The sequence below is a fragment of the Actinoplanes sp. TBRC 11911 genome (assembly GCF_012933445.1).
Taxonomy (GTDB): Bacteria; Actinomycetota; Actinomycetes; order Mycobacteriales; family Micromonosporaceae; genus Actinoplanes.
On sequence record NZ_JABBNC010000006.1, the window covers coordinates 229,230 to 286,900 of the forward strand.

Here is a 57,671-nt window from a genome sequence, read left to right on the forward strand (position 1 = left end):
CCGATCGAGCGACAAACCAGCCCACGAACGGCACGGCCGCGCGGGCACGGCACGGCCGCGCGGGCACGGCACGCACGGCACGCGCGGGCACGGCACGCACGGCACGCGCGGGCACGGCACGCACGCCCAGCCGGGAACAGCGCGGTGGCCGGGAATGCCATGTGCGCCAGCCGCACCCGCGTCGCGCCCAAATCGCGCGCCTTCCCCGTCATCCACATCTACGACATTTCCGATATTTGCGGTGTGGGGTAAATATTGCAGCGAGTCTCCGGGCCGACAAGGCCGTCTGGCCCGGCGGGGATGCGTTGACGAGTGTCGAATCTCCGGCTTGATGTCCATTATGTGGGACAGACATCCGCTTGTTGAGACCGGCGACTACATCCTGGTCTCAGTGTCCACAACTTGGGACTCTCGTCCATCGTGGACGGACCTTTCGTCAACATTGTTCCTTTTATACCGCCCACTTTTACGGCCGAATGTGAACCTTGGAGACTTGTGGCTGATATGTGGGCGCAAGTCTCCAAGATTCGCAGAAATCCACGGATCTGGCTGCGCATTCCATAGAGCGGGAAAGCCTGCCGCGGCCGCGCGATTCATCACGATCCCCAAACACGCGGCGCGGGCGCACAGCTCGCCGTACGCCGCCACCTGCCGCCGATGCCGGCGCTTTCGACGCCCCCACCCGAAAAGGGCGACATATCTGAATCGCTCGACGGCCGGTTCCGTAGACCCGAGCCTCAGACCGGCCGGGCGGCAGCCTCGGACCGGCCGGATCGCAGCCTCGGACCGGCCCGGTCGCAGCCTCGGACCGGCCGGATCAGCCCTTATCCGGCTCAGCGGCCGTTGGGCGATCAGCGGATCGCAGCCTCAGACCGGCCGGATCGCAGCCTCAGACCGGCCGGATCGCAGCCTCAGACCGGCCCGGTCGCACCCTCAGACCGGCTGGGCCGCCGCGATCACCCGGGTCAGCGCCGCATGCACCAGACGCAAATCCTCGACCGGCATCCCCAGCCGCTCCACCACGGCCGGCGGGATCTGCTCGGCCTTCGCGCGCAACTCCCGCCCCGCCTCGGTCAGCGTGATCGCGAGGCTGCGCTCATCCGAAGGGTTGCGCTCACGCCGCAGATAACCGATTGCCTCCAAGCGCTTGAGCAGCGGTGACAGCGTCCCGGGGTCGAGCTGCAACAGCTCCGACAGCCGCCGCACGGACAACGGCGCGTACTGCCACAGGGCCAGCATGACGAGGTACTGCGGGTGGGTCAGGCCCATCGGCTCGAGCAGCGGCCGGTAGACCGCCACCACGCTGCGAGCGGCCACCGACAAGGCGAAACACACCTGCTGCTCGAGCGCGAGCGGGTCATTGTGGTCCTGGTCACTCATTTCGTCTCTCCTCAGGCTCCCCCACTAGACTACCGATAGTTTGTACACCAATGGTTTGTACACCAACATCCGAGGAGGGGCCATGCGCGCACGCATCCGCAAGTGGTGGCACGACACCTTCAACGACTGGGCGTTCCGCTCGATGATCGGGCCGTCGCAGACCCGCAACGCGGTGCACGGCGCCGACAAGTACGCCCGCGACTACTGGAAGCGCGACATCGAGCAGCGCAAGCAGTTCACGCGCGAGCAGCGGGAGCGCCGCCGCCAGCAGCGAGCCGCACGCTGACGCCAGCAAAGCCGAGCCGAACCGAGCCGAAGGCTGATTAGATAGATTTAACTACATCATTGCTTAACGGGGACGCGCACGAGAGGGTCATAGCACCGCCAACGACGGAGGTGCTTAGTGAAGCTGCCCGGAATCGCCGCCGCGCTGCTGGCCGCCGGCCTCATAACGGCCCCGAGCCACGCCACAGCAGCCCAGAAAGACCCGGCACCGGGAACCACGACCCGCGAATTCGGTAACGGACCCGAGCGCAACGAGGAAGCCGCCACCACCCCCGAGGCAGCCACCCTCAACGCCCTGCGCACGGCCCCGACGACGAAGCCGAAACCGCACGGCTATCCCCGCCAGAACGACCTGCGCGAATACCCGGAAAACCCGGCGGACAAGTCGATCAAGCTGGGCCTCATCCCGTACCACGCGATCGCACCCCGGCTCAACGCCCTGCAGGACGCCTCCGACCGCGTCTCCGCCGAGGTTATCGGCCAGTCCGCCCTGGGCCGGGATCTCTACCTGGTCACCGTGACCGCACCGGAGTCCGCCGCCGAGTCCGCGAAGCAGGACCGCTGGCGCACCCTCATCGAGGACGACCCGGCGAAGGCCAAACGCGACAAGACCCTGGCCCGCGACTACAAGACACCGGTCTGGATCAACGCCAACATCCACGGCGACGAATGGGAAGGCACCGACGGCGCGTTCCGGGTCATCGAACGCCTGGCCACCGCCACCGACGCCACCACAAAGGCATTCCTGCGCCGTACGCGTGTGTATGTCACCGTGACGAACAACCCCGACGGCCGGATCGCCGGGACGCGGCAGAACGGCAACGGGTTCGACATCAACCGGGACTACGCGACCAACTCCCAGCCCGAGTCGCGTGCCATCCGCGACGTGTCCATCGCGACGCAGCCGTTCGTGATGCTCGACGAGCACGGCTACACGGGCACCACGCTGATCGAGCCGGCCACGCCGCCGCACGGCCAGAACTACGAGTACGACCTCTACATCAAGAACGCGCTGCCGAACGCCCTCGGCATGGAGGCCGCCATCCAGCGCCTCGGCTACCCGGAGACGGCCCGCGCGGACATCCCGTTCCGCGACTTCGCACCCGGCGACTGGGACGACTGGCCACCCATCTTCACCCCGATGTACGCCATCTATCAGGGCGCGATCGGCCACACCGTGGAGATCCCGCTGGCCGTCAACCGCGGCGCGTACGACTCGTTGCCGCTGGCGGAGCTGCACCGGCGTTCCGCCATCAACACCGATGTCGCCGCCGCCACGATCGAGGCCGCGATCGGTTACGCCGACACGCATCGCGCCGACCTGCTCGCCGGCCAGATCGAGCAGTTCCGGCGGGGCTGGGCGGGCGCGCCGTCCCCGGACATCCCGGACGGCTTCGTCGACGGCTTCGGCCCCGAGGACCGCTATCCGGCGAGCTTCCCCCGGGCGTACGTGATCCCCGGCGGAAGTGGGCAGCGATCGGCACCCGCCGCGGCGAGGCTGGTGGACCACCTGATCGCGAACGACGTGCGGGTCACCAAGGCGCGCCACGATTTCACGCTGAACGGCCGGCGCTATCCGGCCGGTTCGTACCTTGTGGACATGCATCAGCCCAAGCGGGGCCTGGCCAACGCGCTGCTGGAGGCGGGCCGCGACATCTCCGCGCTGGTGCCGCAGATGTACGACATCTCGGGCTGGAGCCATCGGCTGCTCTGGGGCGCGTCGGTCGACATCAGCCGCAACGCCGCACCGCGAGTCGCCACGACGCCCGTGGTGATCGCCGGGCCGACCGGTTCGGTGCCGCCCGGCCGTGATCTGCTTTTGACGATGCGTGACCCGGCCGACGTACGCGCTGTCAACGCCCTGCTGTCGATGGGCGTCGCGGTGCGGCAGACCGACGCGGCCACCGTCGTGGTCCCGGCCGCGGCGCGCGCGTCGGCCGCCGCGGTGGCAAAGCAGTTCGGCGTACGCTTCGGCACCGCACCCCACGGCGTACGGGGCACCCCGTTCGGGAAGCCGGTGCTCGCCGCCGCGGTCTCCGCCGACGAGCTGTTCGCCTTGCGCGAGATGGGCTTCGAGGTGCGCACCGTCTCAACCGCCCTGCTGAACGCGGGAGCATCCCTGGCCGGCGCGGACGTGCTGGTGGTCTCGTCCGGCCTGAACTACGGCGCCCTCAACGCCACCGCGAAGGCCGGCGTCGACGAGCTGCTGGCCCGCGGCGGTGTGGTGACCCGCGGCGCGACCGGCGCGGCCTTCAACGCCGCGGCGGGCTTGCTGCCGGCGGTCGCGGTGGCCGGCCGCTCGGACGCGAACGGCGTGGTCTCGGTCCGCAACACCGGCCCGGTGGTGGGTGCGGGCGCGCTGCCGTATTCCTTTGTGTACTCACCGCTCTGGTTCACCGGCACGGGTTTCACGGTCGAGCAGCGGTACGCGGATGTGCCGCTGGTCGCCGGTCACTGGCTGGAGACCGCCCCCGGTCAGGGCGGCGCGGCCCAGGCGGCCGGCCAGCCGGCGGTGATCTCCGGCGGCACGGCGCGTGGCGGCAAGGCCGTCATGTTCGGCACCGAGCCGCTGTTCCGGGACCACCCCAAGGGTTTGTTCGCGTCGTTCGCGCGGGCCCTCTACTGGTCGGCGACCCCGGAAGGCTGATCCGGCAAGCCCCCGGCGGCACTGCCGCCGGGGGCTTCAATTCAGCCTGTCCGGCTCCCACCGTGCGCGGCGACCAGAGCACGAGAAACTCGTCCGGTGCTAAAGCCATGCCGCGCACACTATTTCAGGCGAGCCACCAACGCGCGTACGACGTCCGCGGTGTCCGCCGTCCCGCCCAGGTCTCGCGTCCGGGTTGCCGGATCGGTCAGCGACGCCTCGATCGCGACCAGCACGTCCGCCGCCGCGTCCGGGTGGCCCAGGTGGTCGAGCATCATCGCGGCCGACCACACCGCCCCGATCGGGTTCGCGATGCCCTTGCCGGCGATGTCCGGCGCCGACCCGTGCACCGGCTCGAACATCGACGGATAGGTCCGCGTCGGATCCAGGTTGCCGGAGGGCGCGATGCCGATGCTGCCGGCCACCGCGGCGGCCAGGTCGCTCAGGATGTCGCCGAACAGGTTGGAGCCGACGATCACGTCGAAGCGGGCCGGCTGCAGCACCAGTTTCGCCGCCAGCGCGTCGATGTGCTCGCTGTCCCAGCGCACGTCCGGGAACTCGGCCGCGCGCGACGCCACCACCTCGTCCCAGAACGGCAGCGTGTGCACGATCCCGTTGGATTTCGTCGCCGACGTGACGTATCCGCGACGCGTACGGGCAAGGGAAAAGGCGAAGTCCGCGATCCGGGTGACCCCGGCCCGGGTGAACACCGACTCCTGCACCGCGAACTCGTCCGGGAAGCCGCGGTTGAGCCGGCCGCCGATCTCGCTGTACTCCCCCTCGACGTTCTCGCGGACCACCACGAAGTCGACGCCGGCGGCATCGCGCAGCGGCGACTCGACGCCGTCGAAGACCCGGATCGGCCGCAGGTTCACGTACTGCCGGAACGCTCGCCGGATCGGGATGAGCAGACCCCACAGCGACACGTGGTCCGGCACGCCGGGCCAGCCGACCGCGCCGAGCAGCACCGCGTCGTACGGCCGGAGCTGGTCGATGCCGTCGGCCGGCATCATGGCGCCTTCCGCCAGGTAGCGCCGGCACGACCAGTCGAACTCGTCGTAGTCCACGGGGATGTCGTGCCGCCCGCAGACCGCGTCGAGCACGACCCGCGCCGCGGCGATCACCTCGATACCGATTCCGTCGCCCGCAATGACCGCGATCCTCATCCGCCCAACCCTACGGCGGCGACCATCAACGGCAGAAGCAGCAGGATGATCAGCGCGCCGAGCACGTCGAACGAGATCCCGGACCGGATCATCGTGGTGATCGGGACGACTCCCGACCCGTACACGATGGCGTTCTGGGGTGTGGAGACCGGCAGCATGAAACCGAACGACGCGGCGAACGTGGCCGCCAGGGCCGGGACGAGCGGGTTGACACCGGCGGCCACCGCGACCGGGATGATGATCGGCACGACCACCGCGGCCGAGGCGGTGTTGCTCGTCGTCTCGGACACGATGATGGCCAGCACCACGGCGAACGCGGTGATCAGGAAGACGCCGGACAGTCCGAGAGCGCCGGCGCTGGAGGTGCCGATCGTCTTGGCCAGGCCGGTCGAGGACAGCAACGCGCCGAAGATGATGCCGGTGCCGAACAGCACGATCGTGCCCCAGTCGATGCGGGCGGCGTCGCTCCAGTTGAGCGTGAACTCGCGCTGACGCCACGAGGTGGGCAGCAGGAACAGCAGCGACGCGCCGAGCACCGCGACCACGCCCTCGTCGAGCCGGTTGCTGACCGTGTCGTAGATCCCGGAGTCGGTGCCGGCCACCACCGCGACGACGCCCGGGAAGATCCACAACGAGACCGTGGTGACGAACGCGATCAGGGTGTTGCGTTCCGCCCGGGAGAACCTGCCCAGCTTGGCGCGCTCGGCCGAGACGTACGCCTCAACGCCCTCGATCTTTTTGATCTCCGGCCGGTTGAGGAGCAGCAGCACGACCGCGAGCACGACGAACATGATGGCGCAGACCGGGGCCGCCATCGCCATCCACGCGGCGAACGAGATGCGCTCGCCGGTCGCCTCCTCGATGAGCCCGCGCCCGATCAGGTTGGGCGGGCTGCCGACGGGAGTGAGCAGGCCGCCGACGCTCGCCCCGTACGCGAGCATCAGCATCAGAGCCGCACCCACCCGCAACCGGGTCGGGTCGAAGCCCGGCTGCACCAAGCCCTTGTCCTGCATCAGTTTGGCGATGACGGCCAGGATGCCGAGGGCGGTGGGCAGCAGCATGGCGACGGTCGCGGTGTTCGACACGAAGGCCGACAGCAGGCAGGTGATCACCCCGAACGCGATGATGACCCGGGTGGTGGACCGGCCGACGCCGGGCAGCGACAGCACCCGGAACGCGAACCGGCGGGCGAGCCCGTGCTTGAGCATCGCCTGCGCCAGGATGAACGCGCCGATGAACGTGAACACGGTCGACGAGCCGAACGGCGCGAGCACGTCGTCGGCCTCGGCCACGCCCAGCACCACGACGAGGCCGACACCGATCAGCCCGCCGACCGGGATCGGCACCGCCTCGGTCACCCACAGCACGATCACGCCGAGCAGCAGACCGCCGAGCACCTGCTGGCTGGGCGGGATGCTCATCGGCAGCGCGAAGAAGATCAACGCCACCGCCGGTGCGGCGAACAGGCCGACCGTACGGCGTCCGCGCTCGAAGCGTTCCTCGGCCGGCGAAAGCTGTTGTTCGCCCAGGCTGCGGTAGGTGCCGCCGCCCATCAGCTGACGTTCGATGTCCGGTGCGTCCCTGGTCGTCATGCCGCCTCCCAGTGATTCACGTCACTGCTCGACGGTAACCTCCGCTCCCGCATACCGCCCGCTGAGACGCCGGTAGGGGCGGCTGCGCAGCGCGGCCGCGGTGGCGAGCAGCCCGATCAGCCCGGTCAGGATGAACACCAGCGCGATGCCGCGGTCGGTGCCGGTGCCGAACCAGTCCCCGATCGCTCGGGCGCCGTAACCGTCGGTCATGAACGGGATGAAGAAGAATTGTGCGACCGGCGCGATCAGGAACGCGGTCAGCGGCGACGCGGACTGCTCGACACTCTGCGCGAAGCCGAAGACGCGTCCCTGCCGCTCGTACGGGACGACCTTCTGCAGGATCGTCTGCTCGGCCGCCTCGGCGTACGGGCCGAGCACCATGTAGACGTACAGACCGACGGCCATCAACACGATCGACGACCGCAGCGGGAACAGCAACGTGACCGCCCACAGCACCACGTTGACGATCAGCAGCAGCCACACCGGGTTGCGCCCCAGCCCGGTGCGCGCCACGAGCAGCCCCCCGACGATGAATCCGGTGCTCAGAAAACCCCACAGCAGACCCCAGGCCTGCACGGACATCAGCGACAGCCCGTACGCGTCGAGCAGCGCCATGAACACGCCACCGAGCAGATTGTTGAACGCCGAAAACGCGATAAGAGCCGAAAGCCCAGGCACTTCCCGTACGACCGTGACGGTCCCCCGCAAGTCGACGGCCCGCGTGGTCTGCTCCGCCGCGCGCGGCGGCTCCGCGACGCGAACCGTGGCGAGGTGCAGAAGCGCCGCCGCGAGCACGACCAGCGCCAGCACGAGCACCCAGAGCATCCCGCCGAGCGCCACCAGCACGCCGCTGATGACGGAGGTGACCAGGAACGACACGCCGGACGTGGTCCCGACGAACCCGTTGGCCCGGTCCCGGTCCCTTTCGGCGATCAGCAGCGTCACCAGGGTCTGCAGCGCGATCGTCCGAATATTGCCGGCGATCACCCCGAACATCAGCAACACGACGAGGGCCCACAGCCGCACGCTCGCGGGCCGGGTGAATTCCTCGCGCGGCGTGGCTTGGTAGAGCACGAAGGCCGCGGCGTAGAGCCCCAGGGACACGACCGCCGACACCTGCATCACGGTCTTCTTGGCGTAGTGGTCGACAAGGCTGCCGAACCAGATCCCGGTGAGCGCCGTCATCACCAGAAAAATCCCGGAGATGACCCCGGTGGCGAACACGGACCGCGTCTCGATGTAGACGTAGAAGGTGATCGCGAACCAGACGGTGTAGTTGATGACGGAGACGAGGAGCGTGTTGACGAGAAGGTGATAGAAGGTGGTGCGTTCTCCCTGGATAGACCGCATGCCGCCCACCGTAGGACGTCAACCCACGTTCATGTCCACCCGTCGGCCGCCCCCGCCCGCGACCGGCCCGCGCCTGGACGCACGGCGCCGCCTGTTACGCACCGTCCAGCTCGTCGGCTTGGCCCAATGCCAGGAACGCGGCCACCCGGCCAAGCCCGCCGGAGTTCCCGCACCCGCATCCAGCCGTCCCGCCATGTGTAACTGTTCAGCTGGTTCCGTCGGCCGGGAGTCCCCGTGCCAGGCGACGCCGCCAGGCCCGGGCAGGTCACAGCTCCCCACAATGGGCGCCCCCACGCGGGTGTGGGCAGTAGCGACGCCGGGGAGGCTGTGGCTGCCCACACCGCGGCCAGCCCCACCCGCGTGTGGGGAGTCGCGACGGCGGGGAGGCTGTGGCTCCCCACGCCGCGGCCACTCTCACCCACGTGTGGGGAGTCCCGACGGCGGGGAGGCTGTGGCTCCCCACACCGCGGCCAGCCCCACCCACGTGTGGGGAGTCCCGACGGCGGGGAGGCTGTGGCTCCCCACACCGCGGCCAGCCCCACCCACGTGTGGGGAGTCCCGACGGCGGGGAGGCTGTGGCTCCCCACACCGCGGCGACCCACAGCAGGTGTGGGCACCTGTAACGGCCGGAACGTCCCAGCTCCCCACAACGACGGCCCTCACAGGTCCGCCACGGAAGGCCAACGCATCGGAGGGTGAGCGGCGCGAGAACCAGCTGAACCGTCCCGCCATGTGGACAGCACAGACCGCATCGTGGCGGGTTTGCAACCTTGGAGAGTTACGCCCACATATCAGCCCGAAGTCTCCAAGATTCGTATTTGAACGCGACAGGCGGTGCGACAAAAGCCATATGACGGAAGGAAACTTCCCTCCTATTTAGATGGCCGTCCCATTATGCGGACCCAAGTCCACGATGCGGACGCCCATCCCAGATAGCAGTCCTGCGTCCCGAATAATGGACGCACCACGACGAGCGCGCCAGCCACGCACCGGGCCAGGCCGCCAACGGTCGCCGGAAATGCCGGACATGCACGGATAGCGCAACCGGCCGCACCACCGTTCCGGGCGCCAACGCCGCGATGGCAACCCAGCGCGACCGCAGACCACCGCAACCGGCCGCACCCAACCGTCCCGGCGCCAACGCCGCCATGGCAACCCAGCACGACCACAGACCACCGCAACCGGCCGCACCCAACCGTCCCGGCGCCAACGCCGCCATGGCAACCCAGCGCGACCACAGACCACCGCAACCAGCCGCACCAAGCGCAACCGACCCATCACCGCAGCATCGGGCTCCTCCATGCCTCGGCACGCCGGGACGGGAACCCTCAAGTTGGTGGCGGGGGTGCCGATGGGAGACGTGGGCGCGCGCGAGAGAAGGGACCCTGCCGGGTGGGCAGCAACGATGGTTCGAGCCGAGGCACTGACCCGCTCACCGGGGTGGCCGACCGGGCCTGGTTCCTCGGGCGGCTGGACGACGCGGCCGCCTCGGGGCGCAAAGCCGGCGTGGTCCTGGTCGACCTCGACGGGTTCGCCGTGGTCAACGACGTGCTCGGCTATGTCGCAGGGGACCGCATTCTCACCGCGGTCGGGCAGCTTCTGCGGGACACCGCCGGCGAGGGTGACACGGTCGGGCGCCTCGGTGGGGACCAGTTCGGGGTGCTGGCCGAGGGCGCGGCGCTGGACGAGCTGGCCGAGCGGATCACCGCCGCGCTCGCCAGCCCGGTCCAGGCCGACGGGCGGCCCGTCGCCGCTCGGGCCAGCATCGGGGTTGCGCACGCGGCGCGCGGTGACGGTGGGACCGATCTGCTGAGCAAGGCCGACGTCGCGCTCCGGACGGCGAAAGCCAGCGGGCGCGGCCGGCCCGTGCACTACGAATCCGCTATGAAAACGCGCTTCCTCGACCAGGCGGCCCTGCTCGACGGGCTGCACGAGGCCGTCGGCGGCGGGCAGATGGAGCTCGTCTACCAGCCGATCGTGCGGCTCGGGGACGGCACGCTCACCGGGCTCGAGGCGCTCGCCCGCTGGCGGCATCCGGTGCGCGGGCCGATCATGCCGGGTGACTTCATTCCGGTTGCCGAGCGCAGCGGTCTCATCGTGCCGCTGGGGCGGTGGATGCTCGCCGAGGTGTGTCGCGAGCAGGCGGACGACTGGCCCGACACCTACGTGAACACGTCGGCCCACCAGCTGCGCGAGCCGGGCTTCGCGGAGACGGTCACGAACCGGCTGGTCATCGAGGTCACCGAGGACGCGCTCCAGGACGAGTCCGCTACGGCCGCCCTGCGGGTGGTGCGTGACCGAGGCGTACGGGTGGCGCTCGATGATTTTGGGGCCGGCCGGGCGTCGCTGCCCGCGCTGGCGTCGGCGCCGATCGATGTCGTCAAGGTGCACGGCTCGATGACCGGGCAGGTGCTGACGTCGCCCCGGCACGCCGCGGTCGCCGGCGCGGTCGCCGAACTGGCCGCCGAGCTCGGCATCGTGGCGATCGCGAAGGCCGTGGAGAGTGCCGCCCAGGCCGAACGCCTGCATGAGCTGGGCTATCAGCAGGGCATGGGCTTCCACTACGCGGTCCCGCAGCCGGCCGCGGCGATCCCGCTGTTCCTGGCGAACGAGGTCGTGCACGTCATTTAAGCGACGGAAAGCGACCGCCTGAATACCACGCGTCATATTAACGATGTTTCAAGTACTAGCCTCCGAGTACTACGCACGTGCGCACTTGAAGCGCCCGGGAAACAGACAACAATCACCTCATGACGTACGGCAAGAAGGACCTGCCCTACCCCTACGATCAGGACTTTTCCGGCATCGTGACGAGGGTCAAGGGTGTTCGGGAGTCGACCAGGGCCGCCCTGGTCAACTCGCTGAAGGTGGCGTCCTACCTGAAGGCGGGCGAAATGCTCGTTTCGCGGCACCTGGGTGCTCCGAAATCCGCCCCCGCATCCGACGGCCGCAAGGCGTACTGGTCCGGTTTGCACTTCTTGTCCGAGCGTGCCCTTTCTCGCGAGGTTGCGGAGCTGGACCCGCCGTTCCTCCGGCAGAAGGGTGCGGGGCCGTACCGCTCGACCTGGGCCAGCCACGACGACTACCTGAACGACCTGCTGGCCTTCCTGTTCCACGCGATGAACTACGACCCGCAGTACGGTGCCGGCCTGGAGACGCGGGGCGACTGGCTGCTGGCCGACGAAAGCTTCACCGACGCCATCGACCGCACCACCTATCACGAACTGCTGGCGATCGTCCGGATGCCGCTGTTCCGGCTCCAGCTGATCGTCAGCGCCACCGCCGACCGCAACGACGGCATCCACGAGGCGATCGCGAATCAGTACGCGGGCGCCCTCGAGCCCTGGACCAAGGTGTACGAGGCGGTGATCGCCGCCCGCGGCTTCCGGCTGCGCCAGGGCGTCACGATCCACCAGTTCGCGAACATGCTGGCCGCCGTCACGGAGGGCTTCGCGATCCGATATCTCGGCGACCCGGGCTCCGGCGTCGTCGGCGACGGGCCGCGCGGCAACCTGTTCGGCATGGCGGTCCTCGGCATCATGCACGCCTACCTCGAACCCAACGACGACAACCCCGGACCGAATCTGCGCGCGCTGTACGACGTCCCCGGAGATGACGAAGAACGGAACCTGACATGACGAGCACGACCGAGCGACCCGGCGCCCCCAGCGGGCACGCCGCGGTTGTCCGGCCTCCGTCGTGGTGGGACCGTCAGGGCGATGTGATCATGCGGCGGCCGTTCAACGAGTGGACGTTCACTCACATGAACTGGTTGATGCCGACCGAGCGGGTCGCCCGCGGCGACCGGCACCGGCCGCTGCCGCACGACCCCTACCCGATGGATCTCACCTATCGATTCGAGGGCCACGACCGGACGCTTCACGAGCTGCACCGCCGCACCTTCACGACCGCCTTCGTGGTGCTGCACCGCGGTGCCATCGTCCACGAGTACTACCCGGGCGCGTTCGCCACCTCGCGCTCGCGGATGCAATTGTTCTCGGTGTCCAAATCGGTCACGTCGCTGATGGTCGGCGTCGCGATCGCCGAGGGCACGATCGGCAGCGTGAAAGACCACATCACCGACTACCGACCCGATTTCCTCGGTACGGCGTACGAGGAGACCACGCTGGAAGAGTTGCTCACCATGACCAGCGGGGTGGGCGACCTCGAGGCGTGGGACGTCCCGGACAGCGGCATCAAACGCTTCGAGCAGGCCGTCATGGGCGGCGGTGACGTGGCCGCGGTGATCCGGTCGGCCCCGCGCACCGCACCGGCCGGCGAGAGCTTCAACTACTCGACCTTCGACGCGCAGGTCCTCGGCTGGGTGCTCGAGGCCGCGACGGGCAAATCGCTTGCCGCGTACGCCTCCGATCACCTCTGGTGCCACCTGGGCGCCGACCGCGACGCGTACTACTGGCTGACCCGTGCCAAACCCCGCAGCGCGCTGGGCTCGGGCTCGTTCAACGCCACCGCCCGTGACCTCGCCCGGCTCGGCCAGCTCATGGTCGACGACGGCATGGCCGGCGGCGTTCAGGTCGTGCCGCGCGACTGGGTGCGGCGCAGCCGGGGCAGCGACCTGCCTCAGCTCGCGGTGGGCGCGCTCGGCCCGAGCGGGTACGCACACTACGGATACGCCAACCAATGGTGGACCCTCGGTCCGTCCTGCTTCGACGCTTACACCGCGCTGGGCGTCCACGGGCAGTACCTCTACGTCGACCCCGCCGCCGACGTGGTCATCGTCAAATGCAGCGCCTGGCCCACTCAGGACGACGAACGCCGCGACCGGGAAACCATCACCGCGCTCCGCCGGATCGCCGACCATTTCGCTTGCACCCGGTAGTCACCAAATAGCATTTCGTTAATCGTTTTTCTCCCCCACAGACTTTCCTCCCGGGCTCACCCCTGCCCGAAAACCACCCGGCGTAATGCCATACACAGAAAGGAGCAATACATGAATCATGCCCGTTGGCGGAGGTGCGTCGCCGTACTGATCGCGGTAAGTGTCACCCCCTTCATCTTCCCGGCCCGGTCCGCCTCGGCGGCTCCAGCCCCCGGCAGCGTTCTGCTCGCCACCCCGGCAGTGCTGCCGTCGGAGCTGTCGTCGCTGGCCACCGGGAAGCGCATCAGCTACGCGACCACCTCCGTCAGCGGGGCCTCCCTCAACGCGACCGGCCTCGTGCTCACCCCGAAGACCGGCAAGACCGGCAAGACCGTCGCCTGGGGCCACGGCACCACAGGCCTGGCCGACCAGTGCTCCCCGTCGCTCAACCAGAACGTGTTCTGGCCGGAGGCGCGCGCCGCGATCGCCGCGCTGCTCGCCAAGGGCTGGACGGTGGCCGCCCCCGACTATCCGGGGCTGGGCACGCCGTCCGCGCACCCGTACCTGATCGGCCAGAGCGAGGCCCGCTCACTGATCGACGCCGTCAAGGCCGCCCGCTCGCTCGACTCGTCACTGTCCACTCAGTACGCCATCGACGGTCACTCGCAGGGCGGGCAGGGTGCTTTGTTCGCCGGGGAGATCGCACCGGCGTACGACGGGAACCTGGTCTTGAAGGGTGTCGCGTCGATCGCGCCGGTCTCGAACGCCGGGGACTTCGCGCCGCTGGTGCCCGGCACGCCCGGCCAGGGTTATCTGGTGATGGGGCTGTACGGGCTGCAGGCGCAGGACCCGAGCGTCAACGCCATGGCACTGCTCGCGAACCCGGCGAAGCTGCGCACCCCGGTGCTGACCTCCGGCTGCCTCAACGAGATCCTCAGCACCTACCAGAACCTGACGGCGACCCAGCTGCTCGTCAACGGTGTCCTGCCGGCGTCGGTGCTGGCGAAGCTCGTGCACTACGTCAACCCCGGCCAGGTCGCGCCGAGCGCGCCGATCCTGCTGATCCAGGGCATGAACGACGACGCGGTGCCGTGGCCCTTCACGGCTGAACTGAACGGGCAGCTCACCGCGTACGGCACCCAGCCCGTGCAGTTCGAGCTCCTCCAGAACGCCGACCACGACCAGGCCGTCTTCCAGACCACGACCCTGGTGGCGGACTGGATCGCCGCCCGCTTCACCTGATCTTTCCGGCCCGTCCCCACAAGATGGCGGTGTCCCCGGGACCGACCCCAAGCCCGGGGATGCCGCCGTTCCCCCGCCCGCCTCAGGCCCCGCCCGCGCGGAGCCTGAGGCGCCGGCACTCGGATCGTGCCGATGCGAAGCCGCCGGCCGGCCGCTCACGCCCTGCCGATAGAGAGCGCCGGCCGGCCCTCAGGACTCACCGATGTAGAGGCGCCGACCCGCCTTCAGGACTTGCCGATGTAGAGGCGCTGGCCCGCCGCGCGGTAGCCGACCCGCTCGTAGACGCGCCACGAGTCCGGGCCGGAGGCCTCGAGCCAGGCGATGTCGGTGCCGGTGGCGAAGAGCTTGCGGGTGATCGCGGACGTCACCGCGCGGGCGATGCCCCGGCGGCGGAACCGTGGCCGGACGGCGATGCCGACCACCGCGCTGACCCCGAAGGCCTGCGGGCCGGCCTCGCCGCCGCCCACGCAGAAGCCGTCGGGGGTGACCGCCATCAACGCGATGCCGCCGTCCGACTGCAGGCGGCGCATCCGGGCGACGTCCGCCGCGCCGGCCGCCGCCGGGCCGCCGAAACCCTCGTTCTGGGCGGCGATCAGGGCCGCCCGTTCCTCGTCCGTACGCGGTTCGCTCAGGCTGGCCAGCGGCTCGATGCCCGGCGGCTCGCCGGTCAGCGACCCGGGCGTACAGGTCATGTAGTCGCGGCGCGCCTCGGGAATCCAGCCGGCGTCCGTCAGCAAGGGTTCCAGCGCCGGTGCGCAGGTGACCACGTACTCGAGGCGGGGTTTGCGGCGTTTCTCGCGGAACACGTCGGCGAGCAGGCGGACGTCGCCGGCCGTGATGGTCTCGCCGGGCCGCGGCGTGGCGTAGTTGATCCACGGACTCGGCGTGCCGGGATCGATGCCGATCAGGAACGGGCCGGCCTCGATCGAGGCCGGCCGCCGCGCGAGGCCGGCGAGGACCGACTGCTGGATCCGGACGTCCACGTTCACGGTGTCAGCGGCCTCAGTCGGGAAGTGCTTCGGTGCCGTATTTGGCGAAGAGCCCCAGAATGCGGTCGTCGAACCGCTCGGGCCCCCACGGCTGGACCTGGACCCCGCGCTGCGGCTCGTCGCCACCCTCGACGAAGAGCTCCTCGGTGCCGCCGGGCGTGTAGATGAACAGCATCCGGGCGGTGTGCAGACCGACGTTCCGGAAGCGGTGCCGGATCTTGCGCGGGACGTGGACGATGTCGCCCTGGCCGGCGGTGAAGATCCGGTCGCCGTCGAGGAACTCCAGCTCGCCGGATAACAGGTAGAACGTCTCGTCCTGGTCGGCGTGCGTGTGCGGGACGGGTCCGCTGCCCGGGGGGACGCTCGCCTCGACGATGCCGAGCGAGCCGTTGGTCGCCGCGGACGACAGGCGAACCGTGTAGACGTCGCCGGAGAACCACTTGGTCGGGCCGGCACCGGCCGGGACGTGCACGCCGCCGCGTGTCGTGTACCGCGGGTCGTTGTTCGTGCCGTCGATCGCCATGCTCATGCGGAAGCCTTCGCTCGTGTGGAGACGAAATCGCGGCCGCGCGCGGCAGCCGGCCACCGGCCGTCGCGACGGTCATAACGAAAGCTGCCACGGAAGTTCAGAAAACGTCATGTGGTGGTCCGCACAGGCTCGCGTTCCTCGTTCGCGCACGGTGATCGCGCGGCCGTTTTGCCCCGGATGCGACCCCGAATTCTCACCGAGGCGAGCCGGACTTTTACTTCACGTGAGCAACAAGTTCACCTTCGAACAATCTGCGACCCGAATCACGTTTGCCCGCTTCGGAATGAACCTAGGATCAATTCTGTGGATTCGCTGGAAACGTTGCTCGCTGCGCACCGCGCGTACCTGCTCGGCTGGAACATCGGTGCGGCCGGCGACGCGAACCTCGTGACCTACCGCAGCGACGTGCAGCACGCGCCCCTCAACGGTGTGCTACGACTCGCCGGGCGCTCCCCCCGGGAGGCGTTCGAGGACGCCCGCGAACGACTGGACGGCGTGCCCCGGATCTGGTGGGCCGGCCCGGACAGCGACCCGGAGACTCCGATCCACCTGCTGGCGCTGGGCGCGGTCCCGATCGCCCGCATGCCGATCATGACGACGGCGGTCGGCGACGTGGCCCCGGAGAAGCCGCCGGCCGGGTTCCGGGTCACCGAGGCGACGGACATCGAGGAGTTCGTCTCGGCGTACGGGAAAGTCTCGGGAATTCCGTCCGATGCCATGGCCGCGGCGATCGACCGGGAGAAGGCGTTCTCCGCCGACGGCACCGTGGTGCGGCTGGCCGGGCGCTTCGAGGACGGCCGGATCGCCGGGACGGCCGTGGCGTGGTTCAGCCACGGGCTGCTCACCTTGTACTTCGTCGGCACCCAGCCGGACCACCGCCGGCGCGGCGTGGGCACGGCGATGACCCTCGCCGCGATCGACCTGGCGCGCGAGCGCGGCATCGAGACGGCCGCGCTCACCTCGACGGCGATGGCCCAGCAGCTCTACCGGCGGATCGGGTTCCGGACGGTGAGCTCGTTCCACCTCATGTCGTTCTGAGGATGTCGCCGAGGCGGCCCCGGATCCGGGCCGCGGTCACATGATCGAGGTAGTCCCGGGACTCGACGATCTCACCGTCGCGCACCCGCAGCACGAAGATCGCCGGCTGGGTGAAGGGGACACCGTCGGCGGTCCCCCGATACTCGAACTCGGCGATGATGACCTCGGGGTCGGCGGTCTCGTGGACGGTGATGTTGACCGCGCGGCGGACCAGGCGCGGCGAGTCGCCGGTCGGCCGGAAATGCGCGCGCAGCTCGTCGCGGGTGCGCAGCGCGGGCTGCCGGAGCGGGTCGAACGGGTGCACGACGTGGGTCTGCTCGGCGTAGAGGTCGGGTAGCTCCGCCCAGCGGCCCTCCGCGACGCCGTTGACGAGAGCGAGGAAAACGTCTGTCGGGCTTTGTGTCATGGCGCTGCCCCCGTATTATCCGAAGTCTTGACTCCGAATATATGGAGTCACCACTTCGGAAGTCAACGAGCGAGGGCGTGATGAGGGCGGACGCCCAGACGAACCGCGACCGGATCCTGGACGTGGCCGAGGAGGTCTTCGGTAAGGGTGGACCGGCGGCGTCCACGGAGGAGGTGGCGCGGCGGGCCGGTGTCGGGATCGCGACCGTGTTCCGCCATTTCCCGACCAAGGCCGGGCTGCTGGAGGCGGTGCTGGTGCGCCGGTTCGACCGGTTGCGGGAGAGGGCCGAGGCGCTGCTGGACGCTGGTGCCCGGGGCGAGCCCCAGCCGGGCCCGGTGGGGCGTGGCCGCGCACAGCTGGACTCGGGCCGGCGAGGCGCGCCGCCGCTCGACGCGGGAGCCGCCTTTTTTGGGTTCTTTGCGGAACTGGTCGCGGATGCTGCCACAAAGATCGCGATCGGTGACGCGCTGCTAGAGGCCGGCGGTGACGGTGACGGCGAGGCGGCGCGGGCCTCTAACGCGCTGCGGCAGGCGGTCGGCGTTCTGCTCCGGCGCGCTCAGCAGGCGGGCGCGGTCCGCGATGACGTCGAGTTGCCCGAGGTGTACGCGCTACTGGTGGGCACGTCGCGGGCGGCGGCGCACGCGCACCTCGACGACGAGGTGACGGCCAGGATGCTCGCGATCGTGTTCGACGGGCTCCGGGCTCAGGCCGACTTGTGACCACCCACTCACGACGATCGTGAAGTCCCTGCCGTGGCACGCCTCTCACAACGTCCGATAGGTGGCGCTGTCGAAGTCGGCGTAACCGCCCTCGGCGCCCAAATCCTGCACCCACAGGCCGGCGAACGCCCCGGTGAAGCCCCACACCTCGGGCTCCCCTTCGATCTTCGTCGCCGCGTACTCGTCGGACAGGGTGGTGGCGTCCAGCACCGGGCCCGCGGCCTGCCAGTGCGCCAGAGCGGGATCGACGGCGTACGCGAAAGTCAGTGAAGGTCCGTCGAAGGTGACCCGCAGCCCGATCCGGGGGTCGCGGACCTCGGTGCGCACGCCCGGCACGACGCTGACGGTGCCGGTGTCGCAGGCGAGCAGCCCGAGCACCGGTGTGCCGTCGTCCTCGGCGGTGACATGCAGGTGGTACCAGTTGCGGGTGTTGTAGTAGGCGCCGATCCCGGCGAGCTGCCGATAGTTGCGCGGCGTGAATTCCATGACGGTCTCGAACGTGCAGCGCCGCGCGGTGACCCGCCGGGCGACGAGGCTGGGCCGGTGCCGGTTCATCGGGGAGCGGCCGCCGTGGATCCGCAGATGGGACGGCCGGCTGGCGAGGTCGACCCAGTCCGGCGTCGCGGGCCGTCGCAGCGTGGCCCAGTCAACGCCAAGCTCAGCCGAGTCGAAGTCGTCGACATCGTCAACCGGCTCTGCCGGCGAAGCGCCGGCCTCGCCCTGCCACCCGGACGTCAACGACGTAGGCGCATCCACCACCTCAGCCGGGACACCCCCGCGAATGCGCGGCCACCCGTCCTCAGTCCAATGCACCTCCTGCAGCGCCGTCTCCCGCCCCAGCACGCACCGGCCACGCGTCGTATAAGGCCGCCCCACAAGATGCGCCAAATACCACTCCCCCGCCGGCGTGGACACCAGGCTGCCGTGCCCGGCCTTTTGCAACACCAATTCCGGATTCCCGTACGAGCTCAGCAACGGCCCATGCGGATCGGCAAGATACGGGCCGTGCAGAGTGCTGGAGCGGGCCACCGTCACCTGGTGCTCCCAGTTCGTGCCGCCCTCCGCGGTCACCAGCAGATACCAGCCGTCCTTGCGGTAGAGGTTCGGTGCCTCGGTCATCCCGGCCGACGTGCCCTGGAAGATCATGCGCTCGGGGCCGACGAGCCGGCGTGCCTCCCGGTCGTACTGCTGGATCGAGATGCCGGCGAACCGGTCCCGCCCCGGACGTGAATCGGCGATCATCGACAGCATCCAGGTGGTGCCGTCGTCGTCGTGGAACAGTGAGGCGTCGAAGCCGCGCCCGTGTAACACCACCGGATCGGACCAGGGACCGTCGATCCGCGGCGCGGTGACGAGATAGTTCTGGGGATCCCAGTAGCCGCCCGCGAACGTCGCCACATTCGTGTAGAGCAGATGGAACTGGCCATGGGCGTACGTGAGATTGGGCGCCCACACCCCGCACGAGTCGCCGGTGCCGGTCAGATCGAGCAGGCGCGTCTCGGTCAGCGCCCCGCGCAGCGGCCGCCAGGTCACCAGATCGGTGGAGTGGTGCAGTCGGACGCCGGGGAACCACTCGAACGTCGAGGTCGCGATGTAGTAGTCGGTGCCCACGCGCAGGATCGACGGGTCCGGGTGGAAACCGGGCAGCACCGGGTTGTGGATCTGTGCCCGGCCGGCGTCGCGCGTGCCGCTCGTGGTGGCGGTCGTCTCGGCGCTCATCATCGGCCTCCCCTGGTCGCGCGCAAGTTCCGTGACCCTACCGCAACTTACGGCTGCGGAGTAAAGGTTGGCGGCCGACGATATTCGCCGGCCGCCAGATGAGGCTTATCGAAACTTCCGCGTTCCGGTTTCAGGTGTCGCAGGCGACGCCGTCCCCATCCCGATCAAGGTCATAGATGTCGCTTCCGGTGACCCGGACCGGCCCGCTCACGTACTCGGGGCCGTTCCCGCTACCCCCGGCACAGTCCACATCGCTCGTGATCGGCACGCAGCCCGAGTAGTTCGGGTCGCAGCTGGAGGTCTTCGAGCCGACCGCCACCACCTTGGTAACCGGTTTCTTGGTCACCACACTGCTGATCTGCTTCCGCGACGTCTCCTTGCCATCGGTCATGGTCACCTCATAGGTGATCGTCCGGACGCCCGCGACACCCTTGGTGCGCACCTCGGTGTCACCCTTTTCCAGATCAGGATCCTTGACCGTACGCGTCGTGAAGGCGATCGCCGTACGCTTCGTGACCTTCTTCGTCGTGACAACGGGTTGCACCGAGGTCGGCGCCGCACTGGTCGGGTCCACTGCGGGGGCCTCGGCGGACGGCACGTCGGCGGACGGCTGGTCCCCGGCCTGCTGCGCCGGCTGCACGACCACGTTGTCCGCGGCCTTGGCGGCATCGACATTCTTGTCATCGCCGGACAGCGCGTTGATCAGCGCAGCCCCACCGCAGCACGGGACCAGCAGTACCGCCACGAGCATCCCCACCCGCTGCATCGGAGACAGCCGTGACCAGAATCCGGGCCGCTTCTGCCCCGGCCACGCCGCGCCACCGTAGGGCGGTATCTGATTCGTCACCGCGCCATTGTGTGTGTCCACCATGTAATCGACGAGCGTCCGTTCGGCCAGCCCCCTCGACCGAAAGAACCAAATTCGCGATACCTCTTACCTAACCCGCACGAGGAGACGCACCGCCCGCCCGGCCGATGACCTTGCGAGGCCGGAGCCGCCGCACAAACCCTCAGGCCCAGGGTGCCGCGACCGATCACTGCGTTCGACGAATCACGGTGACGACGGGAGCGATCATGCCGGACGGCGCACGCCGATCACGGTGGCTCGACCCTGTCCTGCTGGTGCTGGCGGGGCTCGCGGTGGCCGCGGTGCCGATCTTCGGCCTCGGCTGGGGCGGCCCCGGCACGAACTGGGCCCTGCAGACCGTCATCGACGTCGTGGAAGTGGTCCTGGCGCTGCGCCTCGCCCGGGTGGACGCCGCGAACCGGCCCGCACGGCGGCTCTGGCTGGCGGCCGCCGCGGGCATGCTGCTCTGCGCGGCGGGTGACCTTTTTCAGACCGTACGTGCCGTTGCCGACCCGGACCTGCACGATCCCGGCCTCGTCCAGACCACGTTGATCACTGCCGGCATGGCCATGGTCGTCGTGATCATGCTGTTCCACCCGCTCGGCGGCACCGGGCGACAGCGCCTGCGGCTGTGGCTGGACGCCGGCACCGTGCTGACCGGAGTGGCCGTCTTCCTCTGGTACTTCGCCCTCTCCCCGGCTTTCACGACCGCGGATCCGGCCGGGCGTTACGCGGGCACGGTCAACTGCGCGGTGATGATGATGCTGGCGTTCGGCCTGGTCAAGCTCGCGCTGGGGGGACGGGCCCCATTCACTCGCAGCGCGGGGGCGATCAGTCTCGTCGGCGTGATCGGCATCGGCCTGAACGCCTCCGCACCGGCTTCGGCGATCGGCGCGACCCATCCGCGCCTGTCGCTCATCGCCCAGCTGCTGCCGTGCATCCTCATGCCGGTGTCCATGCGGCTCCAGGAGCTGCAGCGCCGGACCGGCTTTGTCGCGAAGGCAGCGTCGCGCGGGCACCGGCCGAGCCGGCTGCCTTACCTGGCCGTCGCCGCCACCCAGGTCCTGCTGGTGATCGCGCTGACCCAGAGCGGCCCCGGCGTACGGGTCTGGGGCGTCGCCGCCGGCACCGTGCTCATCACCGCGCTGGTGCTGACCCGGCAGCTCGCCGCGTTCACCGACATCGAGCGGCTGCTCGCCCAGGTCGACGCCGGCATGCGGGAGGTGCGCGAGCAGCGCGAGTGGTTCGAGTCGCTGGTGCGGCATTCGTCGGACGTCACCCTGGTGATCTCCCCGGACGGCCGGATCCGGTACGCCAGCCCGGCGTCCTCGCGCGTGCTCGGGCTCGACCCCGCGCAGCTCGAGGGCACCGTGCTCGCCGACCATCTGCACCCGGACGACCGCGCCGACGCCGGCGCCCAGCTGCGGTTGCGGCACGCCGACGGCTCGTACCGCTGGCTCGACATCGTCGGCACCGACCTCAGCGCCAACCCGAGCGTGGGCGGCGTCGTTCTGAACGCGCGGGACATCACCGAGGCCCGCGCCCTGCACGACAAGCTCCGGCACCAGGCGACGCACGACCCGCTGACCGGTCTGGCCAACCGCGCGTTGCTGGAACAGACGATGCCGCGCTCCGGGACGGTGTGCGTGCTGCTCGTCGACCTGGACGGCTTTAAACCGATCAACGACCGGTACGGCCACCACGCCGGCGACCAGGTGCTCATCGCGGTGGCGCGGCGCCTGCAAGCCGTTAGCAGAACCGAAGGCACCGCGGCGCGCCTCGGCGGCGACGAGTTCGTCCTGATGGTGCCGTCGATGACCGCGGCCGCCGGCCGGGAGCTGGCGTCGCTGATCACCGAGGTGGTGGCCGAGCCCGTCGAGATCGACGGCGGCGAGCGTGTCACGGTCGGGGCGAGTGTCGGCGTCGCGGCCGGTCCGGCACGTGACGCGGGCCGGCTGCTGCGCGAGGCCGACGCCGCGATGTACCGCAGCAAGGCCTCCGTCTGACGGACCCTAGACGAGTAAGTCCTAAGCCGAGTCAGCGGCCGCAGGCGAGTCAGCGGCCATAGGCGATCTGCGGCCGTAGGCGATCTGCGGCCGTAGGCGATCTGCGGCCGTAGGCGATCTGCGGCCGTAGGCGATCAGCGGCCGTAGGCGATCAGCGATCTGATCGCCGTCCGTCCGCCAGTCCCCGCCGCCCCTCTCGCATATCCGACATTTCCCGAGATTTATTGGATCGGCTGGGCCGCTGGTCAGGCGGGCTCGGCGCTCGGCCGCGCGGCGCTTCCATTCCGTGAGACAGGCGACCACCTGCTGAGACCCGCGCCCGCATCATGGACCCACCGTCCGCGATGTGGGACCGACGTCCATTGTAGAGAATACCTTTGTCACGTAACGAGGCTTTCGCCCGGCAGGTTTCTCCGGCCGAATGTGAACCTTGGAGAGTTATGGCTCGTATGTGGGCGCAACTCTCCAAGGTTCACAAAAATCCACGATGTGACCACGGCGTCCACATAGCGGGACCGCCCGGCCGCGAACTAACCGCCACAGCGCCTCGGCTCCGGCACCACCGCGCCACCGCACCACCGCGCCACCGCACCACCGCGCCACCGCGCCACCGCGCCACCGCGCCACCGCGCCACACCGTGACCAGGTCACTTACCGCCTACCACCACGGTAGGACTTACTCGTCAAGGGCGCGAGCTGCTCCCCGGTCTCGGCGTTCCGGACGGTGATCGCCTCCATCGGGCAGGAGGCCGCCGCGTCCAGCAGCACCTCGAGCGGATTGGTCACCGCCGCCCGGGGATGGGACCGGCCGTCGTCGCCCATCGCGAAATGCGCCGGCGAGGCCTGGAGCTCGGCGGCCCAGTCGGTGATCGACTCCCAGGAGACAACGCCACGCACATGCCCGACTCGATGCATTCGTCGCTTGTGGACACCTGCCGGGACGGTGCCACGCTCACCACCGGACCGGCAGCTCGCGCAGGCTCCGCAGGAACATGCCCTGCTGGAACGTCAGCTCCGCCACCGGCGCGTCCGGGTGCAGCGACGGCAGCCGGCGCAGCAGACCGCTCAGCGCCTCCTGCAGCTCCATCCGGGCCAGTTGCGCACCGAGGCAGTGGTGCACGCCGGCGCCGAACGCCAGGTGCGCCCCCTGCGGGCGGGTCAGGTCGAGCTGGTTCGCGTCCGGGATCACCGACGGATCGCGGTTCGCGATGGTCATCGCCGGGATCACCGCGGCGCCGGCCGGGATCGTCACGCCGCCCAGCTCGACCTCGGTGGTCGCCACCCTGGGCAGGCCGGTGCCGATCTCGCCGAGCTGCGCGAAGCGCAGCAGTTCCTCGACCGCCTCCGGGATGATCTCCGGTTTGGCCTGCAAGCGGGCGAGCTGGCCGGGGTACTCGTGCAGCGTCAGCAGGAACAGGTTGATCTGGTTCGCGGTGGTCTCGTGGCCGGCCACCAGCAACGTGCGGCCCATCCGCACCAGTTCGTCCTCGGCGAGGCGGTCCTCGTTGTCGCGGGCCTCGATCAGGGCGGTCATCAGGTCGTCCGCCGGTTCCTTGCGCTTGCGTTCGATCAGCTCCGCGAAGTACTGCCAGAGGCGCTCCATACCCGCCTCGGCGGCCGCCGGGTCGCCGATGCCCATCACCGAGTCGGACCATTCGTGGAACAGGTGGCGGTCCGTGGCGGGCACCCCGAGCAGCTCACAGATGACCTGCACGGGCAGCCGCAGGGAGAAGTTCTCCACCAGGTCGACCGGCTGCGGCAGCATCTCCATCTGGTCGATCAGCGTGTCGACCATTTCGGCCACGCGCGGGCGCAGCGCCTCCACCCGGCGGGCGGTGAACGCGCCGGCCACCAGGCGCCGCAACCGGGTGTGCTCGGGCGGGTCCAGCCCGAGGATCGATCCGGCGGAGTCCTTCCCCAGCCCGGTGCCGGCCACCCCGGGTTCGGCTGCCTCGGCCCGGCTGAACCGGGGGTCGATGAGCACCTTCCGCACGTCGTCGAACCGGGTGACCAGCCAGGCCGTCCTGCCGTCCGGCAAGCTCACCTCGCAGACCGGCCGGGTGAGTTGCAGACGGGTCAGCTGGGGTGCCGGGTGGAAGATCGACGGCGGTGCCGGGAAGGGGAATGCAGGCAACGGGATCACCTCCGGAGAGTGACATCCCGATAACCTATCGAAGTTCGACGATCATTGGTGGCCGTTCATCAGCAAATTCGCGCGGGAAAGGCCGAAAATTCGGCGACGTATCGATGATCTATCCTCGTCCGGTGCCCGCGCCCCGACGCGCCGCCCTCGGCGTCGCCTTATCGCTCCTCTCGTGCCTGCTGGCCGGCTGTGCCGTCAGCCCGGCCACGGTGACCCGAGCGCTCGCAGATCGCAACCAGGACTCGTCGCTGAGTTTCGACTACACGGCCGACAGCGGCGGTGACTACATCGACCAGGTCGTGCAGATCGACAACAACGGCGACGAGGCGGTGATCCCGACGCTGCGGTACATCGCTCTCGACGCCAACGGCGTGGGGATGCCCGAGATCAAGGTCTTCACCGCGTTCGGCAGCGATCACGGCGACGTCGTGGTGCCGACCAGCGGCGCGTGGGAGATCGTCCAGTTCGTCGGCGAGGGCCGCGACAAGGTGGCCGACGTCCAGGTGACGGTGCTGCGGTCACAGCACACCGATTACCCGTACGTGGAGACCGAGCCGGACACCGAGGCCTTCGACGAGTCGGGTAGGGAGGACGAGTATTTCGCGAACTTCCGGTCGGTGAAGGTCACCAACGACAACGACGACCCCATCCGCGTACGCCTCGCCTTCGTGGCCTGGCAGGGTCTGGACAGCGGCGCCGACCAGTTCCAGGTGGCCGTCCCGGTCGGCGAGCTGACCACGGTGCCCGCGCACGGCGACGCCACGGTCGAGGTGGACCCGGGGGCGCTCACGTCGATCTTCCAGTACGGCGGCAAGTACCCCACGAACGTCATCGCGTACTACTCGCACTGACCCGGAAAAGGGGGCCCGGCGACCGGACCCCCTTCCCTGGTGCGGAGATCAGCGAACCGCGTACGGTCCCTTGTAGGTGAGCTCCGGAGCCTTCCGCTTGGCGAACGAGCCGTCCGGGAAGAAGCCGGTCTTGGTCAGCGCGAGCGTGTAGACGGCGTGGGCCGCCGCGTCACCGAGCTCGTTGAGTGCCGACGTGTTGAGGTTGTTGATGGTGTCGCACGCCTGGTGGTAGCAGACGTCGTACGCCGCGCCGGCCGTCCCGCCGTACACGGCCGCCTGTTCCGGCGTCTTCTCACCTTCGGCGCCGCTGAACAGCCCGCCGGCCGGGATGCCGACCGCGATGAACGGGCCGTAGTCGCTGCGCCCGTCGAACGCGGTGGGATCGGTCGCCAGTCCCTGCTTTCCGAAGTAGTCGTTGAAGATGCCCTCGATCTCGGCGGATCCGGCCGGGCCGGACGTGCCGGTCGCGGAGCCGTCGCCGTCGTAGACGAACCGGACGTAGTTCGGCGAGCCGACCATGTCGAAGTTCAGGTTCGCGTAGATCTTGCCGAGCTGCGCGTCGGACAACGTGTTGACGTAGTGCTCGGAGCCGAGCAGGCCGCCCTCCTCGGCGCCCCAGAAGGCGAAGCGCACCTTCTGCTTCGGCTTCACCTTGAGCGCCTTGAACTGCTCGGCGATCTCCAGGATGGTGGCGGTGCCGCTGCCGTTGTCGTTGATGCCCGGTCCTTCCTGGACCGAGTCGAGGTGTGCGCCGACGACGATGACCTTGTTGGCGTCGCCGCCGGTCGTCTCGCCGAACACGTTGCTGGTCGTCTTGGTCTCCACGAAGGTCGAGGTGGTCACGGTCGCGGTGACCGGTCCCGCCTGGGTGGCCGCGTAGAGCGAGTTGCCGTCGGCGAAGCTGAGCCCGACGGTCGGGGTGTCGACGACCTGGCCGATGTCGCCGACGAACAGGTCGGTGCGGCCCGGCTGGCCCTCGTTGAAGATGACCACGGCGTCGTAGCCGGCCGCGGCCGCGTTGACCACCTTGGTCCCGAAGGTGCACGTGCCACGCTGGATCAGCGCGATCGCCGGACCGGCCGGCGCGGCCGGGAAGTCGGTGGCCTCACAGCCCGACGTGGAGCTGGGTGCCGGGGTGGGCGGCAGGACGACGTCGATCGGCACGACGGTACCGGTGACGGTGCCGCTGCCGGAGTACTGATAGGTCGCCGTCTCGTAGCTGACCTGGTTCGGCGAGTCCTGGGTCAGGACCGCCGGGGCGAGCTCGTGGAAGAGCGGGAAGGTGAACGGCTGCTGGCTCACCTTGAGCCCGGCGGCCTTGAGAGTGTCCTTGACGTACGCGGCGGACGCGTCGAACCCGGGAGTGCCCGAAGCCCTCGTTCCACCGTTCTGGTTCGCGATCCGCTGCAGGACACGCTCGTGGCTGAGGATGCCGCCGACCGTGACCGCGTCGCGGAACTTCTTGCTGTTGACATTGTCGACGGCTGCCGCGGGTGCCGCACTGACGACCACTAATGCGAGCGCCGCTGCGACGGAAATGGCTGCCTTGCGCACGTAACCTCCCATGTCGAAATGACCCGAGGACGAGGGGTGCATCCGCATGACTCAATCAATTTCAATCTATAAATGTCAAGTGGGGACCGGGTCGTCGGCAGAGATCCACATCCGTTTTATACCGCACTGGGCGGCGAACGGCGCGGCTGTGCTCACTTCGGTGTATTTCCGCTGCCCGAAGCGATTGGGCACCCCGCGTTTGCCGTGGCGGGACCTTGCCTCTACCTTTGCGCGATGCCACCGGAACACCCGGTCCGCGCCGATGCGGTCCGCAACCGAGAACACATCCTCGAGATAGCGCACGAGGCGTTCGCCGCGGACGGGTCGGTCTCGCTGAACGCGATCGCCAAGCGGGCGGGTGTCGGCCCGGGCACGCTGTACCGGCACTTCCCCACCCGGGAGGACCTGATTCTCGCGGTCTATCAGCACGACGTGCTGACCGTGGCGCACGCGGTAGACAAGTTATTGGACGACCACGAGCCGCTGGACGCGTTCCGGTTGTGGTTCTCCGAACTGGCCGGCTATGTGCGGCTGAAGCACGGCCTGGGCGCCGCCTTCACCGCGGCCGCGATCCAGGACGTGGTCAACGCGACGTACGCGCCGGTGATCGCGGCGGTCGGCACGCTGATCGCGGCGTGCGAGCGGGACGGCAGCCTGCGTTCCGGGCTCGACCCGGCCGACATCCTGCTGCTGATGGAGTTCATGTGGCGGGGCGCCGCGGGCGCGGAGGGCGAGGCGCAGGCCCGGCGCGTCATGGAGCTGGTCATCGAGGGGCTACGGCCGCGGGGCTGATTCCCGGCGCCATTGTGCGGGTGTCAGCCCGTACCGGCGTACGAAAGCTCTTTCGAATGTCCGCAGTTCCACAATGCCGACTTCTGCCGCGATTTCGGCGATACCGCGGCGGGCGTTACCCGGATCGGAGAGTTTGGCCCGGGCGGTATCCATTCTCTGCTCCCGGATGTACGCCCCGGGGGTCTGCCCGATTCGGCCGAACAGCTGTTGCGCGTACCGCACGGAAATGTGATGGCGCCGCGCGAGGGAGGCGGCCGTGAGGTCCGGGTCGCCGAGCCGCTCGCGGACGTGCCGCCGCATCATGTCGAGCGCCACCTCGCCCGCGGCGCTCTCGCCCGGAACCGTGGCCGGCCCGCCGCGCAACGCCATCGCGACCATGTCGACCGCCACCAGCCCGGCGTCCTGGCGCTGCGTCGGCGTCAACCCGTCGGACACCTTCACCATTTGCCGTAAATATCCAGACAGGAGTTGCATGGCGGGCAGGGCCGGGTCCAGGCCGTACGCCAGCCCGGCGGTGAGATCCTTGTCGCGCAGCCCCAGGGCGGACCGCGGGAAGCGCAGCAGCAGGCTGCGCACCGGATCGTCCATGGTGAGGTCCCACGCGTTGCGGCTCTCGAACAGCGCGCCGACACCCGGCCGCAGCGACGCCTCGCGCCCGGCGTGCCGTAACCGGCCGGATCCGGCCAGGTAGAGCGAGAACATCAGCAGGTCGTCGCGGCCGTGGCGGGCCACCATCCGCTCGGTGCGCACCGCCCGGAACGCCGAGTTGCGCCCGTCGATCAGCGCGAGCTCCGGCCCGAGGGGGAACATGTCGACCTGGGCACGGAAGTCGCCGTCCGTGGTGGCGACCATCGGGACAAATCCGTCGTCGGCGGCCTGTTCGAACTCCGCCGCCGACCGCATCGTGTAGGTCAGCACCCCACGACATTACTGCGCCGATTTCGTCGCCCCGGAGTGCGCGTTTGGTCGTGTGCGCGGGCCGCGGCGCGACGTAGCTTCGGTTGCGGTCCGCCGGGAAAGGCGGGGGGCGTTCCCGGCGGACCAATGATCTCCGCTACCGTGACGTGAGCGGCGGGATCGGGAAGTTGCGGTTGAAGACGTTGTCCGGGTCGTACCGGCCCTTCAGCTCGCGCAGCCGGGTCAGCGCCGGCTCCGGGAAGGCCTCCAGCAGCAGCTCGGGCTCGGTGCCGCTCTCGAAGCTCAGGTACATCCCGTCGAGGTGTTCGCGCAGCTCGGACCACATCTTGTCGAGCTGCCGCCGGTTCTGCGACACCGCCCCGGCCAGCAGCGAGAAGTTCTGATGCCGATGCGGGTACGCGGTCTCGTCCGCCGCGACGTCGTTGACCGCGCCGCCCACCGACCGGAACTGGACGACCGCGATGTCACCGGAACGGATCATCGCGGCCAGCGCGCCGGCCACCTCGGGGGTGATGTGGTCGAGCAGGCCGCTGTGGGTGTCCTCGAGGCCCTGACCGACGTGCCGGTTGTTCGCCGGTGCGACGATCGCCGGGTACGGCGCCACCTGGGCGCTCTGGTCGAGGATCGGCCCGATCGCCAGGAACGGCTCGATCGCCGCGCGGGCCGCCTCCACGTCGTCGCCCGCGTAGATGAGCGTGACCTGCACGATCGGCGCGCCCGCCCGCCGCCCCGGGAACATCATCAGGAAGCTGGTCAGCTCCCGCGGCGCCCGCTCGATCAGCGCGCCCCACGCCTGCAGCACCGCCGCCGGATCACTCGCGTCGACCACGAGCTGGGCGAAAACCACGTCCCCGACCTCGTACGCCGTGAGTTCGAGCGCGGTGACGACCCCGAAATTCCCGCCGGCACCGCGCACCGCCCAGAACAGATCCGGGTGATGGTCGCGGTCGGCGCGCACCTGCGTGCCGTCGGCCAGCACCAGCTCGGCCGCCTGGACGTGATCGATGGTCAGCCCGTACTTGCGGGACAGATAGCCGATGCCGGCCGTGGTGGCGAGCCCGCCGACGCCGACGTCGCCGTAGTCGCCGGAGCTCATCGCGAGCCCGTCCGCGGCCAGCACCTTCGCCACGTTTCCCCAGCGGGCGCCCGGTTCCAGCCGGACCCGCCGGGTGGCCCGGTCGAGCACGCTCACCTTGTTCATCCGGGACAGGTCGATGATCACGCCGCCGTCATTCGTGGAGCGGCCGCTCATGCCGTGGCCGCCGCTACGCACCGAGATGTCCACGCCCTGCGCCCGCGCGAACCCGACCGCGTCGGACACCTCGGCCGCCGTCGACGGGCGCAGCACCAGTGCCGGCGATCCGGTACGGATGTAGGTGTGCCGGACCTGTTCGTACTGCGGGTCGCCCGGTTCCACCGCGGCAGCGGCCAGCGACGCCGGCACCCCGTCGTAGTCGATGCCGGGAACGCGGCGCGCCAGCGCGGACGCGGTGCGCGCCACGCCCGCCGAGGCGCGTTCGCGCGCGACGGCCTCGCGCAGTGCCGGCGCCACCTCCTGCCCCAGGATCTGCAGAGCCCGGGGGTCGTCGCCGCCGACGATGAAGGTGCTGAACCCCTCCTCCAGGACCAGCGGCAGCAGCCGGTCCACCAAGGCGCCCGGGTCGCCGCGCAGCAGCTCGACCGGCCGCATGAGGTTCAGCAGTCGCCGGATCTCGCGCGGGTCCCGGCCGGCCTCGGCCGCCGCGTCGTCGATGATCTTGTTGGCGTCGCGGATGCCCGGCGACCGCACGTAGTCGTAGGAGGGCAGCCAGCCGTCGGCCTTGCGGCCGGTGAGCCGCAACATCTTCGGCTTGTACGCGCCGAGCCAGATGCCGATGTCGTGCGCGGGTGCCGGCCCGCGCCGCATCTGGACGCGGTGATGCTCGCCGGTTAACCGCACCGGGCCCGGTGCCGTCTCGTCCCAGACCCCGCGCATGATGTCGATCGCCTCGCTCAACGCGTCGATCGCCGCGCCGGTCCCCCGCACCGGAGCGCCCATGCCCTGCGCCGCGTCGGGGAACGCGCCGGCGCCGATGCCCATCTCGAGCCGGCCGCCGGAGAGCCGGTCGAGGCTCGCCGCGGCCCGGGCCAGCACGCCGGGCGGCCGCAGCGGCACGTTGAGCACGTTGCCGGTCACGTGGATCGCCGACGTCCGCGCGGCGACCCAGCCGAGCAGGGTCCACGTGTCCAGAAACCCCGGGTTGTACGGGTGGTCCTGGAAGGTGGCCAGGTCGAGCCCGGCCGCCTCGGACACCTCGGCGAGCGCGACCGCCCGCTCGGGCTGGTCGGCGGCGGGCGTGATGAACGCTCCGAACTGAAGCTCGTGACCGTAGTCCGGCATGTGATCCCCCCAGAATCTGTGTTGTCCGACAGAAAGTCTACGAGCGGATCGTTTGTGCTACAACATATGGGTTGATCAACACATCGAGCTACCATCGGGGGCATGTCCGAGCCGATCGAGAGCGCCGCGCGGGGCGTGAATCTGGGCTGGTCGCTGGCCCTGGTGCTGCGCCGCTGGCACGAGGCCGTCGAGGAGGTGCTGGCGGACATCCCGCACGGCACGCGCGGCTATCACATCCTGGGTGTGGTCGCGCACGAGTGCCCGCCGACGCAGGGCGCGCTGGCGACCCGGCTGGTGATCGACCGCAGCGTCCTGACCTACCTGCTGGACGATCTGGAGACCGCCGGCCTGCTGCGGCGCGTGCCGGATCGCAAGGACCGCCGGGTGCGGCGCATCATCGCGACCGAGAAGGGCCGCGCGATCCTCGCCGACGCCGAGCAGCGGGTCGCCACGGCCGAGGAGGTCGTGCTCTCGGCGTTACCGCCGGAGCAGCGGGAGTTGTTCCGCGCGGCCGCGGGTCAGGCCGCGGTCGCGCTGCACGCGCAGGACCCGACGACCGACCCCTGCGTCGCGGTGGAGATCGCGCTCAGCGATCGCTGAGGTCGTCGAGGATGCGCTTGAGCATCTCGACGGTGCGGCTGGGCGGGTCGGCCTCGATGAACAGCCGGCCGATCGCCGCCGCGTAGACGTCCACGTCCTCCCGCTTGTCCAGGTAGAGGCCGCTGGTCAGGTGCTCGACGTAGACGACGTCGGGGAGTTCCTGCTGCGGGAAGCGCAGGATGCTGAAGGCGCCGCCGGCCGCCGCGTGCCCGCCCTTGTCGAACGGCATGACCTGCAGCCGGACGTGCGGCGAGTCGCCGACCTCCATGAGGTAGCGGATCTGCTCGCGCAGCACCTCGTAACCGCCGATCGGGCGCCGCAGCACCGCCTCGTCGAGGACGGCCCACAGGCGCGGCGCGTCCGGGCGTTCCAGCACCTGCTTGCGGAGCATCCGCTGCTCGACGCGCAGGTCGATCTCACGGTCCTCGGCGGTGCTGTGGCCGAGCATGATCACCGCACGCGCGTACGCCTCGGTCTGCAGCAGGCCGGGAACGAACTGCACCTCGTACGTGCGGATGAGCTCGGCGGCCGGCTCGAGATCGAGGTAGTTGGTGAACCACGTCTCGGTCACGTCGTTGTAGCTGTGCCACCAGCTCGGCGCGTTCGCCTCGCGGGTGAGCGCGAGAAGCTTGTCGACCTCGGCCTGGTCCTCGACGCCGTACATCTTGAGCAGGTCGGCGACGTCGCGCTCCTTGAAGCTGACGCGGCCGAGCTCCATCCGGCTGATCTTCGACTCGGACCCACGGATCATGTACCCGGCGGCTTCCCGGGTGACGCCCTTGGCCTGCCGCAGCGCGCGCAGGCGTGCGCCGAGCTGCAATCGGCGCACAATCGAACCACCGCTGTCCAAAGCTCCAGTCACCTGATCCTCCCCACGGGGAGCCGTGGGAAAACCTACCCCTTCACGCGGGTATTGTTGCATCGACCTTCGCCTTGATGTCCATAGTGGAAACGGTTGATGTTTCGGCGATCCGGAAACGTTCGCGTACCAGATCCCCGGCACAATTCAGCAGTCATCAATGTAATGGACACTACACCGCGTAACGCATTTGCACCCCTCATGCAAAAAGCCGCGCGACCGCCGAATCGGCGGTCGCGCGAAAAAGCCGGTTTGGCGCGTCACATTACACGGATCATGCTCCAGGACAAGGGCGGCAAGACGGCGGATGCCCGTCCGTCGGTGACCTTCACGTCGTCCAGCCGGTGTGGCCTCACCCGGTCGGGCCGGTCGGCCGTGTTCACCGCGTCCGGGTCCTCGTCGGCGATCGCGGTGTGCTCCCCCGCGGTGAGCGCGCCGAACGCCCGCAGGTCCAGATCCAGCGTCGCCGGCTGACGCTGGTCCCGGTTCACCGCGAACACGGTGACCCCGCCGCCCTCCTCGTCGTGCAGCGCGACCATGTCCAGGATCGGCACGTCGCCCTGCGCGGCCGTCTCGTGCGTGGGTGCGGTGACCGCCGTCCGCAGCACGGTCCCCCGCCCGTAGCGGGAGGTCAGCGCGAACGGGTGGAAGCTGGCCTGCCGCCACGCCGGGCCGCCCGGCTCCGAGCGGATCGGAGCGATCACGTTGACCAGCTGCGCCAGGCAGCCGATCTTGACCCGGTCGGCGTGCTTGAGCAGCGAGATCAGCAGGTTGCCGACCACCACCGCGTCGGTGACCGAGTACGTGTCCTCGATCAGCCGCGGCGCCTCGCCCCAGTCGAGGTTGTCCTCGCCCGGGAACCGCTGCTGATACCAGACGTTCCACTCGTCCATGGACAGGTTGATCTTCTTGGTCCGGCCGAGCTTCGCGCCGACGTGATCGGCGGTGGCGACCACCGACTCGATGAAGCGGTCGAAGTCGGCGGCGCGGGCCAGGAAGCTGTCGCGGTCGTCGCCGAACTGCTCGTAGTAGCTGTGCAGGGAGATGTAGTCGACCACGTCGTAGGTGTGCTCGAGCACCTCCGCCTCCCACGCGCCGAACGTGGGCATCCGCTGGTGCGAGCTCCCGGCGGCGGCGAGCTCGATGGACGGGTCGACGCGGCGCATCGCCTTCGCGGTCTCGGCGGCCAGACGGGCGTACTCGTAGGCGGTCTTGTGCCCGATCTGCCAGGGGCCGTCCATCTCGTTGCCGAGGCACCACAGGCGTACCGAAGGCGGGTCCGGATAACCGTTGGCCCGGCGCAGATCCGACCAGTAGGTGCCGGCCGGATGGTTGGTGTACTCGACCAGGTTGCGGGCCGCGTCGACGCCGCGAGTACCCAGGTTGACCGCCATCATGGCCTGGCTGCCGACCTGAGCGGTCCAGTCGAGGAACTCGTCGACACCGACCTGGTTGGTCTCGATCGAGCGCCAGGCCAGGTCGAGACGGCGGGGACGCTGGGAACGCGGCCCGATCCCGTCCTCCCACGTGTACCCCGAGACGAAATTGCCGCCGGGATACCGGATGACCGGCACTCCCAGCTCCCGGACCAGGTCGGCGACGTCGGTACGGAAGCCGTCCGGGGCGGCCGACGAGTGACCCGGTTCGTAGATGCCGGTGTAGACACAACGGCCCATGTGCTCGACGAACGAACCGTAGAGCCGCGGGTCGACGGGAGCGAGCGGGAGAGCGGGATCGATGGCCACTGAGGCGTGGTGCACGATGTATCAGCCTTTCAGACCGGTTCCGGCGATGCCTTCGACGATGCGGCGCTGGAAGAACAGGAAGAGCAGCACGAGCGGCAGCGCGCCGAGGATGGCCGACGCCATCGTGTCGGCGTACCGGATGCCGTAGGTGCCCTGGACGGTGGCCAGGCCCACCGGGATGGTCATGAGCTTCGGGTTCGACATCACCAGCAGCGGCCAGAGCAGGTTGTTCCAGCTCCAGACGAAGGTGAAGATGGCGACCGCGGAGACCACCGGCCGGCTCAGCGGCATGACCACCCGCCAGTAGGTGCGGAAGAAGCCGGCGCCGTCCACCCGCGCCGCCTCGTCGAGGTCGCGGGGCAGCCCGTCGAAGAACTGCTTGAAGATGAACACGGCGATGGCGGTCGGGATCTGCGGCAGGATCACCGCCCAGTACGTGTTGAGCAGCCCCCACGCGCTGAACTCGCGGAACTGCGGCACGATCAGCACCTGCTGCGGGATCATGATGCCGATCAGCACGAACCAGAACACCAGCCACCGGTAGCGGAAGCGCATCCGGGACAGGGCGAAACCGGCCATGCTGGCCACGATCACGGTGGCGGCGGCGGTCAGGGCCGAGGTGATGAAGCTGGTCGCGTACCAGTTCCACACGTCGCCCTGGGCCAGCAGCGTACGGAAGGACTCGAGGGTGGGATGGTGGATCAGCCAGGTCGTCTCGGTGGTCTCGGCGTTGGGCTTGAGCGCCGTGTCCACGGTCCACAGGATGGGCACCAGCCAGATGATCGCGAACGCGACGAGCACGCCGGCGCAGATCCGGTTGAACAGCTTGGTCCGGCGGTCGATCGAGGCCTGGGTCACGGGCGGCGGGGCAACGGTCGTCATGGTCAGAACCTCTGTTCCTGGCGGCGGGTGAGAACGACCCACACCGTGGAGATGGCGAGGACGAGCACGAAGAACACCGTGGACGCCGCGGCGGCGTACCCGGTGCGCAGGTCGGTGAAGCCCAGGTCGTAGACGTACTGCAGCATCGAGCGGGTGCTGTAGTTCGGGCCACCCGAGGTCATGATGTACATCTGGTCGAAGACCTTCAGCGACGCGATCACCTGGAGCACGATCACCAGGGCGGTGGTGCGGTTCAGCAGCGGGATGGTGATCCGCCAGATCTGCTGCCACGGGGTCGCGCCGTCGATCGAGGACGCCTCGTACAGATCGCGCGGGATGTCCTGCAGACCGGCCAGGAAGAGCACGAAGTTGAAGCCGAGCGTCCACCAGACCGTGGTGATGGCCAGCGACCACATGGCCAGGCTCGGGCTGCCCAGCCAGTTCGGCTCGGCGAAGCCGAACGTCGTGACGATCTTGCTGAGCAGGCCGATCTCCGGCGTGTAGAGCCAGATCCAGACCAGCGCCACGACGGCGGACGGCAGCACGTACGGCAGGAAGAACGCGAGCCGGAAGAACGCGCGGCCGCGGGCCACCCGGTTGGCCAGCAACGCGAAGAACAGCGCGAGCACGACCAGCGGCGGCGTGGTGAGGATGGTGAACCACAGCGTGTGCCACATCGACGACCAGAAGTCGGCGCTGCCGAACGCCTCCGCGTAGTTGCCGAAGCCGCCGAACTTGCCCAGGCCGGACTCGGTGAGGCTGCCGTCGAAGAAGCTCATCAGCACCATGTAGAGCGTGGGACCGATGATGAAAAGCACGTACAGGATCAGGAACGGGGCGAGCATCAGCAGCGCCGGGCGGGTGTGACCGGGCTGGGTGTTGCGTTCCGTGGTGGTGACCGGCGCGACCTCGGGTGAGACTGTTTCGACGATGGTTGTCATGGGACATGCCTCCCTAAACCGGCGAAGGTGCGCTGGCGAGGTCGGAGAGCTTGGTCCGGACCTGGCTGATCGCAGCGGCCGGGGAGAGCTGGCCGGCTTCGACACCGGCCACGGCGGAGCTCATGAGGATCTCGAAGTCGGAGCCCGAGCCTGAGTACCAGCCGGGCGGGTCGTAGACCGCGGCGTCGGCGGCGGCCGCGTAGTTCGACTGCGGCGTCAGCTTCTTGTACGCGTCGGACTGCACCGTCGGCAGCCAGGCCGGCACGTGCCCGCCCTCGGCCCAGGTCATGCTCTGGTCGAGCATCGACTTGATGAACCCGAGCGCGCGGTCGAGCTGCGCCTTGTCGCGGGTGCCGCCGCGCGGGATGACCAGCGTGTGCGAGTCGGCCTGCACGGCGTACTGCCCGCCCGCGCCGAACACGTTGGGCACCAACGTCATGCTGAACGGCATCTTGGCGGTCTGGAAGGTGGTGATCTCCCATTCGCCGTTGAGGTGGAAGCCCGCCGCCCCCGAGGCGAACAGCGCGATCGCCCCTTGGTAGTCGATGCTGCCGGGCATCAGTGCTTTTTCTACGGTTATTTCGTGAAGTAAGTCGAGAACCTGGCCGGCCTTGGCATCGTCGAACACCACGCGGGTGCCGTTGTCGGCGAGGACTTCTCCCCCGAGCTGGGCGTAGAGGGTCTGGAACAGCCGCCACGGGGTGGCCGAGTCGCCGTTGATGCCGTGCGTCGCGCCGTACTGGCCGGTGACCTGCTTGACCTTGGTGAGCGCGTCGACTAAGGCGTCCGGCCCCGCGATCGGCTTGAGCTGGCCGGCCTCGTCGAGCAGCCCGGCCTTGCCGCAGATGTCGGTGTTGTAGAACAGGACGAACGGGTGGGTGTCGATCGGGATCGCGTAGATCCGGTTGTCGACCAGCCCGGCCTGCCAGGCCCGCTGGTTGAACATCTCGGCGCTCATGCCGTGCCGGCCCAGGTCCTCCGGGTGCAGCTCGGCGAGCAGGCCGGCGGACTGCAGCGTCTTCATCCGGGTCAGGTGCGACACGGCCACATTGGGCGGCTTGTTGCCGACGGTCGCCAGGGTGAGCTTGGTGTAGTAGGGATTGCCCCAGGCCAGCGTGACCGCCTGGAGCTTGGAATCGGGGTTCGCCTGGCGATACCCGTCTTCCATCTGGGTCATCCGGACACCGTCGCCGCCACCGAAGAGATTCCAGTAGTCGACGGTGCCGGGATCGAGCGGGGTGCCGGCCAGACCGGCGCCGACTGGTGAGGAACAGGCGGCGAGGGCCGCGGTTCCCAGACCGGCGAGTGTGCCTTTGAGGAGGGTACGGCGTTCCATGAGCGAGCCCTTCACGTTGCTGTGCGAAACGTTTCAGAGATCGCCGCGAGCCGACGTGGTGCAGGTGTCCTAGGGGGACGGCTCTCGGGTTCAGCCGATTGTTAAGGTTAACATTCAACGTTGTCAAGAAAATGTTACGGTCCAGGAAGGACCCGCGTGAACGCCCTGTTCACGCGGGTCCTGTTAGCGGTCTCAGCCGGGCAGCGTCCACCGCTGGTTAGCACCGGCGAAACAATCCCAGATCTGCAACTTGGTCCCGTCCGCCGAACTCGGACCGGTCGCGTCCAGGCATTTGCCCAGCGACCGCAGCGTCCCGTCGGCGCCCGCGGTCCACTGCTGCGCGGCCGTTCCGTTGCAGTCGTAGATCTGGGCCTTGGTCCCGTTCACCGCCTGCGCGCCCGCGACGTCGAGGCATTTGCCCAGCGCCCGGACGGTGCCGTCGGATCCGACCGTCCACGATTGGGCATTTGTGCCGTTGCACGTGTAGAGCTGAACGGCGGTCCCGTTCTGGCTCAACGCTCCGGCCACGTCGATGCATTTACCGCCATAACCCACAATTGCTCCCGTACGCCCCGGAGCAGCCCCCGCATCACCGGCGCCGGCCCAGACGTACGTGCCGGTGGTCTTCGCCGGGAGCGTGCTGGTGAACTGGCGGCTCCCCGCGCGCAGCGTCACGGTCTGGTTCGCCGTGCCCTGGTTGACCACCACGGTGACCAGCGAGTTGTCCGGGTTCACGAAGGCCACGTTGCTGCCCGCCGAGCTCGCGACCCGCTTCGCGCCCGGCTGCACGAACTTGGAGAACTGGGCGACCATGTTGTAGTCCGGCAGCTTCCAGAACGTGTCCGGACTGGACGCGCTCTGCACCAGCATCGTCGGATCCGGCGAGCCGGACCAGCGTTCCGGCGAGCGGTTCTGGTCGAGCATCGACACCCAGCCCTCGTACAGGGTGGACTGGTTGCGGAAGTACTGCACGATCCGGTCCGCGCCGGCGGTGCCCCAGACCGAGCGCTCGGTCATCAGCACGTCCTTGTCCGGGAAGGCGGCTTTCACGGTCGCCATCGCGCTCGGGTCGCCGGCGTAGTCGTGGAACGCGAATCCGTCGATGTTCGCGCTGCCCACGCCCGCGGCGTAGCTCGACCCTTCGGAGAAGTTGTGGTCGAACGCCCAGATCTTGGTGGCGCCCAGGCCGTTGTTCGTCAGCTCGGTGCGCAGCGCGGCGGCCAGCTGCTTCTCCTGGGCCGCCGAGACGAGCATCCCCGGGTAGTCAGCGGGTTCGAACAGCGGCTCGTTCTGCAGGGTGAGGCCGTAGAGCGGGATGCCCTGCGCCGCGTACGCCTGAATCGCCTTGCGGTAGTAGGTGGCCAGCGTCGGAATGTACTGGCTGAGCAGGCTGCCGCCGATGATGTTGTTGCTGGTCTTCATCCACGGCGGGGCGCTCCAGGCGCTGGCGAAGAGCTTGAGGTTCGGGTTGATGCTCCGCGCCTGCTTGAGCGTGTCGATGATCCGGTAGTCGAGGTCGCGCTGGATCGAGAACCGCGACAGCGACGGGTCGGCCGCGCCGTCGTCGTAGGTGTAGAAGTCGTGCGAGGTGAAGTCGCTGGTCCCGAAGGTGATCCGGGCGACGTTGAAGCCGGCGCCGTTGACCGGGTCGACGAGGGCCCGCAACGCCGCGTCGCGCCCCGCGGCGGACATCCTGGACAGGTTGAAGATCGTCGACTCCTCCAGGGAGGACCCGACGCCGAGGATCGTCTGGAACTTCTGCGTCGTGTCGACGGTGATGGTCGCGGTGCCGCCGGCCGCCGTCGTGGTGATGTCGGCCTGCTTGCTGAGCTGGTAGGGGGTGCCGGCGAGCCCGGTGGCGGGGCTGGTGTACCAGTTGGCGTTCTTCGGTTCATATCCGGCCGTACGGGATTCGGAGCTGAACCACGCCTGCACGGTGGCCGCGGGCGCGGCTTGCGCGGGGGTCGCGGTGAATCCGGCCGCTAGGAGCGCGGTCAGGGCCAGGGCTGTTCGGGGATGGGGTCGGGGCATCGGGGGGACCTTCCGGCTGGGGATTCGCACTTACCGGAAAGATTGTTGCCAGTTAAATAGAGATCAGTCAATGAGCGGTCTCGCGGAGCCAGGCCAGGACCTGGCCGGCGTGTTCGTTGGGTGGGAAGACCGGGTAGAAGACGTGTTCGATGCCGCCGTCGCGGACGATCAGGGTCAGGCGCTTGTACAGCCGCATGCCGCCGGCCTCGAAGGTCGGCAGGTTCAGGGCGCGGGCCAGCAACAGGTCGGGGTCGGCGAGCATCGGGAACGGCAGGTGCAGGCGCTCGACCGCCTCACGCTGGTAGTCGGTGTCTTGGCTGGACAGGCCGAAGACCCCGGAGGCGCCCGCGGACAGCAGGTCGCGGTGGTGGTCGCGGAAGTCGCACGCCTCCGTGGTGCAGCCGCGCGCCCCGGGGATCTCGTCCCATCCGTCGGGCGTGGCGACGCCGGGCCGGCCGGTCATCGGATAGAGGTAGATCACCGTCCGGCGGCTGCCCAGGTCGTCGAGAGCGACCGCCTCGCCGCCGGTGCCGGCCAGCGTGACGCGGGGCATCGCCATGCCGGGCAGGTGCGCCGCGGCGCCGTCGTCGGCCGGAATCGGCAGGTCGGGAGGCAGACTCAGGTAATCGCTCGTCACCGTGTGAACGCTAGCGCGGCTGCTTGATCCAGTCGAAGGTGCGCTCGACCGCCCGCTGCCAGTTGCCGTACTCCGTGTCGCGCAGCTCCGAGTCCATCGTCGGCAGCCACTGGCCGGCGCGGTGCCAATTGCGGCGCAAACCCTCCAAGTCCGGCCAATAGCCCACGGCCAGCCCGGCCGCGTAGGCGGCGCCGAGGGACACCGTCTCGGCGGCCAACGGGCGTACCACGGGAACATCGAGCACGTCGGCGATGAACTGCATCAGCAGGTTGTCGGCGGTCATCCCGCCGTCGACCTTCAGCGTCTTGAGGGTCAGCCGGGAGTCGGCGTTCATCGCGTCGACCACCTCGCGGGTCTGCCACGCCGTCGCCTCCAGCACCGCGCGGGCCAGATGACCCTTGGTGATGTACGAGGTGAGGCCCACGATCACGCCCCGGGCCTCACTGCGCCAGTGCGGGGCGTACAAACCGGAGAAAGCGGGCACGATGTAGCACCCGCCATTGTCCGCGACCGTCCGCGCGAGGGTCTCGATCTCCGGCGCGCTGGCGATCAGCTCGAGCTGGTCGCGGAACCACTGCACCAGCGAGCCGGTGATGGCGATCGACCCCTCCAGCGCGTAGGCCGCCGGTTCGCCCGCGATCTGGTAGGCCACCGTGCTGAGCAGCCCGTGCGTGGAGCGGATCAACTCGCCGCCGGTGTTCAGGAGCAAAAAGCTTCCGGTCCCGTACGTGCATTTCGCCTCGCCCGGTGTGAAGCACGTCTGCCCGAACAGTGCCGCCTGCTGATCGCCGAGCGCCGCCCCGATGCGTACGCCGGGAAATGCCGAGGTGGCCTTGCCGAACACGCCGATCGACGCGCGTACCTCGGGCATCATGGCCTTCGGGACGCCGAAGAACTCGAGCGACGACGGCGACCAGTCGAGCGTGTGCACGTCCATCATCATCGTGCGGCTGGCGTTGGTCACGTCGGTGACGTGCAGCCCGCCGGTGAGTTTCCAGATCAGCCAGGTCTCCATCGTGCCGAACAGGACCTCGCCGCGTTCGGCCCGCTCGCGCAGGCCGGGCTGCTGGGCGAGCATCCAGGCGACGCGGGGCCCGGAGAAGTACGTGGCGAACGGGAGCGCGGAGTCGTGGCGTACCTGATCCGCTCCGATGGTCAGGCTCATGCTGTTGACCAGCGCGTCGGTGCGGGTGTCCTGCCAGACCACGGCGTGCCCGACCGGCAGGCCGGTGGCGCGGTCCCAGAGCAGTGTGGTCTCCCGCTGGTTGGCGATGCCGACCGCCGCGACCTGCTCCGGTCCGATGCCGGCCCGGCGCAGCGCCTCCGGGCCGAGCCGTTCCACGTTGCGCCAGATCTCCATGGCGTCGTGCTCGACCCAGCCGGGCTTCGGGTAATACTGCTTGTGTTCCTGCTGGGCAAGGGACACCAGCTGACCGTTGCGGTCGAAGACGATGCACCGCGTGGACGTGGTGCCCTGGTCGATGGCGACGACGTAGCGCTCGGTCATGGATGTTCCCCCCAGGTCGTTCAGCCGCGGGCGGCTCCGAGATCCCGGGACACCGCGCGGGCGGCGTCGCGGACGAAGGCGACCAGGCGCGGCCGCGGTTCGTAGTGGCTGTCGCAGATCCGTTCGACGTGCCCGAAGATGCCGATGGCGCCGACCACCAGGCCGCCCTGGCCGCGTATCGGCGCGGCGATGGCTGCCTCCCCCGGTGTCAGCTCCTCGACCTCGGCGCTCCAGCCGTTCTCGCGGATCAGCTTCAGCTCGGCCGCGAGAGCACGCGGCGCGATGATGGTGCGGCGGGTGAACCTGTCCAGCACCTTGGTCGGTACGGCCCCCGCCGCCCGATATGCCAGTAATGCCTTTCCGATTGCGGTGGCGTGCATGGGAAGGAGCGACCCGACGTCCAGTGTCTGGAAAGTGTCGTCGGGCCGGAAGACGTGGTGCACGATGAGCACCTGGTCGTCCAGGGCGGTGCCGATGCGGACCGCCTCGCCGGTGCGGGCCGCGAGCGGGTCGGCCCAGTTGATGGATCGGGACCGGAGCTCGTTGATGTCGAGATAGCTGGTGCCCAGCCGCAGCAGCGCCGTCCCGAGGTGGTAGTGGCCCGAAATGCGGTCCTGCTCCACAAATCCGACGGTTTTCAGGGTCGACAGGATGCCGTGCGTGGTGCCCTTGGCGAGGTCGAGCGACCGGGAGATCTCACCGAGCGTCAGGCTGCCGGCACCGCCAGCGAGCAGGCGCAGGACCGCGGCGGCCCGCTCGATGGACTGGACTGTGCCCGGCATGTTTCGAACTCTATGCCGATGAATGACGAGGTCCAGTCACATTTGTTCGACAATGCCGAACGCAGTTCATTGTCCGTGCCCGGCTAGCTACTTAGCGTCGGTGAGCATCTAGCTTCAGGAGGGCACATGGCAGCACGACTGAAGTTCTCGGGGCTCTGGGCCGAGTTGGCCGCCGAGTTCGCCGGGACAATGATCCTGATCCTCTTCGGCGTGGGTGTCGTGGCGCAGGTTGTCGCCGGCGGCATCGGAGACCACGACAGCATTTCCTGGGCCTGGGGCCTGGGCGTCGTGATGGGTGTCTATGTGGCGGCGCGGATCAGCGGCGCCCACCTCAATCCCGCGGTCACCATCGCGCTCGCTGCCTTCAAGGGCTTCGAGTGGCGCAAGGTGGCCCCCTACATCGTCGCGCAGACGGTCGGCGCGTTCGTCGCCGCCCTGCTGGTGCGCTGGAACTACACCGAGGTCCTGGGTGCGGTCGACCCCGGTCACACGATCAAGACGCAGGGCGTCTTCTCCACGCTTCCCGGCAACGGGACATTGCCGGTCGGCGAGTGGGGCGCGTTCCGCGACCAGATCATCGGTACCGCCATCCTGCTGTTCCTGATCCTGGCGATCACGGACGCGGCCGGTACTCCCCCGCTGTCCAACCTGGCGCCGTTCATCATCGGCCTGATCGTGGTCGGCATCGGCATGGCGTGGGGCACCAACGCCGGCTACGCGATCAACCCGGCTCGTGACTTCGGCCCGCGGCTGGCCAGCTTCTTCACCGGGTACGGCGGAGCATTCCGGGATCAGACAGGATATCTCTACTTCTGGATCCCGATCGTGGGACCGATCATCGGCGGTCTCGTCGGTGCCGGCCTCTACCAGGTCCTGGTGGGCCGCTTCCTGGGTCAGGCCGGAGCGATCGAGCCCGGCGAGATCCCGGAGAAGGGCGGCCAGCCGCTGACCGAGGCCGTGCCGACAGCGACTACGAACGTGGAGGCAAACCGTGGCTGACTTCGTCGGCGCAGTGGACCAGGGCACGACGAGCACCCGTTTCATGATCTTCGATCACGGTGGCAACGAGGTAGCCCGCCACCAGCTCGAGCACGAGCAGATCCTGCCGCAGGCCGGCTGGGTCGAGCACAACCCGATCGAGATCTGGGACCGGACCGAGTCGGTGATCCGCACCGCGATGCAGAAGGCGAACATCTCGGCGACCGACCTGGCCGCCATCGGCATCACCAACCAGCGCGAGACCGCCGTGGTGTGGGACCGCACCACCGGCCGGCCGTACTACAACGCGATCGTCTGGCAGGACACGCGTACCGACCGGATCGCCTCGGCCCTCGACCGGGACGGCCGGGGTGACGTCATCCGCCGCAAGGCCGGCCTGCCACCGGCCACGTACTTCTCCGGCGGCAAGATCCAGTGGATTCTGGAGAACGTCGAGGGGGTCCGCGAGGCGGCCGAGCGCGGCGACGCGATCTTCGGCAACACCGACGCCTGGCTGCTCTGGCACATGACCGGCGGGATCGACGGCGGCCGGCACGTCACCGACGCGACGAACGCCAGCCGCACGATGCTGATGAACCTCGAGACGCTGCAATGGGACGACGAGCTGCTCAGTTTCTTCAACATCCCGCGGTCGATGCTGCCGGAGATCCGTCCGTCGAGCGACCCCGAGACGTACGGCATGGCCCGCTTCCCCGGCCCGCTCGGCGGCGAGGTACCGCTCACCGGCGACCTCGGCGACCAGCAGGCGGCCATGGTGGGTCAGGTCTGCCTCTCCCCCGGCGAGGCCAAGAACACGTACGGCACCGGTAACTTCATGCTGCTCAACACCGGCAACGAGCTGGTGCGGTCGGAGCACGGGCTGCTCACCACCGTCTGCTACAAATTCGGTGAGGCCGATCCCGTGTACGCCCTGGAGGGCTCCATCGCGGTCACCGGTTCGGCCGTGCAGTGGCTGCGCGACCAGCTGCACATCGTCACCTCCGCGGCGGACAGCGAGTCGCTGGCGTCGTCGGTGCCGGACAACGGCGGCGTGTACTTCGTACCGGCGTTCTCCGGTCTGTTCGCGCCGTACTGGCGGTCCGACGCGCGTGGTGCGATCGTCGGCCTGTCCCGGTTCAACACGGACGCGCACCTGGCCCGGGCCACCCTCGAGGCGATCTGCTACCAGAGCCGCGACGTGGCCGAGGCGATGGAGCAGGACTCCGGCGTGCACCTGGACGTGCTGAAGGTGGACGGCGGCATCACCGCCAACAACCTGTGCATGCAGATCCAGGCGGACGTCCTCGGCGTGGAGGTCAGCCGGCCGGTGGTCGCCGAGACCACCGCTCTGGGTGCCTCGTACGCCGCGGGCCTGGCGGTCGGCTTCTGGAAGTCGACCGACGAGATGCGGGACAACTGGAACGAATCGAAGCGCTGGTCGCCGCAATGGAACGACGAACAACGCACCGAGGGGTACGGCAAGTGGAAGAAGGCCGTGGAACGCACGCTCGACTGGGTAGATGTTGGGTGAGTTGAGTTCGCACGGCTGAACCGAAAGGAAACCACTGCTGATGTCGGCACTCTCACCGGAATATCGGGACTCGGCGCTGGCCGCGCTGGCCGGCGCCGAGCTCGACGTGCTGGTCGTGGGCGGCGGGGTGGTCGGCGCGGGCACTGCGCTCGACGCCGCCACCCGCGGCCTGTCGGTCGGCCTGGTCGAGGCGCGCGACTTCGCCTCGGGCACGTCGAGCCGGTCCAGCAAGCTCCTGCACGGTGGTCTGCGCTACCTGGAGATGCTGGACTTCGGGCTGGTCCGGGAGGCGCTGCACGAGCGGGGACTGATCCTGTCCCGGCTCGCGCCGCACCTCGCCCGGCCGGTCAAGTTCCTCTATCCGCTCAACCATCGGATGTGGGAACGCGTCTATGTGAACACGGGCGTCACGATGTACGACGTGATGGCCTGGAACGGTCACCTGCCCCGGCACCGGAACCTGACGCGCCGGGGCGCGCTGCAGGAGTGCGCCGCGTTGAAGAGCGACGCGCTGGTCGGCGCGATCCAGTACTACGACGCGCAGGTGGACGACGCGCGCCACACGATGTTCCTGGCGCGCACCGCGGCGGCGTACGGGGCTCATGTCGTAACCCGGACCGAAGTCGTCGGCTTCCTGCGCGAAGGTGAGCGGGTCACCGGCGTACGGGTGCATGATCTTGAGCACGACCGCACCTTCGAGATCCGCGCCCAGCAGGTGATCAACGCGACCGGGGTGTGGACCGACGACACCCAGGCACTGGTCGGCGAGCGAGGGCAATTCCACGTACGCGCGTCCAAGGGTATCCACCTGGTGGTGCCGCGCGACCGGATCCAGTCGAAGACCGGGCTGATCCTGCGGACCGAGAAGAGCGTGCTCTTCGTGATCCCGTGGGGACGGCACTGGATCGTCGGGACCACCGACACCGACTGGAACCTGGACAAGGCGCATCCGGCCGCGTCCAGCACCGACATCGACTACCTGCTGGAGCACGTCAACAAGGTGCTGCAGACGCCGTTGAGCCGGTCGGACGTGCAGGGGGTCTACGCCGGGTTGCGGCCGCTGCTGGCCGGCGAGTCGGACATGACCTCGAAGCTGTCCCGCGAGCATCTGGTGGGCAGCCCGGTTCCGGGCCTGGTCGTGGTGGCCGGCGGCAAGTACACGACGTACCGGGTGATGGCCAAGGACGCGGTCGACGCCGCGGTGCACGGGCTGGGCCGTTTCGTGGCGCCGTCGGTGACCGAGGACGTGCCGTTGCTGGGGGCGGAGGGCTTCCACGCGCTGTGGAACCGCCGCCGGATCCTGGCCGCCGACTCCGGGCTGCACGTGGCCCGGGTGGAGCATCTGCTCGGCCGGTACGGGACGCTCGTGCACGAGGTGCTCGATCTGGTCAAGGAGGACAAGAGCCTCGGGGAGCCGGTCGAGGGGGCGGACGACTATCTGCGGGCCGAGTTGTTGTACGCGGCGAGCCATGAAAGCGCCCGGCACCTCGTAGATGTGATGGCGCGGCGTACCCGGATCTCGATCGAGACCTTTGATCGGGGGCTGACGGCTGCTCCGGTGGCGGCGGCGTTGATGGCGGGGCCGCTGGGGTGGACCGATGAGCAGACCGCCAAGGAGGTCGAGAACTATCGGCTGCGGGTCGAGGCCGAGCGGGCTTCGCAGGAGCAGGTGGACGACGAGACAGCGGATGCGATGCGGTTGGGGGCGCCGGACGTGGTGCCGTTGACCGCCGCGATGTAAAGGGGTGGCCGCGGCCACGCAAGCGGGCATCCAGCTCCAGATTTCGCGATTTTTCGGATTTGTCGGGCCCGAGCCGGTTTGTACGCCTGGCTCGGGCCTGCCCTCGTTCCTGCTTGTTGCGCCGGCTCAGGTTCGGGTTCAGGCTGCGGCGTCCGCGCTCCCACTATGTGGCGATCCCGACCACATCCTGGACTTTCTCGCAACCTTGGAGAGTTGCGCCCACATACGAGCCCGCATACGAGCCATAAATCTCCAAGGTCCACCAAACGCCGGGAGAAGCGGTTGAACAAAAGCCGCAATGCGGGAGGAAATTATCTCCACAGTGGACGTCAATCCTACATCGCGGACGCGCAGCCACGATGTGGTCGCCAATCCCGCCCAACGGATGTAGGTCCCACATCATGGGACGCGTAGAGCATGGCGCCCTTCGGATCCGCAAACCTCGAGGCCCTTCACCGGGGGTAGTGGCATAACCCCAATCGCGCATCAACGGGGTCCCTCAGTGGCGATGAAGAGCTTCTCGCCGTCCGCGAGCCGGCCGATGCGGTCGCGCATCGGCATCGGCTGGTCGTAGCTCACCGTCCCGCCCAGCCCACAATGTCGGCGAGGCTGAGGCCGTCCGCCCGCAGGACCACATCGACCGAGATGCTTGTCGCGGCGTCGAGCGAGCCCCGCACCGACACGCGCGGCGGGTACCGGGCGGCGGCGATGTCGGCGAGGCTGCGAAAGCCGAGACGGTCGGCGACCGCCGTAGAAGCTGAACCGGGCGGCCGGATCGGAATGGCTCTCGAACACCACGGACACCGCCCGCAGCGGCCAGTCCTCGCTGAGCATCATCTCGTGGACGACGTCCAGCATGAGCAGGGGTCGGATGTTGAGGGGTCGATCGGCGGCAGTCAGGGGAGAATCACGCGGGCACCTCCTGTGCGATTCCGGCCCCGCCATTGAAGATCATCGAACCCAGCCGGTCAACGCCCCCGCGTCGCCGATCTCGCGGCCCGGCCGGGCCTGTCCTACGTCAGCGGCATCCTCGGGTGGTCAGCGGCGAGCATCGCGGACAGGTCGCGCATCGCGCGGTAGAGCCGGGCGGAGGCCAGTGCCGGGGTCAGGCCGAGCAGCCGCGCCGCCTCGCGGGTCGTCCGGCGCTGGAAGTACGTCGCGACGATGATCTCGCGGTGGTGGTCGGGGAGGTTGCGCAGCATCAGTTCCACGGCAGGCCGCGGGGTCTCACGGTCCCCGAGAGGGTCGGCATGTGTGGTCGGCATTCCTGGCACTTTGGTCGCCGGCGAGCAGAGAAACCAGTGCGCACCTGCGGCGTAGTCGGCCGATCACCCTGGGCTGGTGGCGGGTTCCTACCCTGTCGGCATGCGGTTGACCGAGATGAGCGTCATGGGCTTCCGGACGTCGGTCACCACGTTCCGGCGGCCCGCCGGCGGGCTGCGCTGGGTGATCATCCCGACGATCCACATGGGGCACGCCGACTACTACTGGGCGATCTGGCAGCGGCTGCGCTCCTGCCAGGCGGTCGTCGCCGAGATCTGGGACGGGCCCAGCTCGACCGGGATGGCGTACGCGAACGCCATGCGCCTCGCCCGCCAGCGAGCCAGCCGCGACCTGGTCGCGCAGGACATCGACTACGCGGCGCTCGGCGTACCGATCATCTTCCCGGACGACTACCTGGCGCCGGACGCGAGCCCGGACCGCCGGATGTCGCGGGCGGAACGGCTGAACGCGACCGTGGCGACGCCCATCCTCGCGCTGCACATGGCCCTCACCGGCGACCGGGACTGGCTCGCCAGGACCAAACTCGACATCGATGACCAGACCGAGGTCGTACGGGATGCCGGCGACGTCAAGCGGGAGGACCTCCTCCTCGGCGTGCTGCGCGAGATCGACACCGAGTTCGCCGCCGAGGACATGGAGGTGGCGGTCGTCTTCGGGGCACTGCACATGCCGACCGTCGTCCGCCACCTGGCCGGGATCGGGTACCGGGTGGTGCCGCCGGAACAGTGGCTGACCGCTGTCGGCTACGACGAGCCGCCGTACCTGCGCAAGCCCACGCTCGACGGGTGGATGGACTGGTAAATCGGTTGTCGCGGGGTGCGGCCGCGGGCCAGGGTGGCCGCGTGCCGATGCATGACGACGAGATCGAGGTGGCCCCGGGGACGGTCCGGGCGCTCGTGGACGCTCAATTTCCGCGATGGCGGGGGCTGCCGATCGAGCGGGTCGGCCGGCACGGCACGGTCAACGCGATCTTCCGGGTCGGCGACCGGCTGACCGCGCGGTTTCCGTTGCGCCCTACCGCGCGGGAGACGCTGGAGGCCGAGGCGGAGGCGGCTCGGGAGTTGAACGGGCGCACGCGCTTCGCCACGCCCGAGCCGGTGGTGATCGGTGCGCCCGGCTTCGGGTATCCGATGTCGTGGTCGGTGCAGACCTGGCTGCCCGGGGTGGTCGCCACCGAGCTTGATCCGGGCGGCTCCGAGGCGTACGGGAGGGATTTGGCCGATTTTGTCGTTGATGTGCGGGCGCTGGATCCTCGTGGGCGCACCTTTCGAGGGCACGGGCGCGGCGGGGATCTGACGGACCACGACGAGTGGATGGCGACGTGCCTGCGCCACCATGACCGGGACGGGCTGCGCCGGATGTGGCAACGGCTGCGGGAGCTGCCGCGCGGCGCGGGGCCTGACACGATGACGCACGGCGATCTGATTCCGGGCAACGTGCTGGTGGACGGGGGCCGGCTGGCCGGGGTGCTGGACGTGGGCGGCCTCGGCGTGGCGGATCCGGCGCTGGATCTGGTCGCGGCGTGGCACCTGCTGGAGGACGGGCCGCGGCAGGCCTTCCGGGAGCGGCTGGGCTGCGACGACCTGGAGTGGGAGCGCGGGCGGGCGTGGGCGTTCGAGCAGGCCATGGGCGTCGTCTGGTACTACCGCGAGACGAACCCGCCGATGAGCCGGATGGGGCAGCGCACTCTGGACCGCCTTACCCGATAGCCCGACGGGTCGGTCCGGCGCGTCGCCCGCCTTACCCGCTCTGCGGCATGACGCGGTCCAACGCCTCGTCCGCCGGGCACACCACGTCCGGGATGACGCCGGTCTGTTCCCAGTTGTCCTCGGTCTCCGAGTCGCGGACCTCGCCCTCCGGCAGGAAGGCCAGCACGCGGCGCGCCAGCCGCACGGGCACGATGTGGTCGGCCGCGCCGCGCGTGGTCTCGCCGATCACCGTCGCGCGGCCGCGCACGGACAAGTGGTACGCCAAGGCCTCGGCCGACGAGTAGGTGCGGTTGCTGACCAGCACCGCCACCTCTCCCCGGTACGCCGTGCCGAGCGGGAGCGACGGCGTCCACCACTGCCGGCGGTGGGTCTGGTAGATCACCTCGCAGAGCTGCCGCGAGTCGTCGCCGAGCAGCCAACCGGCCAGCGCGGCCACGGTCGCGACGTCGCCGCCGACGTTGGCGCGCAGGTCGAGGATCAGGGCCGGGGCGCCGACGGCCAGCGCGGCGGCGGCCGCTATGTACGGCTGGGCGAGGCTCAACGACTCCAGCGAGTCGAGCCGGACCAGGCACGTGCCGGGCAACCGGCGTACGGCGGAAAACCCGGCGGCCTTCGCCTGGATCTCCGCCCGATCCGGCGGCGGCCACCCGGGAAGCTCGGGTTGATCTTGATCGGATGACGTGAAGCGAAGCTCGATATGCCGGGAGTGACGCTGCGCCACGGTCTCGATGTCACGCAGCGCGGCGGCGTCAACGGGGGCCTCGGAGCCGCCGAACGCCTCGGACAGCGCCGCCGTCAAGGCCGAGCGCCGGAAGCCCGCAGGCATCAGCATGCGTAACCGATCGGACAGTCGCCCGGTAAGATCGCCGACCGTCCGGGCCTCCTCGATCACCATGACCTCACGGTAGGTGGCGGATCTGCCCATCGCAGTCTGACCGGCCGGGTGAACCCGCAGGTCGGAGCTCCGTTGATGCTGTGTAGGGGAGGCTTGCGATGGACACACCGATGCTGGCGCGAATCCGGCAGGGCATGATCGGCGCGGGGCAGGTGCTCGACGGGCCGTACGGGCCGCGGCGGATCACGTACGCCGATTTCACCGCCTCGGGGCAGGCGCTGGACTTCATCGAGGACTTCATCCGCGAGCAGGTGCTGAGCCGGTACGCCAACACGCACACCGAGGCGTCGGCGACCGGCGCCCAAACCGGGTCGTTGCGGGAGGAAGCGCGCACGATCATCCACGACGCGGTCGGCGGCGGGCCGGACGACGTCGTGATCTTCTGCGGCTCCGGGGCCACCGGCGCGGTCAGCAAGCTGGTCGGCATCCTGGGCATCCGTATCCCGGAGGGGCTCGACGATCGGTATCGGCTGCGGGCGCACATCCCGCGATCGGAACGGCCGGTCGTCTTCGTCGGGCCGTACGAACATCACTCCAACGAGCTCCCCTGGCGCGAGTCGATCGCCGACGTCGTCGAGATCGAACTGGACGCCGGCGGTCATGTCGACCTGCGTTCGCTGCGAAATGCCCTGATTGCGTACGCCGATCGGCCGTTGCGCATCGGGAGCTTCTCGGCCGCCTCGAACGTCACGGGAGTGCTCACCGACACGGTGAGTATCTCCCGGCTCCTGCGGGAACACGGAGCGCTGTCGGTGTGGGACTACGCGGCGGCCGGCCCGTACGTGCCGATCACGATGACGGACAAGGACGCGATCTTGCTGTCGCCGCACAAGTTCGTGGGCGGCCCGCAGACCCCCGGCGTGCTGGTGGTGAACCGGCACGTGATGAAGAACCGGGTGCCGGTCGTCCCGGGCGGCGGCACGGTGGAGTTCGTCGATCCGACCGGCCACCGGTACCTCGACGATCCGGTGGCGCGCGAGGAGGGCGGCACCCCCGCGATCGTCGAGTCGATCCGGGCCGGGTTGGCGTTTTCGGTCAAGCAGGCGGTCGGCACCGAGCTGATCGGCGTCCGCGAGCGGCAGCTGTGGGAGCGGTTGCGCGCCCGCTGGAGCACCGAGGACGGCATCGACATCCTGGGTTCGCTCGACGCGGATCGCCTGCCCATCGTCTCTTTCCAGGTACGCCACGGCGACGTCCCGCTGCACCACAATTTCGTGGCGGCGCTGCTCAACGACCTGTTCGGGATCCAGGCGCGCAGCGGGTGCTCGTGCGCCGGACCGTACGGGCATCGTCTGCTCGGCATCGACGACGCCCGCTCGCGCGAGTTCCGCGGCGAGATCGTCGAGGGCTGGGAGGGCATCAAGCCGGGCTGGACCCGGGTGAACCTGGCCTATTTTCTTTCGGACACGACGGTCGGCTATCTGCTCGAGGCGGTCGCGCTGATCTCCCGGTACGGGGCACGGTTGTTGCCGGACTATCGGTTCGATCCGCATACCGGGCGGTGGACGCATGCCGGGTTCGCGGCGTCGCGGCTGCGGCTGGCGGATTTGCGGCTGAACCAGGACGGCACGGTTCCGGTGTTCCCCGGCCGGCCGGTGCTGGGCGAGGACGTGCTGGCCACCTATCTGGACGAGGCGCGGCGGATGATGGAGAGCCGTCCCGACCCGGCCGACGGCGTACATCTGGAATTGCCGCCGGCGTTCGAGAAGCTGCGCTGGTTCCTGCTGCCGGACCAGTGCCTCGCGCGCATGCGTTAATCGCGTCGCGCCCTTGTGGATGCGGCGTTAGCCTGACGCCGTGGATTCACGGGACGGGATTTCACCCCGAGCTGGTGAGCTGGTTGTCCGGCACGAGCGGGACGGGGATCACGCTGCCGTCCGGGAGGTTCACGCCCGGGCATTCGGGGACGGCGATCGGGTTCCCCGGCTTGTCGATTCGCTGCGGGAGGCTAGGGCGTCGCTTGGGCCGCTGTCGCTTGTCGCTGTCGTCGGGGATCGCGTCGTGGGCCACGTGATGCTCAGCGCCTGTCGACTGGACGCGCTGCCGCGGCTCGTGGATGTGTTCTCGCTGTCGCCGCTCGGTGTGCTGCCGGAGTTTCAGGGCCGGGGAATCGGCACTCGGCTCGTGGCAAGCGCCCTCGCCGAAGCCGACGGCTCGCGTATCCCCTTGGTGTTCCTCGAGGGTTCGCCGCATTACTACGGCAAGCGGGGCTTCGCCGACGCCACCGCGGCGGGGTTTCGTCCGCCGACACTGTGCTACCCGCCCGGGACGTTTCAGGTTGCCAAGCTGTCCGCGTACGAGGAATGGATGGTGGGCACGTTTGTGTATTCCGACGTTTTCTGGGCCCATGATTGCGTGGGGCTCCGGGGTGAGCGTCTCGCGTCAGCTCTCTGAGACGGCCTCGGTCTCGGCCCATTCCAGTTCGCCTTCCGGGGTCACCTCGGCCTGGAAGATCGGGGTGTCCACGTCATAGCCGGCGAAGCGCCGCCCCCGGCGCTCGGCATAACCGACCAGCGCCGGGCGACCGCAGCCTCGACCTCGGCGATCCGGGCGTCGGAGGCGGGCGGACGAATCTCCGCCGCCGAGGCCGGCGCATTCCGGCGCAACCATTCCGCGATGTCGCGCCAGAGCGCCGCCACCTCACCAGCCATCTCGGCGGCGCAGCGGAATGGCTAGTTACTCGTCGGAGCGCAGCTCCGCCAAGGTCGCGCCGGCGACGATGCGAGCGATGTTCCCGTCGTGGTCGCGCTCGGCCAGCCGCCGGGCGAGGTCGTCCAGGTCGGTGAGCTCGCCGAATCGCGCCCGCAACAGCGCCCGCATCCCGTCGGCGTGGCCCTGCTCCAAGCCCTGCTCGCGACCCTGTTCCCGGCCCTGTTCCAGCCCTTGCTCGTGGCCTTGCTCGCGGTTTCGGCGAGCGATCTCGCGGCCCGATTCCGTTTGCTCGAGAACGTCGTTCATGCCTCTCCTTCGCAATGCTTCAAGAACCTGGACCGCGAGCGAACCTCCCACGAGCATACCCAGCTCGACCTGGACCAGCCGTTCCTCGAACGCGCTGGTCGCGGCGATCCGATCGACCACCCGCTCCACGAGGTCACCCGGCGGTTTCTGCGACCACAAAGCCAGCGGCGCCAGCGGGCTGGCCAGCAGCACACCGGGGTTGAGATCGTCGGGCACGTTGATCGACCGGTAATCGAGCCGGACCTGGTCACGGCTGAAACGGCCCGGATATCCCCTGCCCAGCGGCCAGAGCACGAACTGATGGATCCGGTGATCCGAGCGGCGGTACTTGAGCGCCATCGACGCCCAGTAGGCCACCATCCGCTCCTCGAAATCCTCGGTGCGCTGCACCTGGATCTCCACGTGATAAATGTCGGTCGGCACGTCATGACCGAACCGCACCACGAACACCTTGTCCTGCTGGCGGCTACGTTGCCTCGGCTGCTCGGTCGGCCCGTCGAGGATCACCTCCGCACCGTCGAGTTGCGCGCCACACAACAGCTGTAGCGCCTCCCGCGGATGCGCCTCCAGCAGCGCCTTGTACAAGCCGTCGAAATCGCGGGCCGGCGCCGCCCGCGGGACTGCTGTCTCGGGGGACACTGTTCCTCCTTTTCCGCGCCTGCGATCGGCGCGGAGGACAGCTTCCCGCACGGCATGACAACTAGTCAAGAGACAGGTTGTCCAATGCCCCATGTTTGTCGCGAATCCGGGCTCCAGCCGAAAATGTCGTACCCCTCCGGCATCATCTCCGGCACCACAAAGGACGGAGTTGGTCATGGCCCAGGTGATCGTGCGCGACGAGACGATGGCCGGGCGCGCCATCGGTGAGGTGGTGCTGCCGGGGCTGCCCGAGCGGATCACCGCGCGCGAGCTGGTGCGCCTGCGGGTGCGCGAAGAGGTGGCGCGGTTCAACGCCGCTCCGGCTCGGCCCGACACCTTCGGCGGGCTGGTGCGGCCGAGCGATCCCGCCAGGTCCCGGGTGGACTGGGAGGCGCAGGCCGAGATCGCCTGCGCCGGGTTCGGGCGCAACGCGTACGTGATGATCGTCGGTGATCGGCAGGTCGAGGATCTCGACGAGGTCATCGACCTGGAGCAGGCGCACGCCGTGTCGTTCATCCGGCTGACTCCGCTGGTCGGTGGCTGATGAGCGACCTGCTCGCCGACGAGATCCTGCACGGCCGGTCCGGGGCGGCGCTCGGTGCTCAGACACCGGAGGTTCGCCGGGCGACTCTGCGGCTCATTCACGAGCACGTGGTGGCGCACGACTCGCCACGGTTCGCCGGTTACGGACGCCATTTCGCCATCGATCACCTGCGTACCGCCTGGACCCGGGCCGACCTGGAGTGGGCGCTCGACCTGCTGCTCGCCGCCGGTCCGCGCGAGACCCTCTCGGACGCCCCGTTCTGGGTGCCCGCGCTGATCGCCGGCGCCCTCGACCAGGCCGAGCTGGAGGGGTTGGAAGGCCGGTTGGACGCCGTGTTCGGGGCCCTGCGCGACAACCCCCGGGTGCCGCCGGATGATCGGCGCCGGCTGACGTGGATCGTCGGCGCACCGCTGCGCCGGTTCGCCGGCCCCGACGCACCCGCCGAGATTCACGACCTTTTCCGGTACGCCTCGGGCCTGTCCAAGCCGGTCCCGTCCCGGTCGTGGCTCCGGGTGGCCGACGAGAAGCTGGCCGCCTCGCCACGAGCACGCGACGCCGTGACAAAGGTCCTCGACGCTCACCGGAACCCGGCGAGCTCGGCGTACGACTATGACGACTCGTTGCTGCGCGGGCTGATCTGGCTGCAGTCGCGCACGGCGGGCGACGAAAGCACCGCGCTGCTCGCCGACGTCGCCTCCGTCGTGGCGACGCCCGTCCGGCGGGGTGGCGCGGAGATGGTCACGCCGATGGCCGCGACGGCGATCGTCGAGGTGCTCGCGACGCGTCCGGGCGACGCACCGGTCCGTGCGCTGGCCCGGCTGAGTCTGACCGTGCGCAGCCGGCTGCTGCTGCCGCGGGTCCGCGCGGCCCTGGACCGGATCGGCCGCGAGCGTGGCTGGGCGCCCGGCGAGGCGCTCGAGCTCGCGGTGGACGACCACGAGCTCGACCGCGACGGCCGCCGCACCTGGCCGCTGGGCGACGGTGCGGCGGGCATGGTCGAGGTTGCCGGCGGCAAGGCGCGCCTACGCGCGTACCGGGACGGGGTGGTTCTTCGCACCGTGCCACCCGCGTGGAAGGACGCGCTGGCCGAGGCGCGCGCCACCGTCACCGAGATCAACAAGTCGCTCGCCGTCGAGCGGCTGCGGGTGGAGGGGCTGTTCTCCCAGGACCGGTTCTGGGAGTGGGCGACCTGGGTGCGGCGCTATCTGGAGCACCCGATCACCGGGGTCACCGCGCGGTCACTGATCTGGCAGGCGTCTCCGGACGGCGCGAGCTGGACGTCCGGGATTCCCGAGCGGACCACCGACGGCTGGACACTGTCCGATATGGACGCTCTGCCCGGCGCGGGCTGGCGGGTGCGGCTCTGGCATCCGGCCACCGCCGGGACGGCCGAGGTGGCCCGGTGGCGCGGCCGGGTGATCACGGCGAACCTGCGGCAGCCGGTCAAGCAGGCGTTTCGCGAGGTCTACCCGTTGACGCCGGCGGAGGAGGAGACACGGATCTACTCGAACCGGTTCGCGGCGCACATCCTGTACTACCGGCAGACGGCCGCGCTGATGCGCGAGCGCGGCTGGGCCAGCAACTATTTGGGCCCTTGGGACGGCGGTTACTGCGGCGAGGCCAAGAAGGAGCTGGGCGGTGGTGAGTGGCAGGCCGTCTTCCTCCACGACTGGGTGGAGTCGAGCACCTGGGAGCAGGTGTATTGCGCGACCGACCAGGTCCGGTTCGGCCGGCGGGACGGCCGCGCGTGGGCGCCGGTCGAGCTGAGCGAGGTGCCGCCGCTGGTGTTCAGCGAGGCGATGCGCGACGTGGACCTGTTCGTCGGCGTGACCTCGATCGCCGCCGATGACGCGTGGCAGGATCGCGGCGAGGACCGGTTCCACGACTACTGGGCGAGCGCGTCGTTCGGCGAGCTGACCGGGCGCGGGGAAATGCGCCGGGACGCGCTGGAACGGCTGCTGCCCCGGCTCGCGATCGGCCCCCGGTGCGAACTACGGGACCGCTTCCTGCGGGTGGCGGGCACGCTCGGGGCGTACCGGATCCATCTCGGCTCGGGCAACATCCTGATGGAGCCGGACGACGCCTATCTGTGCATCGTCGCGGACCGGGGGCCGGCCAAGAAGCTCAGCCTGCCGTTCGACGACGATCCGGTGCTGTCGGTGATCCTGTCCAAGGCCGTCATGCTCGCCGCGGACGACCGGATCACCGACCCCACCATCACGCGGCAGCTGCGCCGGAGCCGCCTATGAGGCCGTTCACCAGGACGCCTTGTGGACGCCGGGCAGCTCGCCGTTGCGGGCCATGTCACGGAAGCGGATGCGGGAGAGCCCGAAGCGGCTGAGCACCCCGCGCGGCCGTCCGTCGACCATGTCGCGGTTGCGGCGCCGGGCCGGGCTGGAGTCCCGGGGCAGGGCGCCGAGGCGGCGCACGGCCTCGGCGCGGACGTCCGGCGCGGTGGCCGGGGCGGAGATCAGGCGCTTGAGTTCGGCGCGGCGCTCGAAGTGGCGGGCGCTGAGCTCGGCGCGCCGCTTCTCGCGTTCGACCAGGGCACGGCGGGCCATCAGCGGCCCTCCCGGTCCGGGGCGGGGATCACGTCACAGAGAAAAGGCATGCCGTCAACTTTACAATGAAAATCATTTCCAACAACATGGGGGGATGACCTCCCTTCCCCGCGTCACCGTGCTCGCCGGCTTCTCCGCCGCG

At 69.3% G+C, this 57,671-nt stretch carries 50 protein-coding genes (1 of these 50 only partly in view); 22 read left to right on the top strand and 28 right to left on the bottom strand.

Annotation, left to right across the window (positions count from 1 at the left end):
* Positions 1–933: 933 nt before the first annotated feature.
* Complete coding sequence (locus HH310_RS11895) at positions 934–1,380, bottom strand: MarR family winged helix-turn-helix transcriptional regulator (protein WP_169175535.1); 447 nt, start codon at positions 1,378–1,380, stop codon at positions 934–936.
* 82 nt (positions 1,381–1,462) lie between these two features.
* On the opposite strand from HH310_RS11895, the gene HH310_RS11900 reads away from it, so the two are divergent.
* On the top strand, positions 1,463–1,666 hold the full coding sequence (locus HH310_RS11900) for a hypothetical protein (RefSeq protein ID WP_169175536.1): 204 nt from the start codon (positions 1,463–1,465) through the stop codon (positions 1,664–1,666).
* Positions 1,667–1,783: 117 nt separating this feature from the next.
* Positions 1,784–4,312, top strand: coding sequence for a M14 family zinc carboxypeptidase (locus HH310_RS11905; protein ID WP_312033984.1), 2,529 nt, complete (start codon positions 1,784–1,786; stop codon positions 4,310–4,312).
* A gap of 119 nt (positions 4,313–4,431) precedes the next feature.
* Here HH310_RS11905 and HH310_RS11910 read toward each other — a convergent pair whose 3' ends face one another.
* From HH310_RS11910 to HH310_RS11920, 3 genes are read right to left on the bottom strand one after another with little or no spacing between them, the layout of a single operon-like run.
* Positions 4,432–5,475: a tartrate dehydrogenase gene (locus HH310_RS11910; protein WP_169175537.1), complete on the bottom strand. Its 1,044-nt coding sequence runs from the start codon at positions 5,473–5,475 to the stop codon at positions 4,432–4,434.
* Entirely contained in the window at positions 5,472–7,067 is a 1,596-nt protein-coding gene (locus HH310_RS11915; RefSeq protein ID WP_169175538.1) for a DASS family sodium-coupled anion symporter, read from the bottom strand. Before HH310_RS11915 ends, HH310_RS11910 begins: the two co-directional genes overlap by 4 nt.
* Positions 7,068–7,088: 21 nt before the next feature.
* Positions 7,089–8,417, bottom strand: coding sequence for an MFS transporter (locus HH310_RS11920; protein WP_169175539.1), 1,329 nt, complete (start codon positions 8,415–8,417; stop codon positions 7,089–7,091).
* A gap of 1,392 nt (positions 8,418–9,809) precedes the next feature.
* On the opposite strand from HH310_RS11920, the gene HH310_RS45305 reads away from it, so the two are divergent.
* From HH310_RS45305 to HH310_RS11940, 4 genes are all read left to right on the top strand, one after another.
* The gene (locus HH310_RS45305) at positions 9,810–11,048 is read left to right on the top strand and encodes an EAL domain-containing protein (RefSeq protein ID WP_169175540.1); all 1,239 of its coding nucleotides are present in this window, start codon (positions 9,810–9,812) and stop codon (positions 11,046–11,048) included.
* 119 nt (positions 11,049–11,167) lie between these two features.
* Positions 11,168–12,055, top strand: a complete 888-nt coding sequence (locus tag HH310_RS11930) for a hypothetical protein (RefSeq protein ID WP_169175541.1) — start codon at positions 11,168–11,170, stop codon at positions 12,053–12,055.
* The gene (locus HH310_RS11935) at positions 12,052–13,257 is read left to right on the top strand and encodes a serine hydrolase (RefSeq protein WP_169175542.1); all 1,206 of its coding nucleotides are present in this window, start codon (positions 12,052–12,054) and stop codon (positions 13,255–13,257) included. Before HH310_RS11930 ends, HH310_RS11935 begins: the two co-directional genes overlap by 4 nt.
* A gap of 111 nt (positions 13,258–13,368) precedes the next feature.
* A complete protein-coding gene (locus tag HH310_RS11940; protein WP_169175543.1) occupies positions 13,369–14,478 on the top strand; it encodes an alpha/beta fold hydrolase in 1,110 nt (369 codons plus the stop codon).
* A gap of 224 nt (positions 14,479–14,702) precedes the next feature.
* On the opposite strand, the gene HH310_RS45310 is transcribed toward HH310_RS11940, so the two are convergent.
* Together HH310_RS45310 and HH310_RS11950 are read right to left on the bottom strand one after the other, a co-directional pair.
* On the bottom strand, positions 14,703–15,467 hold the full coding sequence (locus HH310_RS45310; RefSeq protein WP_312033987.1) for a GNAT family N-acetyltransferase: 765 nt from the start codon (positions 15,465–15,467) through the stop codon (positions 14,703–14,705).
* 13 nt (positions 15,468–15,480) lie between these two features.
* Entirely contained in the window at positions 15,481–15,996 is a 516-nt protein-coding gene (locus tag HH310_RS11950; RefSeq protein WP_211192031.1) for a cupin domain-containing protein, read from the bottom strand.
* A gap of 303 nt (positions 15,997–16,299) precedes the next feature.
* Between HH310_RS11950 and HH310_RS11955 the strand changes: the two genes are divergently transcribed.
* On the top strand, positions 16,300–17,034 hold the full coding sequence (locus HH310_RS11955; RefSeq protein ID WP_169175544.1) for a GNAT family N-acetyltransferase: 735 nt from the start codon (positions 16,300–16,302) through the stop codon (positions 17,032–17,034).
* Here HH310_RS11955 and HH310_RS11960 read toward each other — a convergent pair.
* Positions 17,021–17,440, bottom strand: a complete 420-nt coding sequence (locus tag HH310_RS11960; RefSeq protein ID WP_169175545.1) for a nuclear transport factor 2 family protein — start codon at positions 17,438–17,440, stop codon at positions 17,021–17,023. The two genes, HH310_RS11955 and HH310_RS11960, sit on opposite strands and share 14 nt — an antisense overlap.
* Before the next feature lie 80 nt (positions 17,441–17,520).
* Between HH310_RS11960 and HH310_RS11965 the strand changes: the two genes are divergently transcribed.
* A complete protein-coding gene (locus tag HH310_RS11965; RefSeq protein WP_169175611.1) occupies positions 17,521–18,159 on the top strand; it encodes a TetR/AcrR family transcriptional regulator in 639 nt (212 codons plus the stop codon).
* Positions 18,160–18,204: 45 nt separating this feature from the next.
* Here the strand turns inward: HH310_RS11965 and HH310_RS11970 are convergent, their stop codons facing one another.
* Together HH310_RS11970 and HH310_RS11975 are read right to left on the bottom strand one after the other, a co-directional pair.
* Positions 18,205–19,878 (bottom strand): glycoside hydrolase family 43 protein, encoded by a 1,674-nt coding sequence (locus HH310_RS11970; protein ID WP_169175546.1) that lies wholly within the window; start codon positions 19,876–19,878, stop codon positions 18,205–18,207.
* A 130-nt stretch (positions 19,879–20,008) separates the two neighbouring features.
* Positions 20,009–20,725 (bottom strand): G5 domain-containing protein, encoded by a 717-nt coding sequence (locus HH310_RS11975; protein ID WP_312033989.1) that lies wholly within the window; start codon positions 20,723–20,725, stop codon positions 20,009–20,011.
* Positions 20,726–20,952: 227 nt separating this feature from the next.
* Between HH310_RS11975 and HH310_RS11980 the strand changes: the two genes are divergently transcribed.
* Positions 20,953–22,731 (top strand): sensor domain-containing diguanylate cyclase, encoded by a 1,779-nt coding sequence (locus HH310_RS11980; protein WP_169175547.1) that lies wholly within the window; start codon positions 20,953–20,955, stop codon positions 22,729–22,731.
* Positions 22,732–23,382: 651 nt separating this feature from the next.
* Here HH310_RS11980 and HH310_RS11985 read toward each other — a convergent pair.
* Positions 23,383–23,628 (bottom strand): ferredoxin, encoded by a 246-nt coding sequence (locus HH310_RS11985; RefSeq protein WP_169175548.1) that lies wholly within the window; start codon positions 23,626–23,628, stop codon positions 23,383–23,385.
* A gap of 55 nt (positions 23,629–23,683) precedes the next feature.
* Positions 23,684–24,874, bottom strand: a complete 1,191-nt coding sequence (locus HH310_RS11990) for a cytochrome P450 (RefSeq protein WP_169175549.1) — start codon at positions 24,872–24,874, stop codon at positions 23,684–23,686.
* Between the two features lie 122 nt (positions 24,875–24,996).
* On the opposite strand from HH310_RS11990, the gene HH310_RS11995 reads away from it, so the two are divergent.
* Positions 24,997–25,725: a hypothetical protein gene (locus HH310_RS11995; protein ID WP_169175550.1), complete on the top strand. Its 729-nt coding sequence runs from the start codon at positions 24,997–24,999 to the stop codon at positions 25,723–25,725.
* A 48-nt stretch (positions 25,726–25,773) separates the two neighbouring features.
* Here HH310_RS11995 and HH310_RS12000 read toward each other — a convergent pair whose 3' ends face one another.
* On the bottom strand, positions 25,774–27,279 hold the full coding sequence (locus HH310_RS12000; RefSeq protein ID WP_169175551.1) for a M28 family metallopeptidase: 1,506 nt from the start codon (positions 27,277–27,279) through the stop codon (positions 25,774–25,776).
* A gap of 234 nt (positions 27,280–27,513) precedes the next feature.
* On the opposite strand from HH310_RS12000, the gene HH310_RS12005 reads away from it, so the two are divergent.
* Positions 27,514–28,071 carry a TetR/AcrR family transcriptional regulator gene (locus HH310_RS12005; protein ID WP_169175552.1) on the top strand — a complete coding sequence of 186 codons (558 nt, stop codon included), beginning with the start codon at positions 27,514–27,516 and terminating at the stop codon, positions 28,069–28,071.
* On the opposite strand, the gene HH310_RS12010 is transcribed toward HH310_RS12005, so the two are convergent.
* Both HH310_RS12010 and HH310_RS12015 read right to left on the bottom strand, forming a co-directional pair.
* Entirely contained in the window at positions 28,054–28,989 is a 936-nt protein-coding gene (locus tag HH310_RS12010) for an AraC family transcriptional regulator (RefSeq protein ID WP_169175553.1), read from the bottom strand. The genes HH310_RS12005 and HH310_RS12010 overlap by 18 nt on opposite strands.
* A 136-nt stretch (positions 28,990–29,125) precedes the next feature.
* Positions 29,126–31,369, bottom strand: coding sequence for an LLM class flavin-dependent oxidoreductase (locus HH310_RS12015; protein ID WP_169175554.1), 2,244 nt, complete (start codon positions 31,367–31,369; stop codon positions 29,126–29,128).
* A 102-nt stretch (positions 31,370–31,471) separates the two neighbouring features.
* On the opposite strand from HH310_RS12015, the gene HH310_RS12020 reads away from it, so the two are divergent.
* Entirely contained in the window at positions 31,472–31,969 is a 498-nt protein-coding gene (locus HH310_RS12020; RefSeq protein ID WP_169175555.1) for a MarR family winged helix-turn-helix transcriptional regulator, read from the top strand.
* Here HH310_RS12020 and HH310_RS12025 read toward each other — a convergent pair.
* From HH310_RS12025 to HH310_RS12065, 9 genes are all read right to left on the bottom strand, one after another.
* Positions 31,956–32,789 carry a helix-turn-helix transcriptional regulator gene (locus HH310_RS12025; protein ID WP_248293953.1) on the bottom strand — a complete coding sequence of 278 codons (834 nt, stop codon included), beginning with the start codon at positions 32,787–32,789 and terminating at the stop codon, positions 31,956–31,958. The two genes, HH310_RS12020 and HH310_RS12025, sit on opposite strands and share 14 nt — an antisense overlap.
* Before the next feature lie 299 nt (positions 32,790–33,088).
* A complete protein-coding gene (locus HH310_RS12030; RefSeq protein ID WP_396027506.1) occupies positions 33,089–34,588 on the bottom strand; it encodes an alpha-N-arabinofuranosidase in 1,500 nt (499 codons plus the stop codon).
* 6 nt (positions 34,589–34,594) lie between these two features.
* Positions 34,595–35,455 (bottom strand): carbohydrate ABC transporter permease, encoded by an 861-nt coding sequence (locus HH310_RS12035; RefSeq protein ID WP_169175557.1) that lies wholly within the window; start codon positions 35,453–35,455, stop codon positions 34,595–34,597.
* 2 nt (positions 35,456–35,457) lie between these two features.
* Complete coding sequence (locus HH310_RS12040) at positions 35,458–36,396, bottom strand: carbohydrate ABC transporter permease (RefSeq protein WP_248293919.1); 939 nt, start codon at positions 36,394–36,396, stop codon at positions 35,458–35,460.
* 13 nt (positions 36,397–36,409) lie between these two features.
* Complete coding sequence (locus tag HH310_RS12045; protein ID WP_169175558.1) at positions 36,410–37,732, bottom strand: extracellular solute-binding protein; 1,323 nt, start codon at positions 37,730–37,732, stop codon at positions 36,410–36,412.
* A 192-nt stretch (positions 37,733–37,924) separates the two neighbouring features.
* Positions 37,925–39,763: a ricin-type beta-trefoil lectin domain protein gene (locus HH310_RS12050; protein ID WP_169175559.1), complete on the bottom strand. Its 1,839-nt coding sequence runs from the start codon at positions 39,761–39,763 to the stop codon at positions 37,925–37,927.
* Positions 39,764–39,830: 67 nt separating this feature from the next.
* Positions 39,831–40,400, bottom strand: coding sequence for a peroxiredoxin (locus HH310_RS12055; RefSeq protein ID WP_312033995.1), 570 nt, complete (start codon positions 40,398–40,400; stop codon positions 39,831–39,833).
* Between the two features lie 10 nt (positions 40,401–40,410).
* Positions 40,411–41,907 carry a glycerol kinase GlpK gene (gene glpK, locus HH310_RS12060; protein ID WP_169175560.1) on the bottom strand — a complete coding sequence of 499 codons (1,497 nt, stop codon included), beginning with the start codon at positions 41,905–41,907 and terminating at the stop codon, positions 40,411–40,413.
* A 20-nt stretch (positions 41,908–41,927) separates the two neighbouring features.
* Positions 41,928–42,689 (bottom strand): IclR family transcriptional regulator, encoded by a 762-nt coding sequence (locus tag HH310_RS12065; RefSeq protein WP_169175561.1) that lies wholly within the window; start codon positions 42,687–42,689, stop codon positions 41,928–41,930.
* A gap of 126 nt (positions 42,690–42,815) precedes the next feature.
* Here HH310_RS12065 and HH310_RS12070 point away from each other — a divergent pair, with 126 nt between their 5' ends.
* The 3 genes from HH310_RS12070 to HH310_RS12080 are packed head-to-tail and all read left to right on the top strand — an operon-like array spanning position 42,816 to position 46,939.
* Entirely contained in the window at positions 42,816–43,688 is an 873-nt protein-coding gene (locus HH310_RS12070; protein ID WP_169175562.1) for an MIP/aquaporin family protein, read from the top strand.
* A complete protein-coding gene (gene glpK, locus HH310_RS12075) occupies positions 43,681–45,198 on the top strand; it encodes a glycerol kinase GlpK (RefSeq protein WP_169175563.1) in 1,518 nt (505 codons plus the stop codon). Before HH310_RS12070 ends, glpK (HH310_RS12075) begins: the two co-directional genes overlap by 8 nt.
* Positions 45,199–45,232: 34 nt before the next feature.
* Complete coding sequence (locus tag HH310_RS12080) at positions 45,233–46,939, top strand: glycerol-3-phosphate dehydrogenase/oxidase (RefSeq protein ID WP_396027509.1); 1,707 nt, start codon at positions 45,233–45,235, stop codon at positions 46,937–46,939.
* Between the two features lie 486 nt (positions 46,940–47,425).
* Here the strand turns inward: HH310_RS12080 and HH310_RS12085 are convergent, their stop codons facing one another.
* The gene (locus HH310_RS12085) at positions 47,426–47,797 is read right to left on the bottom strand and encodes a hypothetical protein (protein ID WP_169175565.1); all 372 of its coding nucleotides are present in this window, start codon (positions 47,795–47,797) and stop codon (positions 47,426–47,428) included.
* A 155-nt stretch (positions 47,798–47,952) separates the two neighbouring features.
* Entirely contained in the window at positions 47,953–48,204 is a 252-nt protein-coding gene (locus tag HH310_RS12090; RefSeq protein WP_248293920.1) for a sigma factor-like helix-turn-helix DNA-binding protein, read from the bottom strand.
* A 100-nt stretch (positions 48,205–48,304) separates the two neighbouring features.
* Here HH310_RS12090 and HH310_RS12095 point away from each other — a divergent pair, with 100 nt between their 5' ends.
* Together HH310_RS12095 and HH310_RS12100 are read left to right on the top strand one after the other, a co-directional pair.
* The gene (locus HH310_RS12095; RefSeq protein ID WP_169175566.1) at positions 48,305–49,024 is read left to right on the top strand and encodes a hypothetical protein; all 720 of its coding nucleotides are present in this window, start codon (positions 48,305–48,307) and stop codon (positions 49,022–49,024) included.
* A gap of 47 nt (positions 49,025–49,071) precedes the next feature.
* Positions 49,072–49,932: an aminoglycoside phosphotransferase family protein gene (locus HH310_RS12100; RefSeq protein ID WP_211192058.1), complete on the top strand. Its 861-nt coding sequence runs from the start codon at positions 49,072–49,074 to the stop codon at positions 49,930–49,932.
* A gap of 31 nt (positions 49,933–49,963) precedes the next feature.
* Here HH310_RS12100 and HH310_RS12105 read toward each other — a convergent pair whose 3' ends face one another.
* The gene (locus HH310_RS12105; RefSeq protein WP_169175568.1) at positions 49,964–50,827 is read right to left on the bottom strand and encodes a S41 family peptidase; all 864 of its coding nucleotides are present in this window, start codon (positions 50,825–50,827) and stop codon (positions 49,964–49,966) included.
* A gap of 98 nt (positions 50,828–50,925) precedes the next feature.
* On the opposite strand from HH310_RS12105, the gene HH310_RS12110 reads away from it, so the two are divergent.
* Both HH310_RS12110 and HH310_RS12115 read left to right on the top strand, forming a co-directional pair.
* Positions 50,926–52,584: an aminotransferase class V-fold PLP-dependent enzyme gene (locus tag HH310_RS12110; RefSeq protein WP_169175569.1), complete on the top strand. Its 1,659-nt coding sequence runs from the start codon at positions 50,926–50,928 to the stop codon at positions 52,582–52,584.
* 40 nt (positions 52,585–52,624) lie between these two features.
* Positions 52,625–53,221, top strand: coding sequence for an N-acetyltransferase (locus HH310_RS12115; RefSeq protein WP_312033997.1), 597 nt, complete (start codon positions 52,625–52,627; stop codon positions 53,219–53,221).
* Positions 53,222–53,503: 282 nt separating this feature from the next.
* Here the strand turns inward: HH310_RS12115 and HH310_RS12120 are convergent, their stop codons facing one another.
* Positions 53,504–54,424 carry a hypothetical protein gene (locus tag HH310_RS12120; RefSeq protein ID WP_169175570.1) on the bottom strand — a complete coding sequence of 307 codons (921 nt, stop codon included), beginning with the start codon at positions 54,422–54,424 and terminating at the stop codon, positions 53,504–53,506.
* 175 nt (positions 54,425–54,599) lie between these two features.
* Between HH310_RS12120 and HH310_RS12125 the strand changes: the two genes are divergently transcribed.
* A complete protein-coding gene (locus HH310_RS12125) occupies positions 54,600–54,968 on the top strand; it encodes a hypothetical protein (protein WP_169175571.1) in 369 nt (122 codons plus the stop codon).
* Entirely contained in the window at positions 54,968–57,217 is a 2,250-nt protein-coding gene (locus HH310_RS12130; protein WP_169175572.1) for a DUF4132 domain-containing protein, read from the top strand. Before HH310_RS12125 ends, HH310_RS12130 begins: the two co-directional genes overlap by 1 nt.
* A gap of 6 nt (positions 57,218–57,223) precedes the next feature.
* Here HH310_RS12130 and rpsN read toward each other — a convergent pair whose 3' ends face one another.
* Positions 57,224–57,529, bottom strand: coding sequence for a 30S ribosomal protein S14 (gene rpsN / locus HH310_RS12135; protein ID WP_169175573.1), 306 nt, complete (start codon positions 57,527–57,529; stop codon positions 57,224–57,226).
* 94 nt (positions 57,530–57,623) lie between these two features.
* On the opposite strand from rpsN, the gene HH310_RS12140 reads away from it, so the two are divergent.
* Positions 57,624–57,671, top strand: the 5' end (the start) of a protein-coding gene (locus HH310_RS12140; RefSeq protein ID WP_169175574.1) for a GTP-binding protein. It continues 1,179 nt past the right edge of the window; only the first 48 of its 1,227 coding nucleotides appear in the window; the start codon lies at positions 57,624–57,626; the stop codon falls past the right edge of the window.

Coding starts and splice junctions, on each gene's coding strand:
- HH310_RS11980 (WP_169175547.1), top strand. CDS start 20,953: ATGCCGGACGGCGCACGCCGATCACGGTGGCTCGACCCTGTCCTGCTG.
- HH310_RS12040 (WP_248293919.1), bottom strand. CDS start 36,396: ATGACAACCATCGTCGAAACAGTCTCACCCGAGGTCGCGCCGGTCACC.
- HH310_RS12050 (WP_169175559.1), bottom strand. CDS start 39,763: ATGCCCCGACCCCATCCCCGAACAGCCCTGGCCCTGACCGCGCTCCTA.
- HH310_RS12005 (WP_169175552.1), top strand. CDS start 27,514: ATGCCACCGGAACACCCGGTCCGCGCCGATGCGGTCCGCAACCGAGAA.
- HH310_RS11910 (WP_169175537.1), bottom strand. CDS start 5,475: ATGAGGATCGCGGTCATTGCGGGCGACGGAATCGGTATCGAGGTGATC.
- HH310_RS11920 (WP_169175539.1), bottom strand. CDS start 8,417: ATGCGGTCTATCCAGGGAGAACGCACCACCTTCTATCACCTTCTCGTC.
- HH310_RS12090 (WP_248293920.1), bottom strand. CDS start 48,204: ATGCCGACCACACATGCCGACCCTCTCGGGGACCGTGAGACCCCGCGG.
- HH310_RS12105 (WP_169175568.1), bottom strand. CDS start 50,827: ATGGTGATCGAGGAGGCCCGGACGGTCGGCGATCTTACCGGGCGACTG.
- HH310_RS11930 (WP_169175541.1), top strand. CDS start 11,168: ATGACGTACGGCAAGAAGGACCTGCCCTACCCCTACGATCAGGACTTT.
- rpsN (WP_169175573.1), bottom strand. CDS start 57,529: ATGGCCCGCCGTGCCCTGGTCGAACGCGAGAAGCGGCGCGCCGAGCTC.
- HH310_RS12035 (WP_169175557.1), bottom strand. CDS start 35,455: ATGACGACCGTTGCCCCGCCGCCCGTGACCCAGGCCTCGATCGACCGC.
- HH310_RS11915 (WP_169175538.1), bottom strand. CDS start 7,067: ATGACGACCAGGGACGCACCGGACATCGAACGTCAGCTGATGGGCGGC.
- glpK (WP_169175560.1), bottom strand. CDS start 41,907: ATGACCGAGCGCTACGTCGTCGCCATCGACCAGGGCACCACGTCCACG.
- HH310_RS12085 (WP_169175565.1), bottom strand. CDS start 47,797: ATGCTGGACGTCGTCCACGAGATGATGCTCAGCGAGGACTGGCCGCTG.
- HH310_RS11935 (WP_169175542.1), top strand. CDS start 12,052: ATGACGAGCACGACCGAGCGACCCGGCGCCCCCAGCGGGCACGCCGCG.
- HH310_RS12045 (WP_169175558.1), bottom strand. CDS start 37,732: ATGGAACGCCGTACCCTCCTCAAAGGCACACTCGCCGGTCTGGGAACC.
- HH310_RS11965 (WP_169175611.1), top strand. CDS start 17,521: ATGAGGGCGGACGCCCAGACGAACCGCGACCGGATCCTGGACGTGGCC.
- HH310_RS12110 (WP_169175569.1), top strand. CDS start 50,926: ATGGACACACCGATGCTGGCGCGAATCCGGCAGGGCATGATCGGCGCG.
- HH310_RS11900 (WP_169175536.1), top strand. CDS start 1,463: ATGCGCGCACGCATCCGCAAGTGGTGGCACGACACCTTCAACGACTGG.
- HH310_RS12125 (WP_169175571.1), top strand. CDS start 54,600: ATGGCCCAGGTGATCGTGCGCGACGAGACGATGGCCGGGCGCGCCATC.
- HH310_RS11940 (WP_169175543.1), top strand. CDS start 13,369: ATGAATCATGCCCGTTGGCGGAGGTGCGTCGCCGTACTGATCGCGGTA.
- HH310_RS12100 (WP_211192058.1), top strand. CDS start 49,072: ATGCATGACGACGAGATCGAGGTGGCCCCGGGGACGGTCCGGGCGCTC.
- HH310_RS11895 (WP_169175535.1), bottom strand. CDS start 1,380: ATGAGTGACCAGGACCACAATGACCCGCTCGCGCTCGAGCAGCAGGTG.
- HH310_RS11950 (WP_211192031.1), bottom strand. CDS start 15,996: ATGAGCATGGCGATCGACGGCACGAACAACGACCCGCGGTACACGACA.
- HH310_RS12020 (WP_169175555.1), top strand. CDS start 31,472: ATGTCCGAGCCGATCGAGAGCGCCGCGCGGGGCGTGAATCTGGGCTGG.
- HH310_RS12095 (WP_169175566.1), top strand. CDS start 48,305: ATGCGGTTGACCGAGATGAGCGTCATGGGCTTCCGGACGTCGGTCACC.
- HH310_RS12015 (WP_169175554.1), bottom strand. CDS start 31,369: ATGCCGGACTACGGTCACGAGCTTCAGTTCGGAGCGTTCATCACGCCC.
- HH310_RS12130 (WP_169175572.1), top strand. CDS start 54,968: ATGAGCGACCTGCTCGCCGACGAGATCCTGCACGGCCGGTCCGGGGCG.
- HH310_RS11970 (WP_169175546.1), bottom strand. CDS start 19,878: ATGAGCGCCGAGACGACCGCCACCACGAGCGGCACGCGCGACGCCGGC.
- HH310_RS12070 (WP_169175562.1), top strand. CDS start 42,816: ATGGCAGCACGACTGAAGTTCTCGGGGCTCTGGGCCGAGTTGGCCGCC.
- HH310_RS11960 (WP_169175545.1), bottom strand. CDS start 17,440: ATGACACAAAGCCCGACAGACGTTTTCCTCGCTCTCGTCAACGGCGTC.
- HH310_RS12065 (WP_169175561.1), bottom strand. CDS start 42,689: ATGCCGGGCACAGTCCAGTCCATCGAGCGGGCCGCCGCGGTCCTGCGC.